We start from the raw sequence: 57,671 nt of genomic DNA on the forward strand, positions 1-57,671 counted from the left end.
GTTGCCCACATGAAGCACAGAGGCCTCCCAACAGAGGCCTCGATCACCGGGATTGCCCTGAATGGGCAAAGCGATCTACGCGCCCCATCGTCTATGTGCATCCAACCTCCCGCGAAACGCGGGAACGGGGCTTGATCAGCGTTGCCCTAAGCTGCTGGGCAGAAGCTCGTCGACGTTGAGCAGGGAGCTGTCCAGGCAGGAGGGCACGCTCTACTGCGCACGCGATGCGTCCCGGCGTTACGCAGCGCGGCGTCGGCATAGTGTTCGGCGACGTCGGCTCATCCCCGGAACGCAGTTATTCCAGCTGGTGCGCGATCATCTTGTGTGGCGGTGGTCGCTCCAGCAGCTTGCTGCCAAGCATGCTGGCCATGCATTCGCACGATCCTGCCCAGCGCGTCAGTCACCAGACCATCTACGCAACGATCTACGCGCATCCGCGCGGAGGCTTGAAAAAGGAGCTTGTCCAGGCGTTGCGCCAGCGCAAGCCGTCGCGTGGAGTGCGGCGAACGAGCGCGGCCAAACGCACCTGGGTGCCGGAGGAACTGCGGATCGTGCCCCGCCCCGAGGAGGTGCAGCAGCGCCTGGTTCCAGGCCATTGGGAAGGCGGTCTGATCAAGGGTGGGTTCAATCGTTCCTGCGTGGGCACCTTGGTGGAGCGCAAGACGCGCTTTTTCGTGCTGTGCCGTATGGACGGCTGCACGGCCGCAGATGCCCTGGAAGGATTCACCCGCCAGATGAAGAAATTGCCCGCCTCGATGCGAACGCGCTTGACCTATGATCGCGGCACCGAAATGGCCTGTTATGCCGAGCTGATGCAGAGGCTGAACCTGGACGTGCGGTTTGCCGATCCGCATGCACCATGGCAGCGCGGAAGCAATGAAAATACCAACGGTCTGTTGCGCCAGGTTCCTGCCCAAGGGGGCGGATCTGTCCAGCGTCAGTCAGGAGTACCTCAATCACATCGCCTTGCTGATGAATACGCGTTCTTTGAAAAACCCTTGGCTGGGAAACGCCCTGCGAGACGATGCAAGAAGAACTCGCCATCTTTAAATCACGTGTTGCACTTGAATCTTGAGACCTCCCAGCTTGTGCAGCGCATCTTCGCTGATGCGCACGCCGCGCTCGCTGTTTTCCTCGCGCAGCACCACGCCGTTGAGGCGATAGTACAGGTCCTCGCGGAATTCGCCCGCGGCCACCATCTACGCCAGGTCGCGGTGACTGGCGCTAATCACGTGCAGTTCCAGCGGCATTGCATGGTCGCTGCCCAGCGGGGTCACGCTCTGTTCTTCCAGCACGCGCAGCAGCCGCGTCTGCAGCGGCAGCGGCATATCGCCGATCTCGTCCAGGAATAAGGTACCGCCGCTGGCCTGCAGCAGCTTGCCGTGGCGGCCTTCGCGCGCGGCATCGGTGAACGCGCCGCGCGCATAGCCGAACAGTTCGCTCTCGATCAGCGCCTCGGGAATCGCCGCACAGTTCACTGCCACGAATGGCCGCGCCGCCCATGGCGAGCCGCGGTGCACCGCCTTGGCGAACTCCTCCTTGCCGGTGCCGGTGGCGCCACACAGCAGGATCGATACGCGATGCGCGACCAGCTTCAGCGCGTTGTCCAGGTTGTGGCGCATGCGCGGATCGGAGCCGACGTGTTCGCATGCGTAAGCCGCCTCGCCGCTGTCGGCGGTGGTGGCATGCGCGCCGCCAGCAACAGGAGCGCGACGCGGCGGCTGCGCCAGCGCGAAGAAGCGGCGCCCGTGGCAGGTGCAGCGGATCGACCACGGCGTACTGGCATCGTTGCGCGCACGCTGCTCCACGATGTCGAAGTCCAGCTGCATCACCTGCGAGATGTCGCGCCCGACCAGCAGGCTGCGGTCGCCCTTGCCGAGCTGTTCCAGTGCCGCCTCGTTGACGGCCAGCACGCAGCCATCGGCACCGATCGCCATCAGCGCCTCGTGCAGCAGGCCGGCGAACTCCGGGCGGCTGTGGAAGCGCAGGATCCATGCCTGCCGGTACTGCTCCAGGAAATACGACCGTGCGATCTGCGCCGCCGACATGCGCACCAGCGCGCTGGTGTGGCGCTGCACCAGCTTGGTGTCGCGGGCGTCCGGTGTTGACGCATCCAGCGCCAGCAACTGCCCATGCGGATCGGGAATTGGCGCACCGCTGCACGACAGCGGCAAGTGCCGGGCCAGGTAATGCTCGCCGCGGAGCACGCCGAGCGCGCTGCGCAGGTGCCGATCCCGTTGGTGCCCTGGTAGCGCTCGGCCCAGCTGGCGCCGCAGAACAGCCCGGTCTGGCGGAATTCGCGCAGCAATGCCGGGTCGTGCACGCTGTGCAGCAAGGTCGCCTCGGCGTCGGCGAACACCACGGCGTAGCCGCCGCCGGCGATCTGCTCGTAGAGGTTCTCCATCTCCATCTTGGCGATGCGCAGCACGTCCTCGAGCCGCTGCTGGCGCTCGCGCAGCCCGCTGCCGTCGTGAACCATCGGCGACGGGGGAGCATCCGGACTCAGGCCCATACTCGTCCAGGCAGCGCTGCCACGAGCGCGCCAGCGCCGGCGGCAGCGGTTCGATCTGGCGGAAGCGGCGCATGCGCGCCAGCAGCGCGGACTCGGCCTCGGCAGCGGACGAGGGCCCAGCCGTGGCCTGCAGGAGGTTGGCGACAGTCACTTCCGACGCGTGGCGCATCCTCGGTCCTTACCCGGGGCCAGAGCGGCAGTGACGCATAAACCGGGGCGCGGCTCAAACCGCGGTGCAGCAAGCGCCGGGATTGGGGATTGGTGATTGGCAAGAGCAACTTGGCCGGCGTGGTTCCTTTTGCGCCTCGACCAAAACGAAAAAACCGCGCGATCGCGCGGTTCTTCGTGGCCTCAAAACGCCGGAGCGTTGCGTTTGCGAATCCCCAGTCCCGACTCCCCAATCCAGGCTTACAACGCGTAGCCGAACTGCTGCTTGAACTGGTCGTTGAACTCGGCGAAGTCGAAGCGCTGGTTCTGCGTACCGGGGTGCTCGACCTTCAGCGCGCCCATCAGGTTGCCCATGCGGCCGATGGTCAACCAGTCGTAGCCGTCCTGGATGCCGTAGATCAGGCCAGCGCGGAACGCGTCGCCGCAGCCGGTCGGGTCGACCACGCGCCGCTCATGCGCCGGCGGAATGTCGTAGGTCTTCTCCGGCGTATGCACCAGCGCGCCCTTCGGGCCCTGCGTGGTGATGTAGGCTTGCACGCGCGAGACGATGTCTTTTTCGTCCCAGCCGGTGCGTTCCTGCAACAGGTTCGATTCGTAGTCGTTGACCACCACGTACTGAGCCTGCTCGATGAACTGTCGCAGCTCCGGGCCGTTGAACAGCGGCATCGCCTGGCCGGGGTCGAAGATGAAAGGAATGCCGCCGGCAGCGAACTCGTCCGCGTTCTGGATCATGCCTTCGCGCCCGTCGGGGCCGACCAGGCCCAGGGTCACGCCCGGCACATCCTTCACGTAGTTCTCGTAGCTGCGCATCATCGCGCCCGGATGGAAGGCGGTGATCTGGTTGTTATCGTGGTCGGTGGTGATGAACGCCTGCGGGGTGAACAGGTCGTCGATGATCTTCACCCGCGACAGGTCGATGCCCAGCGTTTCGAAGTGTTCGCGGTACGGGCCGAAATCCTGGCCCACGGTGCCCATCGGGATCGGCGCGCCACCGAGCAGATGCAGGTTGTAGGCAATGTTGCCGGCGCAGCCGCCGAATTCGCGGCGCATGCGCGGCACCAGGAACGACACATTCAGGATATGCACCTTGTCCGGCAGGATGTGGTTCTTGAACTGGTCCGGAAACACCATGATGGTGTCGTAGGCGAGGGAACCACAGATCAGTGTGGACATCGAGTCGGGCCTTTGCGTTGGGAAAACCCGCCAATTGCCGGGCATGGCAGCGTGACGGCGCGTGCGCCGCGGCGCACAAGGGTAACGGCTGCGGCCGATCAGGGCCAGAACCGCATGCCATGGCCGGCGTGACCGCCACATGAAAACGGGGTCGAAATCGCCGATTTTTTCTTGCTCACCCCGGGGGGGATTGCTAGGCTAGCCGACTTCGTTTTCTGCCCAAAATTTCGCCAGTCTGGCGACGGGCACGCGACTCACCCAGGAACGACACCCTCGATGTTCAAGAAACTCCGCGGCATGTTCTCCAACGACCTGTCCATCGATTTGGGCACGGCCAATACGCTGATCTACGTGCGCGGACAGGGCATCGTGCTGAACGAGCCGTCGGTGGTCGCGGTGCGTCAGGATCGCGCAATCGGCGGCACCCGCTCGGTGGCGGCAGTCGGTGCGGAGGCCAAGCAGATGCTCGGTCGTACCCCTGGCCACATCACCACGATTCGCCCGATGAAGGACGGCGTCATCGCCGACTTCACCTACACCGAGGCGATGCTGAAGCACTTCATCAAGAAGGTGCACAAATCGCGCTTCCTGCGCCCCAGCCCGCGCGTGCTGGTGTGCGTGCCGGCTGGCTCCACGCAGGTCGAGCGCCGCGCCATCAAGGAATCTGCGGAAGAGGCCGGTGCGCGTGATGTCTATCTGATCGAGGAGCCGATGGCGGCAGCGATCGGTGCCGGCATGCCGGTCACCGAGGCGCGCGGCTCGATGGTCATCGACATCGGCGGCGGTACGACCGAAGTGGCGGTGATCTCGCTCAATGGCATCGTGTATTCGCAGTCGGTACGTGTGGGTGGCGACCGTTTCGATGAGTCGATCACCAACTACGTGCGGCGTAACCACGGCATGTTGATCGGTGAAGCCACGGCCGAGCGCATCAAGCTGCAGATCGGCTGCGCCTACCCGCAGGACGAGGTGCAGGAGATGGAAATCTCCGGCCGTAACCTCGCCGAGGGCGTGCCGAAGATGATCAAGATCAACTCCAACGAAGTGCTCGAAGCGCTGCACGAGCCATTGTCGGGCATCGTCTCGGCAGTGAAGCTGGCGCTGGAGCAGACCCCGCCGGAACTGTGCGCCGATGTGGCCGAGCGCGGCATTGTGCTCACCGGTGGCGGTGCGCTGCTGCGCGACCTGGACCGCCTGATCTCCGAAGAAACCGGCCTGCACGTGCAGGTGGCCGACGACCCGCTCACCTGCGTGGCCCGCGGCGGCGGCCGGGCGCTGGAGCTGGTGGACATGCATGGCAACGAGTTCTTCGCGCCGGAGTGAAGCGTTCGGGATTAGGGAGTCGGCATTCGGCATTCGGGATTCGCAAAGCGTGTCCCGGCCTTCGGCCTTGACCGATTGCGGTGCAGCCCTGTTTGTCTAACGCTTAGTCGTACCGGGGGCAGCGAGCTGCTCCTCGAATCCCCAATCCCTAATCTCAGATCCCGGCCTTAAAGTGCCCTCCTACGCCGGTCCTCCCGTCGCCTCCCGTCCGGGCGAAGTCATCTCCACGCTGCGCCTGCTGGTCTACCTGGTGCTGGCCGTCGTGCTGATTGCGCTCGATAGCCGCGGCGGTTGGCTGAGCCAGGTGCGCATGCAGGCCAATCTGCTGATCCAGCCGATCTGGGCGGTGGCCGGGCTGCCGGGACGCATCGGCTCGCAGGTGCGTGACAACGCTGCAACGCATGCCCAGCTGGTGGAAGAGAACCGGGATCTGCGCAATCAACTGCTGGTCGCCAATGCGCGCCTGACCCGGCTGCAAACCGCGGCCCTGGACAACGCGCAACTGCGCGAACTGCTCAACGTGGCCGAGCGCCGCGGTCTGGATGTGCAACTGGCGCCGATCCTGAACATCGATCTGGATCCGACGCGCCAACGCTTGCTGCTGGACGCCGGCGGCCGCGACGGTGTGATGCTGGGTCAGGCGGTGATCGATGCCGGCGGCCTGATGGGGCAGGTGATCGAAGTCACCCCGCTGCATTCCACCGTGTTGCTGCTCACCGACCCCGACCACGCAGTGCCGGTCAGCGTAGCGCGCAATGGCGTGCGGCTGATCGTCTACGGGCGTGGCGACCGCCTGGAACTGCGCGATATCCCGCTCAGTGCCGGCGTGCAGGTGGGCGATGAAATCGTCACCTCGGGCCTGGGCGGGCGCTTCCCGGCCGGCTTCCCGGTCGGCAAGGTCTCCGAGTTGCATCCCGACGACACCCACGCCTTCCTGGTCGGCGAACTGACCCCGGCCGCCAAGCTCGATCGCGGCCGCGATGTGTTGCTGCTGCGTGCCGGCAAGCCGTTGCGCGTGGTCCCGGGGGCCGGGATTGGGGATTCGGGAGTTGGGATTCGCAACAGCGATAACAGCAACGGCGGCGCGGCTGCCGCCAGCGCGCCGGTGGCTGCCACACCACGCACGCCGGTGGGCGGGATTTCCAACGCAGTGATCGATACCGCGCGCCCGACGGCTGCTGCGGCATCGGGCACCAGCACTGTTACCGCGCCGCGCGCACAGTCGGCCCGCGCATCAGCGTCAGCATCACGCGGCCACGCCAGCCTGCCGGCCAGTCCTCCTGGGTCGAACGGCCCTGAACTCCAGACCCGCGGTTCCCGCGCAGCGTCATCGCATGGCTCACGGGCTTCAGGGAGTGGAGACGCTGGAACCGGCAACGGCAACGGCAACGCCGCACCAGCACAGGCGGCCGCTTCTAACCAATCCCCAATCCCCAATCCCCAATCCCGTCCGGCTCCAATGGAGACGGACCAATGACCCGCATGCGCAACACCTGGATCCTGCCAGCGAGCATCTTCATCGCGCTGGTCCTGGGGCTGCTGCCGTTGCCGATGGTGGTGCAGCCGCTGCGGCCGTACTGGCTGGCGTTGGTGCTGGCGTACTGGGTCATCGAGGAGCCGGACCGGGTCGGGCTGGGCCTGGCCTTCGTGGCCGGCGTGCTGGCTGATCTGCTGTATGGCGGGCTGCTCGGCGAGCAGGCGCTGCGGCTGGTGATCATGACCTTCATCCTGCAGCGCTTCCGCGCGCGCATGCGTTTTTTCCCGATCTCGCAGCAGGCGCTGGCCATTGGTGGGCTGCTGCTCAACGACCGCATCGTGTCCTCGGCGGTGCATCTGGCCGTGGGCGAGCCTACCCTGCCGTGGAGCTACTGGTGGGCGCCGCTGCTGGGCATGGCGCTGTGGCCGCCGTTGTTCGTGGTGCTGGACGCGGTGCGGCTGGGCAAGCGGAGCAAAAAGTAAGTCATGCACGGGCGCCGTCATCCCAAGAATCCGCATGCGGAGGCCGAACAGTTCCGCCGCCGCGCGGTGCTGGGCTTTGCGATGGTGGTGATTTGCCTGGTCGGCCTGGGCGGCTGGTATTTCAAGCTGCAGGTGCTCGACCACGAGGTCTACGCCACGCGCTCGGAGGCTAACCGCATCAAGCCAAAACCGGTGGTGCCCGGGCGCGGCATGATCTACGACCGCACCGGTCGGCTGCTGGCCGAAAACGTGCCGGCCTTCCGCCTGGACGTGACCCCCGACAAGGTCGCCGACATGAACGCCATGCTGGACGCGTTGGGCAAGGTGATCCCGATCGCGCCGGAGGATCTGGAGCGCTTCAACCGCGAGCGCCGCGCGCGCCGCAGCTTCCTGCCGGTGACGCTCAAGCTGCGCATGAGCGATGAAGAGATGGCGCGGTTCGCGGTGGAACGCTGGCGTTTCCCTGGCGTGGAGCTGGAGCCGTACCTGACCCGGCGTTATCCCTACGGCCCGTTGTTCGCGCACATCATCGGCTATGTGGGCCGGATCGACGAAAAAGACCTGGCGGTGCTGGGCCAGGGCAATGCGGCGCTCACCCACATGGGCAAATCCGGGCTGGAGCGCTACTACGAGCAGGATCTGCGCGGGCAGGTCGGGTATGAGCAGGTCGAAACCAATGTGCAGGGGCGCGCCATCCGCACCGTCGGCCGGGTCGCACCGCAGTCCGGTGCCGACCTGCGGCTGTCGGTGGATGCCGACCTGCAGCGCGCGATGGTGGCCGCGTTCGGCGAGCACGAAGGCGCGGCGATTGCGATGGATCCGCGCACCGGCGAGATCCTGGGCATGGTCAGCCTGCCCAGCTACGACCCCAATCTGTTCGTCAACGGCATCTCGCATACCGATTTCAAGATGCTCAACGACAACCCGTCGCGGCCGCAGTTCAACCGGCTGGTGCTCGGTGGCGTGGCGCCGGGCTCCACGCTCAAACCGTTGATCGCCTTGGCCGGCCTGGACAGCGGCCTGCGCCGGCCCGAGGACCGGGTGCTGTCCACCGGCATGTTCTACCTGCCCGGCGTCAGCCGCGGGTGGGGCGATTCGCACCGCGGCGGGCATGGCTGGACCGACCTGCGCAAGTCGATCGCGCAGTCGGTCAATACCTATTACTACCGCCTGGCGGTGGACATGGGCATCGAGCGCTTCGACCACTACATGGGCGAATACGGCTTCGGCCAGCCCACCGGGGTGGATCTACTGGGCGAAATCGGCGGCATCCTGCCGTCGCCGGCCTACAAGTACAAGACGCGCAAGGAGCGCTGGTATCCCGGCGACACGGTCAACATCGCCATTGGCCAGGGTGACTGGAAGGTCACGCCGCTGCAGCTGGTGCGCGGCGTCTCGGCGATTGCCAGCGGTTTGCTGTTGCGCCCGCACCTGGTGCTGGAAGAGCGCACCGGTTTCGATCATCCCTGGGAGCCGATGATCCAGCCGCCCGGCAAGCCGATCAGCCAGAACCCGGCGCATCTGCAGGTGGTGCGCGAGGGCATGATGGACACCATGCGGCCGGGCGGTACCGGCTATGCGATCACCCCGGGTGCGCCGTATCAGATGGCCGGCAAGACCGGCACCGCGCAGGTGGTCAGCCGCAAGGGCGTGGCGGCGGTGGATCCGCGCAGCCTGCCGTTGCACCTGCGCCACCGCGGCCTGTTCGTCGGCTTCGCGCCGGCCGACAACCCGGTCATCGCGGTGGCGGTGGCGGTGGAAGGCGGCGGTTTCGGCACCAGCTCGGCGGCGCCGATCGCACGCAAGATCTTCGATGCGTGGCTGCTGGGCAAGATGCCCGCCGGTCTGGAGCCGCTGGACAGCGAGCTCGGTATGACCGCCGTGGGCGTCAATCAGTTCGAAGCCGGCGTCACCGACGCGCGCGCAGCCGGCGACGCTGCCGCTGCCACGCTGGACGAACTGCCGGTGGTGATCGGCCAGAGCGCCGTTGTGCTGGACCCCAATACCCCCGCGCAACCGGTCGTGCCGGATGTGCCGGACGCGGTGCAGGAGACCGACCATTGAGCGACATCCTGCGCTGGTTGGTGGACATGGCCGCGCGCTTCACGCGCAGCCTGGACTGGGTGCTGTGCCTGGCGCTGGGCGGGCTGATGGCCATCGGCCTGTCGGTGCTCAAGAGCGCCGGCGGCACTGCCAATGGCGAACACCTGATGCTGGCGCAGGGCATCCGCTTCATCATCGGGGCGGCGGCGATGTGGGGGATTTCGCGCATGTCGGTGCTGCGCCTGCGCGCCTGGACACCATGGGTGTACGGCTTGTCGATGCTGCCGCTGCTGGCGGTCTTCGCGCTGGGCACCGGTAAATACGGCCGGCAGTGGCTGGATCTGAAAGTGTTCTACCTGCAGCCGGCCGAGCTCCTCAAGATCAGCTTGCCGATGATGGCGGCTTGGTATCTGCACCGCATGCCGCTGCCGCCGCGCATTTCCACCGTGCTGGTGACCGGCGTGATTATCGGCGTGCCCACTGCGCTGATCATGTTGCAGCCTGACTTCGGCACCGGCGTGTTGATTGCTGCCAGCGGCGTGTTCGTGCTGCTGCTGGCCGGCCTGCCGTGGTGGTGGGTGGCCGTTGGTGTGGGCGGCGTGTCTGTGGCTGCGCCGGTGGCGTGGTTCTGGCTGCTGCGGCCGTACCAGAAGGACCGCATCATGATGTTCCTCAACCCCGAGAACGATGCGCTTGGCGCGGGCTGGAACATCATCCAGTCCAAGATCGCGATTGGCTCGGGCGGGTTGAACGGCAAGGGCTGGGGTCTGGGCTCGCAATCGCACCTGAACTTCATTCCCGAACAGACCACCGACTTTGCGTTCTCCGTGCTCAGCGAAGAATTCGGCTGGATAGGCGTGGCCACCGTGCTGACCTTGTACCTGATCGTCATTGGCCGCTGCCTGTGGATCGCCTCGCAGGCGCGTGACGCTTATTCGCGCCTGGTTGCCGGCGCCACCGGCCTGGCGTTCTTCGTCTACGTGCTGGTCAACGGCGGCATGATTTCCGGCCTGTTACCGGTGGTGGGCGTGCCGATGCCGCTGATGAGTTACGGCGGCACTTCGGCGGTGTCGCTGCTGGCCGGCCTTGGTTTGGTCATGGCAGTAAAGTCGCATCGCCCGGTGCACGGTTACTGAGCCGTCCCGAACGTATGTTGTTCAAGCACCGAGGCTCGCAGCGACTGAAATAAGGCGCTCGAAGATGTCCATGCCATTTGCGCATCGCCCGTTTTGCTGGCAACGCGGCAGCCCAGGGCAGGAAGGGCTGCTGCGCGTGTCGGTGGCTGAGCGCTGTCACGTCGAGCAAGGCACGCAGCAGCGTATCCCTGTGCGGTAGCCAGCGCGGTGATCGTCGGCCGCGCGCCGCCTAGGAGATGCAGTGCATCGCCATGGCCCCTTCAGTCGGCATCGACGGCGATGGCAGTCGGCTTTCAGACGGAGAATCAACAGTCCCACCTGAGGGCTCTGGATCCAGCGTCCTTGCCGTCGCGTCAGCGTCTGGCGTTTTGCAGGAGACTGTAAAGACCTGCTTCCTGGGGGCAACTGGTTCGGTGCCACGGTGGCCGATTCGCATCGCTGCAGCCAGATGCGCCGGGCGCTTATAGAGTCCGTGCGCTGGCGCGACTGTGTCGATCCTGGCGTGCAAGCGATACGTTCCTTAGCATTCGAGTGATCTTCCTGATGAAACTGCTCGCCACCGCCATCGGCGGTGCCTGTTTGATGCTGGCCGGCCATGCCGCCGTCATCGATCTCGCCACCGGCGATTCCCGTCCGCTGTCCGAGCCGGTCGTTCCCGCCACCTGCAAGCTGCTGCGTGCCAGTCGGACCGCCAGCGATCGCCAATTCGACCCGGCATTGGAAAGCGCGCCGCCCGATACCTAGGCCATCCAGGCCGCGCTGACCGGTTGCGCCGGCATGCACGGCAGCGTGCGGTTGACCACCGGTAGCGGCGACGCCTTTCTGACTGGCCCGTTGTCGATCCCCGCTGGCGTGACACTGGTCGTCGATCAAGGCGTCACCGTCTACGGCTCGCGCAACCCGGCCGACTACGGCAGCGGTTGCGGTACTGCAGGCTCCAGGAGCGGAGGCTGCCTGCCGTTGATCGCCATCAAGGGCGCTCGATCTGGCGTGATGGGGGTGCGCCGCAATGGCCACCAGGGCACCATCGATGGCCGCGGCGACCTGCCCATGCTGGGCAAGACCACCACGTGGTGGGAGTTCGGCGAGGCCGCCAAAAGCGCCGGCCAGGTGCAGAACAGCCCGGACCTGGTCAAGCTGCAGAACGCCAGCGCTTTCACGCTCTACGACATCAACCTGGTCAATGCACCGTCCTTCCATTTCTTTGCGCATATCGTCGACGGCCTGACCATCTGGGGCGTGCGCGTGAAGTCGCCGGCCACCAGTCCCAATACCGACGCGCTAGACCTGGACAGTGTGCTTAATGCCACCATCCAGGACAGCGACGTGATGAGCGGCGATGACGGCGTGGCAATCAAGACCATTGCTTCCAGGTCGGCCAATATCAGCGTGCTGAATTCGCGCTTCTATGGCACCCACGGCATCTCGATCGGTAGCGAATTGATGTCCGGTGTCAGCAACGTGCTGGTCGACAACAACGTCATCGTATCCACCGATGACGACGGCAATCGCAGCACCGACAACAATGGGCTGCGCATCAAAACGAGCCTGGCCAAGGGAGGTGCGGTCGACCTGGTGACCTATCGCAACACCTGCCTGTATGGAGTGAGTAGCCCGCTGGTGATCAATCCGTTCTACGACAGCGCCCGCAGCGGCAACGTCCCGACCTTCCGCAGGATCGTTGTCGATGGCTTGCGCAGCGTCGGCGGGCGCGGCGGTAAGGGATGGGTCCTGCAGGGCGCCGATGCGAGCGCTCCGCTCGATCTGGTGCTGGCGAACGTGGCGTCCGACAACCTCGGCAATACCACCAGCAATGCGCGGATCGGCCTGAGCAATAGCGCGTTGACGCCGAGCGGCAGCGACGTGGTGACCAATGCAGTCCAGCTCGACGGTGCGGTGCCGACCTGCCCGGGCGCTTCGCAGTTTCCCGATCTATGAGCGGTGCGACGCGGCCTTCGCCGGTTGCGTCGCTGACGAAAGCTCATTGCGCAGCAGCGCAGGCCGGCTGCCGGAACGCAGCCCGTGTCCCGCGAGAAGGATGCCGACGCCGAGCTTGGCCCGGCCCGATCGGCAGGGCCATGCGACGATAGCGGCCTCCTCTGGGTGCGCAAGGCGGCGGTGTTGCGACGCCTGCCAGCCGCAGACCCTGGGAAGCGCTCTTCAGCTGCCGCCGCGGACTACCGGCCGGTCCGCCGTGGAGGAGGCGGCATGCTGCAGAGGGCCTTGACATTGATCGAAGTTCTTCGTTTTCATGGCCTTATTGTCAGAAGTTCATCTGATGTCTGTTACCCTCGGCCGATGATTCAACGCCCCCTGACCTGCCTGCTCACCCTTGGCCTCGTCGCCTGCGCGACCCAGCCCAGCCCTCCGTCCCCGCCGCGGGCTGCCAGCGCGCTGCCGGCCAAGCCGCCGCTTGTGCCTTCGGCGTCAGCGCCGCCAGCCAGCGCCGCCGCCGAGGCCCCTGCGCTTCCGCCAGTCGACCTGACCCCGGTACCGTTCGAAATTGCCCGCGCCAACTTCGTGCGCGACACCTCGGCCAAGTACGGCATCGATGCCGCGCAGATCGAAGCGGTACTGGCGCAGGCGCAATTCAAGGACGCCATTGTCACTGCGATGTCGCGTCCGGCCGAACGGGTCAAGCCGTGGAACGAATACCGGCCGATGTTCATCACCCAGGCGCGCATCGACGGCGGCCGCCAGTTTCTCGCCGAACACCGCGCCGAGTTGAGCAAGGTCGAGGCCGCCACCGGTGTGCCGGCACAGGTCATCGTCGCCATCATCGGGGTGGAAACCAGCTACGGCAGCAACGCCGGCAAATACCGCGTGCTGGACGCGCTATACACGCTGGCGTTCCACTATCCGCGCAGCGGCGACCCGGCCACGCTCGAACGCGAAGTGCGCCGTGAACTATTTTTTCGCGATGAACTCGGCCAGCTGTTCGCGCTGGGCAAGGAAGAACAACTCGACGTCACCACCCTGATCGGCAGCTATGCCGGCGCAATGGGCATGGGCCAGTTCATGCCCTCCAGCTATCGCCAGTTCGGCGTGGACGGCGATGCTGACGGCAAGCGCAATCTGTTCACCGACTACAACGACGTGTTCGCCTCGATCGCCAATTACTTCGTCAAGAAGGGCGGTTGGGTGCGTGGCGGGCAGGTCGCGGTACCGGCCACGCTGGCCGCCGGGCACGAAGAATTCAATCCCACCGACTGGTCGCCGGTGTACACGCTGTCGGACCTGTCGGCGCGCGGATATCACCCGAGCGCACCGGTGGTGGCCGGCAGCACCGCCACCCCGATCAGCCTGGACGACGCCAACGGCAAGCAGTACTGGCTGGGCTTCCAGAACTTCTACGCGATCACCCGTTACAACAGTTCCAAGATGTATGCGATGGCCGTGTTCCAGCTGTCCGAGGCCATCGCCGGCAAGGAGTTACCCCCGGCATGAACAGCATTGCAGGCCCCAAGTGGCTGATCCCGATGGCGCTGATGCTTGGCCTGGCGGCCTGTAGCAGCGCACCGAAGAAGACCGCCGGCGGCAACGGCAGCGGCGCGATCAAGGGGGTGAAGGTCGAAGGCAAGGGGCCGGCGTATGTCGCCACCGGTTGCCCGTCCACCTCGCCGTATGCGCCCGCCAAGGAAGATCCGTCCACGCGCGGCGACTACACCGCTGGCGGCTTGTACAAGCCCGGCGTGAAAGACTCCACGCCCGATCATGTGCCCAATGTGGCCTGCATCCCCGAGCCGCTGGTCACCAACGAGCCGCGCTCGGCGGTGGGCAATCGTTCGCCGTACGAAGTGCTGGGCAAGCGCTATGTGGTGATGGACAACCCCGGCGACTATGTCGAACGCGGCACCGCCTCTTACTACGGCAACAAGTTCCATGGCCGGCTGACCTCCAACAAGGAGGTCTACGACATGTACGCTTTCACGGCTGCGCACAAGACCTTGCCGCTGCCCAGCTTTGCGCTGGTCACCAACACCGACACCGGCCAGTCGGTGGTGGTGCGCGTCAACGACCGCGGCCCATTCCACGACGGCCGCGTGATCGATCTGAGCTACGCCGCGGCTGTGAAGTTGGGCATCACCGACAAGGGCACCGGCAATGTCGAAGTCCGCGGCCTGACCGAAGCCGACAACGGCAATCTGCTCGCCAAGCGCCGCAGTGGCCAGGCACCGGTGAGTACCGCCGTGGCCACGGCGCGGCCGGCTGCCAGCGCCAGTCAGATCGATGACCTGGTGCAGCGCCTGCCCACCCGCACCGTGCCGCCGCGTGCAGTGGCCACCGGTGCCGGCGCGGAGGTTGCCACGTCCGCCGCGACATCCACTGCCGGCGCGCAGGTCACTGCGGCCGGCGAGCGTTGGCGTTACCGCGTTGCAGACTCGCGCCAACCCGGCAACGCCGACAACTTCGATGCCTGGATGAAGGCGCAGGGCGTACGTGTGGCCACCGGCAGGCCAGCCACTGCGGCCCCGCGGCCGGCCGCGTCAGCGTCTGCGGCCGTACCCGCCGTGGCGCCGCCAGTTGCGGTTGCGGCGGTCAAGCCGTCCGAAAGCACTGCCTCGCGCCACCTCAAGGCCGAGCCAGCGCCCGCCAAGGCACCCAGCGTGGCCGAAGCTGCGCTCGGCGACATCCTGCTGCAGGTCGCCAGTTTCGCCAGCCGCGAAAACGCCAATCGCGCACTGTCGCAACTGGCCGCGGCCGGGATTGCCGGCGCCAGCGTCAGCGACATCGTCAGTGGCGGCCGCACGCTGTGGCGGTTACGCGTGAATGCACGCGACTATGCAAATGCCTCGGAGATTGCCCAGCGTATCGCCGGTCTCGGTTTCGGTCGCCCGCAGATCGTGGCCAATTAGCGGCGGGCGAGTCGGTTACTGCGTCAGCTAATTAAGCGCGAGCGCATGAGTCGTTCGCGCGCCAGCTACCCAGGTCATCGTGGTCAAGCGCAAGAGCCGGTGATTCCGTTAGCCAATCAGCCACCAGCGCATCAGGCGCTCGCGCGCCGGCTGCATCGGCTTTGACGGAACGGCTGGGGCGAGCCAGATTTGGCTGGCGGACATTGCATCTCCGCAGCGCGGGCGCGGCCAAGGCCGAAATCGATATGTCTCGTGCACTTCGATACCCATCGCGCTGTTGCATCCAGCCAACCGCGGAGCGCCACAGCCTGTTCCAAGGTCGCTCAAGCGACGCCTAAGCAGTGCGTGGCGCCTCCGGCAGCTCGCCTCAGGCGCCGCGAGCGTGGCGCCATCGCTGAACTGCGCAAGCGCTCGCATCTTGCAACGCGTCGCCCTGATCGCCGTGGCGCCTTACAATTTCGCATTGCCCAGTTTTCGGGCCCGTCAGGAGTCGTTCTTCAATGAAATTCCGCTTCGCCGCCGCTGCCGTGGCCACCTTTGCCTTCGGCCTGGTCTGCGCCCAGACACCTGCGCCGCAGCCGACTCCTGCCGCGGCTGCCGCCCCGGCCGCCTTGCCGGTGCCCCCGGCGCCCGCACCGGCCGTGTCCAAGTCCTGGATCCTGATGGACTACGCTACCGGGCAGGTGCTGGCCGGTGAAAACATCCACCAGCAACTGGCGCCGGCCAGCATCACCAAGGTGATGACCTCCTACGTGGTCGCCGCCGAGATCAAGAACGGCAAGGTCAAGCGCGACGACCAGGTCATGATGAGCGAACGCGCCTGGCGCGAAGGCGGCGCGGGCACCGACGGCAGCTACAGCGGCTTCCCGGTCAACCAGACGGCGCGTCTGGAAGACATGGAAAAAGGCATGGCGATTCAGTCCGGCAACGATGCCGCCATCGCGCTGGCCGAGCATGTGGCCGGCAGCGAAGAAGCCTTCGCCTCGCTGATGAACAGCTATGCCGCCAAGATCGGCATGAAGGATTCGTACTTCGTCAACGCGCACGGCTTGAGCGCCGAAGGGCATCACTCCACCGCCTACGACCTGGCCATGCTGGGCCGCGCGATGGTGCGCGATTACCCGGAGACTTACGCCTACAACAAGATCAAGGAATTCCAGGTTGGCAGCATCAAGCAGAGCAACCGTAACCGGCTGCTGTGGCGCGACCCGGCCGTGGACGGCATCAAGACCGGTCACACCTCTGAAGCCGGCTACTGCCTGCTGAGCTCGGCCAAGCGTGGCGACCAGCGCCTGATCGCGGTGGTGATGGGCGACAGCTCCGAAGAACAGCGTGCCACCGATAGCCTGGCCCTGCTCAACTGGGGCTTCCGCTTCTTCGAAACCCACAGCCTGTACGCGCCTGGCAAGGTCGTCACCAAGCAGAAGGTCTGGAAGGGCCAGCAGGACGAAGTGCAGCTCGGCGTGGCACAGCCGCTGCTGGTCAGCCTGCAGCGCGGCCGCTACAACGACCTCAAGCCCAGCATGGAAGTGCCCAAGAACCTGCAGGCACCGATCAAGCAGGGCCAGCAGGTTGGCACCGTGAAGGTCAGCCTGGACGGCAAGGTCATCGCCCAGGCCCCGCTGGTCGCCATCAACGCCGTCGAAGAGGGTGGATTCTTTAAGCGCCTCCGGGATGCGTTCTGGATGTGGTGGGAATCGGAGTGATCCAAAGAAAAAGCCGGCGAAAGCCGGCCTTTTCTTTGCTGGGATTGGGGATTCGGCATTCGAGATTGGTAAAAGCCAGAGCAGCAGCGAATCGCCAGCAGCCCGCTCCTACGACTCCCCAATCCCGACTCCCCAATCCCACCTCTCAGAGCATTCGACTGATCGTAAAACTGCCATACACCGGCGTTTCGCGCTGGGTCTTGAATTCGCGGGTGCGCTGGTAGCGGGCGAGGGCGAATTTCCAGCGGCCGTACATCACCGCCAGGCCGTAGCCCACATCGCCGACGAACGGCCGCTTGTCCACGCTGTGACTGTTGCGGAAGGTGTTGCCGTCCAGCGTGATGTCGCGGATCACCCAGCGCGCGTCGGTGGTGACGAACAGGTGGCCGGACCAACCGCTGGCACGCCCGAGCCGGCTGGGGGCGGTGTTTTCGCCCGCGGGTCGGGTGGGGGTGCTGCCGAAGTCATCCGGCAGTTTTCAGCCAAAGCGGGCCTCGCCGCCGGCATTCAAGTGCGTGGCCATGTTGCCGATCGCGCCGCCCCAATGCGAAATGAAATCCCAGCCGAACCCACCGGCATTGCCGCTGGCATCGGCTGGCCAGCGATGCATGCGCTCGTGCACCAGGTTGATCAGCGGCTCGTTGTGCAGCTGGTTGTCCCAACCCTGGAATTTCTCGTCCCCAAGCGCATCGTGGATCGCATCCTGCGCTTCCTTCGCGAACGCCCACGGACCGACAACGCCGACCTGCAGCTGCGTGGTGCGCAGATGCGCATCGTTACGCGCGTTGTAGCCGAAGCTCGCCAGCAGGATGCCGGCATACAGGCGGTCGTCCGGAATGATGTCGCGGCGGGTGTAGTCGGTCGGGGTGAAGATCGCCTGGCCGATCGAAAACACCATGTTCTGCTGGTCGAACTCGCCCGGGTGCAGCCGCTCCAGATAGCTGTTGACCCACCGCGCAGTCCGCGGCAGGCACGGGTTGTCGGTGTAATCGACCAGATTGGGCGACACCAGCGTCAGCACTGCAACGTTGGAATATCCCTGATCCTGATCTTCGCCGCCGAACAAGTCGTTATCCACACGGAAGTTCACCGCAGGCGGCGTGCGCCCAAGACGGCTGGAATCGCACTGATCCGCCGCCAGGGCCGGCAGCGACAGCCCGGAAAGACAAAGCAGCAAGGCAGCAGACAACGCGCGCGGTCGGAGCATGGAGGGGCTGGGCAGGAGAGCTGGATGGAGGAAAAATGCCTACGTCTTCTGCTGCGCCATGTGAAGTGCGCGGTCGTGCCTGCAACCTTTGCCGCTTGGGTTCGCGACCGCGTCGCCAACCGCCCATGGCTGCGGTCGGTTGCGTCACATTTTCGGAAAGCGCGATGCCGCTCGCATGGTGACGCTACAGACGAGCCAGGGGAGTCGATCGGTTTGCAGAGGCTTGGGTTTGCCCATCGCCGGCCCGATAATGGGCGGATGGATATCAGCACCGACAACCCCGATCACGGCTTTCAGTTTCCCGGCACCTTCGAGCTCAGCGCCATGGGCACGGCTGAGCGTGGGCTGGAAACCGAGCTTCCGCGCCTGCTTGCCGCCACCGGCGTGGAGCTCTTGCAGGAGAGCGTGAGCTGGAAGCATTCTTCCAACGGCAAGTATGTCTCGGTCAAGATCGGCTTCCGCGCCGAAAGCCGCGCGCAGTTCGAGGCTGCACACCAGGCGCTGCGCGATCATCCGGAAGTGAAGTGGACGCTGTAGCGGCCGAGCGTGTGAGCAGCTCTACGGCTGGCCTGCCTGCGCAATTACGCGACCTCGGCCAGCAGGACTACACGCCCGTGTGGCGTGCAATGCAGCGTTTCACCGATGCGCGTGATGAGCACACGGCCGATGAGGTCTGGGTGGTCGAGCATGCGCAGGTATTTACGTTGGGCCAGGCCGGCAAGCCCGAGCATGTGCTGGCACCGGGCGAGATTCCGGTGTTGCATGTCGATCGCGGCGGGCAGGTCACTTACCACGGCCCTGGCCAATTAGTGGTGTACCCGCTGCTGGACCTGCGTCGGCTGAAGATCGGTGTACGCGATTACGTGTGCAAGGTCGAGCAGGCGCTCATCGATACGCTGGATGAGTGGAACATCGTGGCCGAGCGCCGTGACGGTGCCCCTGGCGTGTATGTGGGCGGGGCCAAGATCGCCGCGCTCGGGATTCGCGTGCGGCGTGGCTGCACCTTCCACGGGTTGTCGTTCAACGTGGCGATGGACCTTGAACCGTTCCACCGCATCAACCCATGTGGCTACCAGGGGCTGCAGATGACCTCGGTGCTAGACTTGGGCGGCCCCTCCGGGATGGATGCCGTCAAGGCGGTGCTGCTCGACCAGCTGGCGCGCCAGTTCGGCCTCGTGCTGCAGCCCGTTTCCGCATTGCCCGACCTTTCGCTTCCGGCCTGAGCGCCCGTATCGTCATGACCCAGCCTATCGCCCGTTCCATTCCCTTGCAGGTCGTCTCCGGCGACACCGCCGCGCCTGCGCCGCTGCAGACCGGCGTCAAGCAGATCGGTGGCGACAAGATCAATCGCTCGCCGGTGCAGTTCGTCGATGTGCCGGTACTGCGGAAACCGTCGTGGATCCGCGTACGGATTCCGTCCGGCAATGCCGTGCAGAACCTCAAGGCCAAGCTGCGCGAAAACCGCCTGGTCACGGTCTGCGAAGAAGCCAGCTGCCCCAACATCCACGAATGCTTCAGCCACGGCACCGCGACCTTCATGATTTTGGGCGAGGTGTGCACGCGGCGCTGCTCATTCTGCGATGTGGCACATGGCCGGCCCAAGCCGCCTGATGCGAGCGAGCCGGCCAGCCTGGCCGCCACCGTTGCCGACATGGGCCTGAAGTACGTGGTGGTGACCAGCGTGGACCGCGACGATCTACGCGACGGTGGCGCGCAGCATTTCGTCGACTGCATTTCGGCGATCCGGGCCAGTTCGCCCAACACGCGTATCGAAATCCTGACCCCGGATTTCCGCGGCAAGGGCCGCATGGACCGCGCGCTGGAAATCCTGGCGCTAAGCCCGCCGGACGTGTTCAACCACAACATCGAAACCGTGCCAGACCTTTACCCGAATGTGCGCCCCGGCGCGCACTACCAGTGGTCGCTGACGCTGTTGCAGCGCTTCAAGGCGCAGCATCCGTCCATCGCCACCAAGTCCGGCATCATGCTGGGGCTGGGCGAGACGATGGAGCAGGTGCAGGTCACGCTACGCGACCTGCGCGCGCACGATGTGGACATGATCACCATCGGCCAGTATCTGCAGCCGACGCCGCACCATCATCCGGTGATGCGTTACTGGACACCGGAGGAATACAAGGCGCTGGAAGACTACGGTAACGCGCTGGGCTTCAGTCATGTCGCCTCGGGCCCGATGGTGCGTTCTTCGTATCACGCCGATCGGCAGGCTGCAGGCGCTGGCGTCGCCGCCTGAGTCGGCAACAGACGATCGGGCGACTGCCGGGGCGTGTCTGCGATCGATGCTCGAACCAGCCCCGCGGTTTAGGTGTGTTCGACTCGGGCAGGTCCCGCTGGTGTCGGTAGACCAATGATCGACCAGTTGCGGCGTTCTTCGGCCGCTTACATCGCAATGCCAATCAACGACAGCCCCGTGCATCGCGCGGGGCTGTGTCGTCTCTGGCCCATGCGGCGTGCAGGCGCAAGGTACGGTCCCGTTCACAATCTGCTACGGGCCCGGCGCTAGGCTGATTCAGCCAGTGGATGACAACGCCAGCAACTTTCGGCACTGTCATGCTGTCCGATCCGTTCACCGCCTTTCTTTCGTCGGCCCCGTGCCGAGAGCCATTCGATGACCTACAACGTTTCTTCGTGCATGAAGGCCGGCCTGCTGGCGCTGGTGTTGACCACTCCGATGGCTTTGCTCGCACGCGCCGATACTGCGCTGCCGGCCGCTGCCACGCCCGACCAGGCGACGGCCACCAAACTCGTCTACGGCCTGCTCTCCGACAGCCGCTACGCCTACCGGCCGCGCACGCTGGACGAGGCGATGTCCAAGGACGTGTTCAAGCGCTACCTGGAAACGCTGGACGGCGGCAAACAGTTCTTCACCCAGGCCGATATCGACAGCTTCGCGCCGCTCCAGGCCGGTGTGGGCGACGCGTTGCGTGGCGGCAACCTGGAGCCGGCGTTCCAGGTGTTTGCGGTGTACAAGAAGCGCGTCGATCAACGCGTCAAGTACGCGCGCGACCTGCTCAAGCAGGACTTCGATTTCAGCGGGAACGACAAGTTCGAGTACGACCGCAAGGACGTGCCGTGGGCTGCGGACGACAAGCAATTGGACGTACTGTGGCGCCAGTCGGTGATGAACGATTGGCTGCGCCTGAAACTGGCCGGCAAGAAGCCCGACGACATCCGCAAGACGCTGGACAAGCGGTATGTGGCATTGGCCGATTCGGTCAAGCAGCTCAAGGGCGAAGACGTGTTCCAGTTCTTCGTCAACGCCTATACCAATGCCGTCGACCCGCATACCGATTACTTCACCCCGCGCACTGCCGAAACGTTCAACCAGCAGATGTCGCTGTCGTTGGAAGGCATTGGTGCGCAGCTGCAGAAGCAGGACGACATGGTGGTGATCCGCGAGGTGATCCCGGGCGGTCCGGCGTCGGTAGATGGCACGCTCAAGCCGGGCGATCGCATCGTCGGCGTTGGGCAGGCCAAGAACGGCGCGATCGAAGATGTGATCGGCTGGCGCATCGATGACGTGGTGGCGAAGATCCGCGGCAGCAAGGACACCCTGGTTCGCCTGGAGTACATCCCGGCCGAGTCGGGCATCGATGGCAAGCACCGCACGGTGACCCTGACCCGTCAGAAGGTGCGTCTGGCCGAGCAGGCTGCCAAGGGCGAAACCATCACCTTGCCGGCGACCGGCAGCGAGCCGCAGCGCCGCATCGGCATCATCAAGCTGCCGGGCTTCTACCAGGATTTCGAAGGCCGGCGCCGCAACGCGACCGACTATGCCTCGGCCACGCGCGACGTTGCCAAGCTGCTGGCCGGCTTCAAGACCGACAAGATCGATGGCGTGGTGCTTGACCTGCGCAATAACGGCGGTGGTTCGCTCGACGAGGCGATCGAACTGACCGGCTTGTTCATCGAGCAGGGGCCGGTCGTGCAGGTACGCGAATCCGGCGGCCGCGTCACCGTCAATGGCGACAGCGATCCCAAGGTCGCCTGGGAGGGCCCACTGGCTGTATTGATCAACCGCGGCTCGGCGTCGGCTTCGGAGATCTTCGCCGGTGCGATCCAGGATTACGGGCGTGGTCTGGTGATCGGCGAAACCAGCTTCGGCAAGGGCACCGTGCAGAACATCGTCGACCTGGATCGCTGGCCTGCTGCCGAAGGGCAGCGGTATGGGCAGGTCAAGCTGACGATCGCGCAGTTCTTCCGCGTCAGCGGCTCCAGCACCCAGCACAAGGGTGTGGTGCCGGATATCGCCTTCCCGGCCAGCGTGGATGCCACCGAGTTCGGTGAGAGCACGTACGACAATGCATTGCCGTGGACGCGCATCGCCGCTGCCCCGCATACCCAATACGGCAACTTCGCACCACTGCTGCCCAAGTTGCAGTCCTTGCACACTGCGCGCATTGCCACCGACAAGGAATTCCAGTGGTGGGAAGAAGACGTCAAGCAGTTCCGCGACGAAAAGGCCAAGAAGTACATTTCGTTGAATGAGGCCGAGCGCGTTGCCGAGCGACAGAAGCAGGATCAGCAGCGCAAGGATCGCCAGCAGATTCGTAAGCAGCTTGGCCTGCCGCTGGATCCGCTTGCCGAGGACAGCGACGACGGCCTAACTGGTAACGAGCGCGACATCGTCAAGGACACTGCACGCGAAAAGGCCGCCGAAAAGCGTCCGGATCCGCTGCTGCATGAGTCGGCGGCCATCCTGGCCGATGCGCTGAGCTTGCTTTCGCAGGACAAGCCGTTGTCGGCGCAGGTGCTGCCCAAGTCGACCGCACCTGGACGTTGGGCAGACTGATTCAGGTTGCCGATCGACTGCATGGACGCCACCGCTTGCCGGTGGCGTTTTCTTTTCGGCACTACCGTGGCTGCGCGGGCGGCGTCTCAGGCAACCGCCTGCCAGCAGGCCTGCAGGCCGAGCAGCAGCAAGGTGCCGAAAAATATCCGACGGAATACCTCGGGAGAGATGCGGCGTCGCACCCGCGTGCCGGCCCATACGCCAACTGCCGTAGGGAAAAGCGCCAGCAGCGATGGCAGGCCGGCCGAGAGCGGCACGCCGCCATGCCAGACCAGCGCCGTGGCCAGCGCAAGCGTTGCCGTACCGAAGCACGCGGCCAGTGCGCGGATCAACAGCTCGCGTGGCAGACCCAGCGCAGAAAGGTACGGCACCATCGGGAGAACCAGCACGCCGGTAGCGCTATTGAGCAGGCCACCGACCAAGCCGATCAGCGGGCTGCCCCAGCGCCCATGACGTGGCGGCAGGGTCCACTGGCGGCGCGCAAGCCCAAGCAGGGCGTAGGCGACCAGCAAGACCCCAAGCGCGCCGCGCAGGTAGCGCGGATGACCGCCAATCATCAATCCGGCACTCAACCACGTGCCGGCCACCACCATGGCCAACAGCGGCCACAGACGCCGCAACAACACGGTCGCAGCGGGCCCCCAGGCCTGTGCAGATTCGTCACCAACGAAGGCAGCACCAACAGCGCGGCAGCCTGGCTGGGCGGCAGCCACAGCCCCAGCAAACCCATTGCCACGGTGGGCAGCCCCATGCCGGCCACGCCTTTGACCGCGCCAGCTAGCAGGAATACCGCGGCAACCATGACCAGCTGCGAGAGGTCTTCATTCATGGGGGCAGGATCGGTGCGGTAGCGGTGTCCGGCAAGCTGTCTTTGTTTGGAGGTGCAGATGCAGGTGGAATTCACCGACTTGTGGATCTTTGTTGCGGTGGCCGACACCGGCAGCATCATCGCTGGCGCCGACCGCGTGGCGCTGTCGCTGGCGGCTACCAGTGCGCGTATTCGCGCGCTGGAGTTGCAGGTCGGCGCGGCCCTGTTCGAGCGTGGCCGGCGGGGCGTGACGCTCACCGCCGCCGGCCAGGTCCTGCTGCGGCATGCACGGGTACTGGCACGGCAGGAACAGGCCATGCGCAGCGAGCTTGGCGATTACGGACTTGGTGGACAGGTCACCCTGCGATTGGCCGCGAACACCGCCGCACTGTCCGAATGGCTGCCCGAGTGCGTTGCGGATTTTTTGCTGACCCATCCACGGGTGGACCTGACCCTGGCCGAATGGGGCAGCGAGGAGGCTGCCGACGCCGTGCGCGATGAACGTGCGGATCTGGCCGTGGTGGCCGGGCATGTCGACTTCACCGGCCTGCAGCGGCGTCCGTTCCGACAGGACCGCCTGGTGGTCGCGGTGGCCGCCAGCCATCGGCTTGCCAGCGCAGGCAGCCTGCGCCTGGCCGATATCGCGCCGATGCAATTGCTGGCGTTATCGGCCGACAACGCCTTGCAGCGCCACCTGAGGACTCATCTGGCGCGGGCCGGCGTGCAGCTGCGCATCCGCGCGCGCCGGGTATCGACACGCTGTGCCGCATGCTGGCACGCGGCGTGGGCGTGGCCATCGTGCCGCACGCGGCGCTGGCGTGCTCCAGTGTCAGCCAGCAGCTGGCGGCGGTGCCGCTGAGGAAACCTGGGCCCGGCGCGAGCTATCCATCATCTGGCGCGACGGCCCTTCGGCCACCCTGCAGGCCTTGCTGGAATGGCTGCAGGCCAGCGCCGCGAACGCCGGCATTTATCCAGCTTGATCGCCGCAGCGCTGCGTGCATCGGGTGGCCGTGTCAACGCAGGCACGCGCGCTGGCTGCCGGCCAATGGCTCTTGCGCGTGGTTCTCAGCGTGGCCAGTCGAACTCGGCCATCACCGGGTAATGGTCCGACGGCAGAATGCCGCCGGGACGATCGTCCAGGGTCGCAAAGCGGGAAGGACGCAATCCGCGATACAGGATCCAGTCGATGCGTCGGGTCGGGTGCGTGGTGAAATCCTGGAAGGTGTTTTCCGGCCCGCTGCGCTTGCTGGCCTGTGCGCGTGCATCGCGAAGTACTGCGGTCAGCGTGGGGTAGGTGATTTTGTCCGGGTCGCTGTTGAAATCGCCGGTCAGCACCACCGGGATAGTGGCAGGCAACTGCGCGATGCGCGACAGGATCAGGCGCGCGCTGCGCTCGCGGGCGGGCTCGTCCTCATCGCGATACGGAAAGTGCGTGTTGAACAGGTAAAAGCGGCGCTTGTCGCTGCGGCGCTCGAACAGCGCCCAGGTGGCCATGCGTGGCAGTACATTGCCCCAGGTGATGCTGCCGGGGCGTTCGGGCGTGTCGGACAGCCAGAAGTTGCCCGACTCCATCACCTCCAGTACACGCGTGTCGTAGAACACGCCCATGTGCTCGTCGCTGTCATCGCCGCGCCGGCCCTGGCCGAACCAGCGGTAGTCGGGCAACTGTTCGGCCAGAAAGGCAGCCTGTTCGCTCACCAGTTCCTGCGTGCCAAACACGTCCGGATGCGTCTGTTTGATCAACGCGACCATGGCAGCGCGGCGCACTTGCCAGCGTTTGTCGCCATCGGTATCGGCCGGCACGCGCACGTTGAACGACATGACCCGCAGTGGCGCTACCGGCGTGACAGCCAGCGCGGGTAGGGTGATGCACAGCAGTGCACTGATTGCGAGAAGGCAGCGCAGCACCTGCGCGATGGAGCGTGGCATGCAGGGGAATTCCTTGAAGAAGCAAGAGCGCCGAGTCTAGCCAGAGATGATGACCGGTGCGTCACGGCGATGACTACCGAAGCGAAGACAGCCGGCCGCTTGACGCCGTCGTGCATCGGCGTAGCATTTACATCAAGCCGGCGGACAGACTGCCAGCTCACCACTCAACCGTGAGGGATTCTCATGGCAACGCCGTACGACTATCTCGTGTTTATCGGGCGTTTCGAGCCCTTTCATAACGGCCACGCCGCCGTCGCCCGCCACGCGCTGGGCAAGGCGAAAAAGCTCATCATGCTGATCGGCTCGGCCGACACGCCCCGCACCATTCGCAATCCTTGGACCGTCGCCGAACGTGCGGTGATGATCGAATCTGCGCTGCCGGACGAAACCGCGCGGCTGCTCGTGCGGCCGCTACGCGACCATCTCTACAACGAAAGCCTGTGGATTGCCGAAGTGCAGCGGCAGGTTGCCGAAGCGGTGCACGCCGATGGCGGTACGCTGGATGCAAACATCGGCCTGATCGGCATGGACAAGGATGCCAGCAGCTATTACCTGCGTGAGTTTCCGCAGTGGCCGCTGGAAGACGTGCAACATACCGCAACGCTGTCGGCCACCGAATTGCGCCGCTACCTGTTCGAAGCCGGCGATATCGGTTTCCACGGCGGCTTGTTGATGCTGCGCGGTAATGTGCCGGTGCCCGTCTACGACATGCTGGAAGGGTTCTGGCGCAATTCGCCCAGCTACGCGCAACTGGTGGCCGAATACCGCTTCATCGAGCAATACCGCGCCGCGTGGAACGACGCGCCGTATCCGCCGACATTCGTCACTACCGATGCGGTCGTGGTGCATTCGGGGCATGTGCTGCTGGTGCGGCGTCGCGCCGAACCGGGCAAGGGGTTGTGGGCGTTGCCCGGCGGTTTCGTCGGCCAGGAGGAAGGCCTGCTGGATTGCTGCCTGCGCGAGCTGCGCGAGGAAACCCGGCTCAAGTTGCCGGTGCCGGTGCTAAAGGGCTCGTTACGTGGCAAGCAGGTCTTCGATCATCCCGAGCGCAGCCAGCGCGGACGCACCATTACCCATGCGTTCCATTTCGAGTTTCCGGCCGGAGAGTTGCCTGCGGTCCGCGGTGGCGACGATGCCGACAAGGCGCGCTGGATTCCGATCGCCGAAGTGATGGCGATGGGCCCACGCCTGTACGAAGACCACCTGCATATTCTTGAATTCTTCCTGGGCCGTGGCTGACGCGCACAAACGACGACGTGCTGCCGCGATGCCACCAGGCCGCACATGCCGTGACCGCTTGAACCGTGACCTCCCGCCGGCGGACAGACCGCCGGTTCATTCGACGCGAAGGAGCTTCCGTCATGCATTACCTCGATAACCTGCTGCTCAATACCGATAGCTACAAGGCCAGTCACTGGCTGCAATATCCGCCCGGCACCGATGCGTCGTTTTTCTATGTCGAATCGCGCGGTGGGCTTTACGAGCAGACCGTGTTCTTCGGTCTGCAGTCGATCCTGAAAGAAGCGATCAACCGGCCGGTGACGCATGCAGACATCGACGATGCGAAAGCGCTGCTGACGGCGCACGGCGAGCCATTCAACGAGGCAGGCTGGCGCGATATCGTCGACCGGCTTGGCGGGCAGTTGCCGATCCGCATCCGCGCGGTGCCCGAGGGCGCGGTGGTGCCAACGCACAACGTGCTGATGACCATCGAGTCCACCGACGCCAAGGCGTTCTGGGTGCCCTCGTATCTGGAAACCCTGTTGCTGCGCGTGTGGTACCCGGTGACGGTGGCCACGGTGAGCTGGCAGGTCAAGCAGATCGTGCGCGATTATCTGGAGCGTACCAGCGACGATCCGGAAGGGCAGTTGCCTTTCAAACTTCATGATTTTGGCGCGCGTGGCGTGTCCAGTCTTGGCTCGGCTGCATTGGGTGGTGCCGCGCATCTGGTGAATTTTCTCGGTACCGACACCTTGTCGGCGTTGCTGCTGGAGCGTGCGCATTACCACACGCCGGTGGCCGGATATTCGATTCCCGCTGCCGAGCACAGCACCATCACCAGCTGGGGCCGCGAGCGCGAGGTGGATGCGTATCGCAACATGCTGAGGCAGTTCGCGCGCCCGGGTTCCATCGTGGCGGTGGTGTCGGACAGCTACGACATCTACCGCGCCATTGCCGAGCATTGGGGCACCACCTTGCGCGAAGAAGTGATCGCCTCCGGCGCAACGGTGGTGATTCGTCCGGACTCGGGCGACCCGGTGGACGTGGTCGAGCAGTGCCTGCTGTTGCTGGACGAAGCGTTCGGCCATCAGGTCAATGGCAAGGGCTACAAGGTGCTCAACCACGTGCGGGTGATCCAGGGCGATGGTATCAACCCCACCTCGCTGCGCGCGATCCTGGAGCGCATCACCGCCGCCGGCTATGCCGCCGACAATGTCGCTTTCGGTATGGGCGGTGCGTTGCTGCAGAAGGTGGACCGCGACACGCAGAAGTTTGCGTTGAAGTGCTCGGCAGTGCGCGTGGACGGGCAGTGGGTCGATGTCTACAAGGACCCGATCACCGACCAGGGCAAGCAGAGCAAGCGCGGCCGCCTGACCTTGCTGCGCAACCGCAACGATGGCAGCTACCGCAGCGCTTTGCTTGATGAGGTGGACACCTACCCCGACAGCGAGGACGCGTTGGTGACGGTGTGGGAAAACGGCGTGTCGCAACAGGAGTGGACGTTGGAGCAGGTGCGCGCGCGTGCCAACGCGGCGCGTCGCTGACGCGCGGCGCGCAGGGTTCGCCATGCACGCTTCCATCGACGACATTTCCTTGTTGCCTGCTTCGGCGCTGCTGGCGCGTCTGCGCGCCGCAGCACCCAACCTGCAGCGGCGCGTACCGCTGCAGGCCGAGGCCTGCCGCTGGCATGCGCTGCGCATCGGGGCGCGCACGTATCGCGCAGCGTTGCCGATCACCTTTACCCCATATGCCTCGGTGCGGCGGTGTTCGGCGCGCTGCGGGTTCTGTTCGGAAAATCTGCGGCAGCACGGCGGCGGTCGTGCTGCAGCGACGTTGCGACCTGGGCCTGCCTATTTCCAGCAGTTGAGCGCTGTCTTGCAGCTGCTGCGCGATGTGCCACGGTCGTATTCGTTGTCGGGTCTGGAAATGACCGACGATGCAGCGTGGTTGCAGTCCCTGCTGCACACCCTGGCAACCACGCCGAACGGCCCGCGCGTCGAGCAGCGCGTGCTGTACAGCAACGGCGCCGGGCTGGAGCGTGCTCACGGTGCGCGGTTGATCGATGCGCTGTTCGACTTCGGCCTGTCCTGGGTCGAGCTGTCGCGTCACCATCCGCTGCAGGAGCGCAACGACGCGATCATGCGTTTCCGCCCCGACGAGCCCATCGCCGATGCAGCGACCTTCGTGCACACGGCCCAGCGGCTGGCAGCACGGCTGCCGCTGCGACTGGTCTGCATCGTGCAGCGCGGTGGCGTGGACAATGCCGATGCCATTGCACAATACATCGCATGGGCGCGCCGCTGTGGCGCCAGCCAGGTGATCTTTCGGGAATTGTCGCGGTTGCACGATGCCTATCGCAGCAACGGCACGCTGCGCTACATCGGCGAGCACCGCGTCGGCGTGGACACGTTGCTGGACCAGTGCATGCAGCAGCCCTGGTGGTCGCGCTGGCAACCCGATGGTCTCACCGAAGGCTATTATTTCTGGAATGTGCGGCTGCGCGACCAGGCGGGCTTGCAGGTGGTCTTCGAAAGCGCCGACTACGCCGCGATGCATGCGCGCCACGCGACCGGCGATCTGGACAAGCTGGTGTTCTTCGCCAACGGCCGTCTCTGTGCGGGCTGGGACCCGGATGCCGATGTGCTGTGGGAGCCCGCCGATTGATGAGTTCGATCAGCGCAGTTGGTGGACGCCGGCCCCGGATGATGCCGCCTGGGCGCTGCCCGACGATCTGCGCGCGGCCGACCCGCTCAGCGTGCGCGATTGTGGCTGGGTCAATCAGATGCGCCCGTTTGTGCGCCATTTCAGCCGGCCGGGCGAGCAGGTGTTCGACCCGTTCTGTGGCTTTGGCAGCACCTTGCTGGCGGCCGCGCTGGAAGGCCGCAACGCGCATGGCATGGAAATCGATCAGGCACGCGCGCAGTTGGCACGCACGCGTCTGGCGCGGCATGCGGTGGAAGCGCCGGTGGTGGTCGGCAACCTGGCCGAGATCGCGCCGGCGGCCCCGATCGACCTGTGTCTGACCAACGTGCCGTATTTCGGCTGCCACTGGCATGGCGACGTGCCGCCTGGGCAGCTTTACGCGAGCAGCGATTACGCCAGCTATCTGACCGGCATGCGTGCGGTCTTCCACGCGCTGCGCAAGCAGATGCGGCCCGAAGGCGTGGGCGTGGCGATGTTGCAGAACGTGGTGGTCGGCGGCCGCGTGATTCCGCAGGCCTGGGATCTGGGCCGCATCCTGGTCAGCCTGTTCACCCTGCGCGAGGAGCGGGTGCTGTGCTATCGGCGTCCGGGCGCAGCGCTGGCGCATGCCGCTGCACAGAGCAATCGCAGCCACGAATACGCGCTGATTTTTCAGCATTGTCGTGCCCGGCTGGATCTGCAGCAGGACGCGCAATTGCTGCAGGCGGTGCAGGCACAGGGCCTGCCGGTAGTGGTGCATGGCAGCTACGCGCGCTGGCTGGCGTCGCCGACCCTGGTGCCCCAAGGCCCGGCCGATCTGGACTTGATGCTGCGTGGCGAACAAGCGCTGTGGGACCGCCTCACCCTCTGGCTGCAGCAGTAGGGCTTCGCGTTGAGCCTGTGGGGCGAACCGTGCCGTGCGCCGGTGGCACTGGCGATGGTGCGCGCGCACCACTACCTGCGCGCCGAGCGCATCGGTGCCGGTGGCAGCCGTCTGCAGGTAGACCTGCAATTGCCAGTGGATGAACCGCCGTTGCCCTGATCGGGCAAGCCGACGCCGCGCGCACATGGGTTGCCGCTATGCTCTGTGCCGGTTTTGGATGCCGGAATCTCCCCATGTCTTGTTCTTCCCTGATCGCGCGCGGCGCACTGCTTGGCGCGCTGGCAACTCTGGCGGGCTGCGGCGGCAGCAAGGGCGACACGATGCTGATGCGCGAGTCGTTCAATTCCGATGACACCTATTCGCGCAGCGTGGCGGCCAGTTCGCCGCAAGCCTGCGAGGCGGCGCGACGCGTGCTGCTGAGTCAGGGCTACGCCGTCACGCGCGCCGATGCTGCAGCGGTGGAGGGCAGCAAGAACTTCCAGCTCAAGGAAGCAGACCAGAGCGAACAACTCAATCTGCGCATTTCCTGCGCCAGCCAAGACGGCGGCAAGGCGCAGGTGTTCGTGAGCGCGCTGCAGGACCGTTACGCACTGAAGAAGAGCTCCACCTCGGCTAGCGTAGGCGTGGGCATGCTGGGGTCGGTGTCGCTGCCGGTCGGTAGCAGTGGCGATTCGCTGGTGCGCGTGTCCAGCACCACGGTGCAGGATGCGGCCTTCTACAAGCGCTTTTTTGAACGCCTGAATTCGTATCTCCCCAAGGTCACCGAAGCGTTGCCTGCTGCCGCGAGTACGGCGCCCACGCCCGCACCCGCGCATGCGGCGACACCAGTGCCGGCAGCTGCGGTTCCGGCCACCCCTGCCGCAACTACCCCGACCCCGGCGCAGCCTGCGCCCGCTGTGGCGGCTCCCGCAACGGTTGCCCAGCCGCCGGTGGCGCCATTGCCGGTCGAAGCGCAGAACCCGCCATCGGCACCGGCGAAGGTGCCGCAGAGCGAACCGGCCAAACAGCCGTGACGACGCGGTTCACGCTCCGCTCTAAAGCCTGAATAGCCAGGCGTGCGCTTCACGTTGTGTTCTCGACCCAGCGGCCAGAGTGCGCCCATGCCTCGCCGAGCGGGCGAGAAACGTGGAGAACAACGATGAAAATGCGCAACTCCCTGCTGGGTATGTCCCTGATCGGCCTGATGGCGACGAGCACCTTCGCCCAGGCTCAAAACTACTCGCATCAGCAGCGCTATTCGGAAGCGGACGAAGGTCGCAGGTTCAATGACGGCACCCGCGTGCGCTGCCGCAATGTCGAAGTACAAAAGAACTCGACCGACCCGAACCGCATCGGCGGTACGCTGGCCGGCGCTGCAATCGGTGGCCTGCTGGGCAACCAGGTTGGCGGCGGTAACGGCAAGAAGTTGGCAACTGTGGCAGGTGCGGTGGCCGGTGGTGCTGCAGGTCGCACCATTCAAGGCAATCGCCAGCAAGCCAATGGCAATCGCCAGGTCGAGCGTGTCTGCGAACGTCGCTGAGGCGGTACTGCGATTGGTCTGAATTGAACCTTGCGAGCCCCGGCCAAGCCGGGGCTTTCTACGTCTGAGAGTGGGGTCGTGCCAACAGTTCATTGCGTATGTCATCGATGAGTGTCGTCCACGCGCACCGCAGTTCGCCATCGCGATCACCAGCGGCGCCGATGCCGCCACGGCCAGCACGTCTGCTCCGACTTGCTTTGCTTGCGTGTGCAAGTGCCTTGCTGGCGGGGCAGTTGCTGCAGGTTGTCGATGCCGCTCCGAGCCAGGCTGCGCACGCCGCCAGCGCGGATTGCGTGGAAGCCCTGCTGCGACGGATGGGCTGGACCATCCATCGCGCCGCAGTGAGCGCACCGGTACTACAGCGTGGTGAGCCGTGTACGCGCGGCACGCTTGCACAGGCGCAGGCCGCCGGCGATCTGCAGCTGACTCTTCCGGCCGACTGGAACACGCAACAGCGCGGCGCAGCGCTCACCGCAGTGCTGGACGATGCAGCGACGCACTGCGCCTATGCGTTCGAACTCGGTGCAGCCACCCGCCGCGCGGTGAAGCAGTTGCAGAACAACCCGCGCTATCGCTTCTCGGCGCTGCAACTGGGGTGGATTGGATTCGGCTGGCGTGGCGCAGCGGCGCAGGGCTGGAGCGGGTTTCGCAGTTTCGGTCGCGGGTATCAGCCGCGCGGCAGCAATGCGCAAGCGCTGGATGCGTTCTACCGCGGCCAGGTGCGTTCCGAGTGCGGCGTGGGCCGCCAGGTGGCTCAGCTCGCCACCCAGCGCGAATTGTTCGGCGATGCCGGGTTCGATAAGGTGTTTACGCCTGGTGAAGTGTCGATCGGCACGTTCCTGACCTTGCACGACACCGACAGCATCCTGCTCGGTGCGCATGCCGGCGAATTCTTTGCCGACGGCAAGGCGGTGAAAACCTCACAGCTCGGGCGGCAGGCGTTCGTCGGTGCACCAGGTTTCATCGCGCACGTGTTCGACAAGGCCTATCTGGATGACATCCACAATCAGGCCGAGAATTTCGTGGTGGTGGATGTCAGCGATGCAGCCGCGCGAGCGCTGGCGCAACATGGTGGCTTTGAGTATTACGACGCGCGCAACCGGCAGATCTGGGAGCTGGCCAAACAGTTGCGCGGGCCCGGCAAGCGCCAATTCGAGCGCCTGCTTTACGAGCGCGATGCAGCATTGCGCGCCACGCTCGACCCGCAGCAGCAGGCACAGCTGCAGACGCTGCTGGATGACCCGTTCTACCAGGGCTTTTTGGTCTATGTGCACCCCAAGGGCACCAAGCCGATCGGCTACCACGTGGCACGCTTGCTCGACCGTAACCCGCGCACGCCGTACGCCATTGACCTGACCTTGCACAATCTGCGCACCACCTTGTACTGGCGGTGGATCGACTGGCAGCTGCAGCAGTGCAGCGCCGCCACCGTCGCGGAACAATCCATTGAGAATTCCGCCACGCCAGCGTACACCGAGCATGGCACCCTGCACTGATCAGATCATGAGGAGCGATTATGGAACTGGGTATGGTGGGACTGGGCCGCATGGGCGCCAACATGGCCGAGCGCTTGGTCAATGGTGGACATCGCGTGCATGGCTACGATCCGGGCGCGAACGCGCGCACCAGCGCGCAAGCCAAGGGCATTGTCACTGCCGATGCGCTGGCAGCGCTGGTGGCCGCACTGCCGAGCCCGCGCGTGGTGTGGTTGATGGTCCCGGCCGGCAAGATCGTCGATGACACGCTGGCGCAGCTGTTGCCCTTGCTGCAGGCCGGCGACATCGTCATCGATGGCGGTAATTCGTACTACAAGGATTCGCAGCGGCGTGCGGCGTTGCTGCAGGCCAGCGGCATCGCGTTTGTCGATTGCGGCACCAGCGGCGGCATCTGGGGTCTGCAGGAAGGTTACAGCTTGATGGTGGGTGGCGACGAAGCGGCGGTGACTACGTTGCATCCGATCCTGGCAACGCTCGCGCCGGCGCCGGACAAGGGCTGGGGACGGGTTGGCCCGAGTGGTGCCGGCCACTTCACCAAGATGGTCCACAACGGCATCGAATACGGAATGATGCAGGCTTATGCCGAAGGCTTCGCGTTGATGCAGCACAAGGCCGATTTTGCGCTGGATCTGCACCAGGTTGCCGAAATCTGGCGCGATGGCAGCGTGGTGCGTTCGTGGTTGCTGGATCTGACGGCCGATGCGTTGACGCATAACCCCACCATGGCCGGCATCGCGCCGTACGTGGCCGATTCGGGCGAAGGCCGCTGGACGGTCGCCGAAGCGATCGATCTGGAAGTCTCTGCACCGGTCATCACGTTGTCGCTGATGGAGCGGCTGCGCTCGCGCGACAAGGATTCGTTTACGGACAAACTGCTCGCGGCGATGCGCAACCAGTTCGGCGGCCACGCGGTGATGACCACGACCTCGGCAGCGCCGACGATCGGGAGCAAGGACGCGTAAGGTGTGGACCCGATGACGGTGCGCGTCCGGATTGCGGCGCGCACTGTTGGAAGGGCAGAACCGTCCTAGCGTGATCAGTCGCGCGCGGCATCCAGCCACTGCACTCGGCCGTCCGCAGCGCTGCGTTGCGCAAGGTCCATCAACTGCATCAGCTGCACCGCATCGCCGCTGCTGACCGGCGCCGGGCCGGTGCCGGCCAGTGCGTCGCGAAAGGCGGCGTAGCACTGCCGATAGTCGCCCGGTAGGTTGTCGGGCTGATGAGTGTGGATGCGGCCTTCGTCATCGACGCGGGTGAGCGTCCCCGGTAACGGGTCCACGCCCCAGCCGACCGTGCCGGGGCGACGACCGGCGCGCAGCTGGTCTTCCTGCGTATCCAGGCCGCGTTTGAGGTAACTGCCGCGCGTGCCGTGTACGGCGAAGCGCAGGCTGCCATCGGCCACCAGCGACCCCGCGTGCAGAATCACGCGCAGCCGAGGGTAGTGCAGGGTGACGTGGAAATAATCGACGCTGCGTGCCTGGTCGCGCTGACGTTGCAGATCCGCGCCAATGCCCTGCGGCATACCGAACAACTGCATCGCCTGATCCAGCAGATGCGGACCCAGGTCATACCACAATCCGGCACCGGGGCTATCGCTCTCGCGCCAACGGTCGCGCACTTGCGGGCGATAGCGGTCGAAGTGCGAATGGAACTCCACCACTTCGCCCAGCTGGCCTTCTTCGATCAACCGGCGCACGGTGAGAAAGTCCGCGTCCCAGCGGCGATTCTGGAACACGCTGATGATGCACCCCGCCGCATTGGTGGCATCGACTATCTGCTGCGCCTGCGTGGCATCCAGCGCGAACGGCTTGTCCACCAGCACATGTTTGCCGGCGGCCAGGGCCTTCAGCGCGAAGGGGGCATGGGTGTGGTTCGGGGTGGCCAGCACCACGGCATCCAGGGTGGGATCGGCCAGCGCACTGTCGAGGTCGGCCATCACGGTAATGCCGGGAAAATCGGATTGTGGCTGTTGCGGCTTGGACGACACCACGCTGTGCAATTGCAGGCCGGGGGTGCTCGCGATCAGCGGTGCATGGAAGGTGCGGCCGACATAGCCATAGCCGACGACGGCCAGATTGAACAGTTTAGGCATTGAAAACGGTTCATCGCAACGACGGAGGGAGCCCGCATGGTATTGCACCTGCCCGTGTGCGCAGGGTTCACAACCTCTGCATGCAACAGTCACGTCTGCTCGACGAGCGCCACGGCAAGCTGCGCCCACATTCAACAGGAGGTGCTTGGTATGAAGAACATGACGCATGCACACAAGCTGCTGGCTCTGTCGCTGTCGCTCGGTCTGACTCTCGGTGCGTCGCAGGCATTTGCGGCACCGCAGGAACATGCCGATCACAACGACCACGCCGCCGGCATGAACGAGTCCAAGAAGCCGGTCACCGACACCTGGATCACCACCAAGGTCAAGGCCGACCTGCTGGCCACCGACAATGTCTCGGGTACCGACGTGAAGGTCAAGACCAAGAACGGCATCGTGACCCTGACCGGCGCGGTCGCCACCCAGGCTGAGTATGACAAGGCCGTTGCCGTTGCCAAGGGCATCGAGGGCGTCAAGAGCGTCAAGTCGACCGGCCTGAAGGTCACCGCTGCGAAGAAGTAAGCGCAGCTGCTGCGAATGCCGGGCCGCCGAGGCGAGGCGGCGACCCGAGCACCGGGCGCACTCCACGGAGTGCGCCTTTTTCATTTTGAAGAAGTGTGCGCTGAGCCGATCGCCGGCAAGGCGCTCGCGCCGTTTTCACGCGTGCTACACGTATGATATGCCCATTCAGCTATGTCACGGACTGACATGATTTCTCTGAACCATTAATCTGGCAAGCTGCGTGATCGGAGACAATGCCGGTCAGTCCTTGGCCCCCTGCAGTGAGCAGAATTCGGTCCAGCAATGCAAACAACGGTCCAAGCAGACAAATGGGATCGCTGGCGCCTGCCTCTGTTGGCGGTCGCCGTGTTCCTGATTGTGGTGGTGCCTTCGTTGGTGCTGCAGCAGATGGCCCGCAACGCCAACCAGGCCGCGTCGTGGGTATCGCATAGCCAGCAAGTGCAGGAGACTGCCCAGCGCCTGGAGGCGGCGATGCGCGATACCGAATCGGCGGCGCTGATGCGCTCGCACGGCGTGGAGCGCGAAGCACTGAATGAGCGTATGCGCCGCGGCCGGCGCGAATCTCTTGCCGCCGTGCAGCGGCTGATCGAACTGACCAGGGACAACCCTTCGCAGCTGGTGCGCATCGGGCGCATCCAGAGCAGCATCGAACGGCGTCTGCTGTCGTCCGAGCGCATTGCGGTGACCACCGCGCCGGAGCAAATACGCGCGCTGATCAACGACATGACCCTGAACAACCCGAGCCGTCTGCTGATCGACGACCTGCGAAGCGCCGAAAGCCGTTTGCTGGCGCTGCGCAATGCGCGCGCCCAGACCGAGCGCATGCATTACGCGGTGCTGAGCTGGACGGCGCTGGCGGTGCAGTTGCTGTTGCTGGGTACCGTGACCTGGCTGCTGCAGCGGCAGATCCGCCGCCGGCTGGCGGCCGAGCAGGAATACCTGCGTGCCAACGGTCGCGCCAGCTCGGTGCTGCAAACCGTGCGCGAGCCGATCGTGCTGCTGGATGCCAGCCAGCGCATCGTGTTGCATAACCCTGCCTTTGCCGACCTGTATGGCCTGGAAGAGCGCGGCAACGAATTGATGCCGCTGGAAGATGTGGGTGATGGCGTCTGGCGCGATGCGCAGATCCATCAACGGCTGGCGGACGTGTTGTTGCGTGGCCGCGAGTTGTGGGATTACGAACACGAGCAGCGCGCCGCCGACGGCGTGCTGCGCACCATGTTGATCAATGCACGCCGCATGCCGCTACCCGACACCACCGACGAAGACGTGGTGCTGATGACGGTGAGCGACATCAGCCTGCAGAAGGCCGCGCAGTTGCGTATCCAGGAGCTCAACCGGCAGATGGAAGGCAAGGTGGAGCAGGTCTCGGAAGTCAACCGCGAGCTGGAAGCCTTCAGTTACTCGGTCTCGCACGATCTGCGCGCACCGCTGCGGCACGTGGCCGGATTCTCCGACAAGCTGGCGCGCCATCTGGGCGATGCCGCCGACGAGAAGTCGCGCCATTACATGGAAGTGATCAGCAGCTCGGCGCGGCGCATGGCCTCGCTGATCGACGATCTGCTGGTGTATTCGCGCCTGGGCCGCGGTGCGTTGCGCCTGCAGGCGGTGGACATGCAATCGCTGGTGGCCGAAACGCGCGCGATCCTGGATTCCAACGTGCAGAGCGAGAACACCGGCCACCGGGTGGAATGGCATATCGCACCGTTGCCGGTGCTGGTTGCCGACGAAAACATGATGCGTCAGCTGTGGATGAACCTGCTTGGCAATGCGGTCAAGTACAGTGCCAAGCGCGAGGTGGCCAAGATCGAGGTCAGCTACACGCAGATGTCCGACGGCGGCCACCAGTTCAGCGTGCGCGACAACGGTGCCGGTTTCGATATGGAATACAGCGGAAAACTGTTCGGTGTGTTCCAACGTCTGCACAAGGCCAGCGAATACGCTGGTACCGGCATCGGCCTGGCCAGCGTACGGCGCGTGTTGACGCGTCACGGCGGCCGGGTGTGGGCTGAAAGCGTCGTCGACGAGGGCGCCACGTTTTATTTCGTGTTACCTCCTGCGCTTGAAGCGCCCAACCAAGAGTTCACTGCATGACCGCCATCCGTACCATTCTTCTGGCAGAAGACAGCCCCGCCGATGCGGAGATGGCGGTCGACGCCTTGCGCGAAGCCCGCCTTGCCAATCCCATCGTGCATGTCGAAGACGGCGTGGAAGCCATGGACTATCTGCTGCGCCGCGGCATGTTCGCCGACCGTGAGGAAGGCCTGCCGGCCGTGCTGCTGCTGGACATCAAGATGCCGCGCCTGGACGGGCTGGAAGTGCTCAAGCAGGTGCGCAGCGACGAGACGCTCAAGCGCCTGCCGGTGGTGATCCTGTCCTCCTCGCGCGAAGAAAGCGATCTGGCCCGCAGCTGGGACCTGGGCGTGAATGCCTACGTGGTCAAGCCGGTGGACGTGGATCAGTTCTTCAACGCGGTCAAGACGCTCGGCACGTTCTGGGCGGTCATCAACCAGGCACCGGAGCTGGACTGAACCATGCCGCAAGAGGGGGGCAACCTGGAGCAGCTGAAGATCCTTCTGGTGGAAGATTCACCGGAAGACGCCGAGCTGTTATCCGATCAGTTGCTCGAGGCCGGGCTGGATGCGGCGTTCGAGCGCGTGGACAGCGAGCCGTCGCTGCGCGCCGCGCTGGATGACTTCCAGCCGGACATCGTGCTGTCGGACCTGAGCATGCCGGGCTTTTCCGGCCACCAGGCGCTGCGTCTGGTGCGCCAGAACGGTGCCACGCCCTTCATCTTCGTCTCCGGCACCATGGGTGAGGAGACCGCGGTCAAGGCGCTGCAGGATGGCGCCAACGACTACATCATCAAGCACAACCCGACGCGCTTGCCGAGCGCGGTGATCCGCGCGATCCGCGAGGCGCGCGCGGATCTGGAGCGCCAGCGCGTGGAAAGCGAGCTGATGCGTGCGCAGCGCCTGGAAAGCCTGGCGATGCTGGCTGCCGGTTTGAGCCACGACCTGCGCAATATCCTGCAACCGTTGTTGATCGTGCCCGACCTGCTGGCCGGGCGCACCGACGACCCGCAGCTGCGTCAGCTGGCCAACGTGGTGGCCGAATGCGGCCGGCGCGGGCATGAAATGGCCGAGTCGATGCTCTCGTTCGTGCGCGGTTCCAACAAGCCGCGTGAGCAGGTATCCATCGCCAATCTGTTTCAGGCCGTGCAGATGCTGCTCAAGAGCAGCCTGCCCGACGGCGTGCGTCTGCAGATGGACACCATCGCTGCGGATCTGACCATCGAGGCCAACTACACCGAATTGCAGCAATGCCTGCTCAACCTGGGCTTGAACGCGATCCAGGCGATGCCGGAGGGTGGCAGACTGATCCTGGCAGCCGATCGCTACGATGCCTCGCGCGTGCGCATGAGCGTGGCCGACACCGGCGTGGGCATGAGCTACGAAACCCGCGCGCGCCTGTTCCGTCCTTTCTTCACCACCAAGGCCGATGGCACCGGGCTGGGACTGATTTCGTGCAAGCGCATCATCGAAAGCTATGGCGGCAGCATCGTGGTCGATAGCCGGCTGGGCGAGGGCACGCGCTTTGACATGATCGTGCCGATGCGCTCGCTCTCTGCAGCGGTGACTGAAGCCGAACTGCCGCTCCCGCTCGGCCATGGGCAGCGCATTTTGCTGGTGGATGGCGAAGCCACGCGCCTGTCGCTGCTGGGCAATGCGCTTTCCAGTCAGGGCTATCAGCCGCAGCTGGCCAGCGATGGCGCCGCGGCACTGCAACTGGTGCAGCAGCACGCGATGCCGGATCTGGTTATCATCGACAGCGACATCATCCTGCTCTCGGCAGTGAGCGTGCTGTTGAGCATGCAGGAGCTGGGGTACCAGGGCCCGGCGATCGTGCTGGAAGATGTCGGTGCGCCGCTGCAGCGGGTGCATTTCCCGTCGGATCTGCCGGTGCATGTGCTGCGCAAACCCTTGGAAATGCGCCGTGTGTTCCGCGCCGTCTCGCATGCGCTGGAAGTGGCCTGACACCACGTCGCGCACACCCATCGCGTGCATCGATGGGTGCAACGCGATTGCAACAGTTGACGTCCACGCCGGCCGCATGTGCGAATAACGTATGACCACCGCGCTTCTCAGCCTCGGCAGCAACGTCAAGCCGACCCACTACCTGCGCTTGGCTGTCGCCGCCTTGCGCGCGCGCTTCGGCCAGATTGACGTATCACCCGCGTACCGCACGCCGGCGGTGGGCTTCGATGGGCCGGACTTCGTCAACAACGCGGTGGTAGTGCAGACCGATCTGGATCTGGACGCGCTGGATCGCTGGCTGCATGCGCTGGAAGATGCGCATGGGCGTGATCGCAGCGGCCCGCGTTTCAGCGACCGCACCCTGGATCTGGATGTGGTGTTCTTCGGCGACTGTATCGTCGAAGGCCCCGGGCATCTGCGCATCCCGCGGCTCGAGCTCAAACACGCATTCGTGCTCAAGCCGCTGGTCGACATCGCGCCGGACTTCGTCGACCCGTTGAGCGGGCAGACGTTGGCAGCGCTGTGGCAGGCGCATCCGCAGTACGGCAGCGCGTTTGCGACGGTGGAGCTGGATGCGGCCGCGCCGGAGTTGAGCGTTACCCAATAGCGCTGTGCTGGCAGCGCGGTTGAACGCGGCCGAGCAGGCGCGCAAGTAGCGCGACGACGAGCGGAACTGTCTGGCAGTGCCGCACGCCGGCGAGGTAGCAGCCGAGCTCACGTGCATGACGCGGAGAGCGTCCCTGCGCAGCGCAAGCGCGCAGGCCACGGAAGCGGCGCTCAACTGAGCTGGCGGCCACCATCCACATGCAGGGTGTGGCCAGTGACGAAGCTGGCGTCGTCCAGCAGCCAGCGCACCGCTTCGGCAATTTCTTCCGGCGTGCCGATGCGCGCCAGCGGCGTGCGTGCGAGCAGTGCCTGCTTGGCCTCGGCGGATTTGCCTTCTTCCGGCCACAGGATGGCGCCAGGCGCGACCGCGTTCACGCGCACATACGGCGCCAGTTCCAGCGCAAGCGAACGGGTCAGCATTTCCAGCGCGCTCTTGGAGGCGCCGTACAGCGGGTGGTTGCGCATCGGCTGCTGTGCGTGCAGATCGGTGAGGTTGACGATGGCCCCGCGCCGCTGGCGCAACTGTGCGGCGGCGGCTTGCGCGATGAAGAACGGCGCGCGTGCATTGACCGCAAACAATTCTTCCCATTGCGCTGCAGTGGCCTCGCCGACGGCGGTGGGATAGAACGCTGAGGCGTTGTTGACCACGCCATCCAGGCGACCGAAGGCGGCAAGGCACTCGGTCACCAATTGCGCGGGTGCGTCGGGCAAGCGCAGATCGGCGTGCAAGGCATGCGCGCTGCCGGCCCGCTGGTCGCACAGTTCGGCCACGCGTGTGTCCAGCGCCTCGGCAGAACGTTGTGCGTGCAGCGCAACGCGGTAGCCGGCGGCGTGCAGCGTGGTGGCGATCTGCGCGCCGATACGGCGGGCTGCACCGGTGATCAACACCACCTTGGAACTGTCTGTCATGGCGTACTCGCTCGGCGTTGCGGAGGGCTCGGCTATCCTGTGCATTGTCCCAGCAACCGGTGCCCGCATGCACGCCGACCTTCCCACACCCGATCCGGACGCGCTGGCCCATAGCGACCGGCTGGCTGCGCACGTGCGCGCCGAAATCCAGGCCGCCGGTGGTGCGATTCCGTTCTCGCGCTTCATGGAGCTGGCGCTGTATGCGCCGGGCCTGGGCTATTACAGCGCCGGCGCCAGCAAGTTCGGCGAGGCCGGCGATTTCGTCACCGCCCCGGAATTGGGACCGTTGTTTGCGGCCACTGTCTCCGGCGCGTTGGCGCCGGTATTGCAGCAGCTCGGGCCGCAGGCGCGGGTGCTGGAAGTGGGCGGCGGCAGCGGCGCGTTTGCCGAAGTCACGCTCAAGCGGCTGCTGGAACTGGATGCGTTGCCCGAGCGCTACGCGATCCTGGAGCCCAGCGCCGACCTGCGCGAGCGTCAGCGCGAGCGGCTGGGGCGCAGCCTGATTCCGCCGGTGTTCGATCTGGTGGAATGGCTGGATGCGCCGTTCCCGGACGATTGGGATGGGGTGCTGTTTGCCAACGAAGTCATCGACGCATTGCCCACGCCGCGCTTCGCACTGCGCGATGGGCAGGTGTATGAAGAAACCGTGGTGCTGGATGCCCGGCAGCACTTCGCACGCGGCGAGCAGCCGGCCGATGCGTTGCTGAGTGCGGCCGTGCGTCACCTTGAGCGCTATCTGGAGCAGCCGTTCGCCGATGGCTATCGCTCCGAGTTGCTGCCGCAGTTGCCGTACTGGATCCAGGCGGTCGCCGGCGGTTTGAAGCGTGGCGCGATGTTGTTCGTCGACTACGGTTACCCGCGCGGCGAGTTCTATCGTGCGCAGCGCGAGGACGGCACGTTGCGTGCGTTCTACCGGCATCGCATGCATGAAGATCTGTACCGTTGGCCAGGTCTGCAGGATTTGACCGCATCGGTGGACTTCACCGCGTTGGCCGAGGCGGGCACTGGCGCAGGTTTCGAGTTGGCCGGGTATTGCACGCAGGCAAGCTTCTTGCTCGGTAACGGGCTGGATGCATTGCTGGCACAGGCCGATACGCGCACCGATGAAGTGGGGCGGATGCGTCTGCGCGAACAGATCAAGCGGCTGACGCTGCCCAGCGAGATGGGCGAGCGCTTCCAGGTGATGGGCTTCTCGCGCGATGTCGATTTTGCCCCTGCGTTCCTGTCTGGCGATCTCACATGGCGGTTGTGAGTTCGGCCCTACGGCCGTTTCATCGGCCGCGCTTGTGGGTGGGCTTGTGGATCGCGGCGATCGTTGTGGTCATTGCCGTGTGCCTGGGGCCGCCGCCGGAGTTTCCGGAGTTGCCATCCAATAGCGACAAGGCCGAGCATTTCCTGAGCTTCGCGCTGTTGTGTTGGGGAGCGGTGCAGTTGTTTGCGACCCGACGTGCAGTGGCGTTTGCCGCCTTCGGGCTGGTGCTGCTGGGCATCGGCATCGAGATCGCGCAAGGCGCGCTGACCACCAATCGCAGTGCCGACCCGTACGATGCGTTGGCCGATACGCTGGGCATTCTCGCCGGGCTAGGTCTGGCATGGACGCCATTGCGATTTGTGATATTGCGGATCGATCAGCGCCTGTTTGGACAGCGGTGACGGTGCCTGAACGATGCCTCGGCAGGCCAGGTGCCTGCCCGCTGCCGTCAACGGAAGCCGGGCGCCGACGCGATCCTGGTCGACCTGGCCGCGTGTTGCCGCAGCGATGTAAAGCATCGCGCTGCACGACCGCTTGCTCCATGGCAGCGTGCCGAGGCCGAGGTGGGGCATCCGCTGCCGGCTGGGCGATGCAGGTTGTGCAGTCGCTACGCTGCGCTGCGGACCAGCGGTTCGCACGTCGCCACCAGCGCCGCTGCCGTTACAGGTTCATTCTCAGCCCGAGATAGAGCTGCCGTCCGGCCGCCGGCGAGAACATGGGCTGCGCCTGTGCCCAGAAGAAACTGTCGTACCACACATAGGCATACTCGCGGCCGGTGGCATTGCGGACCTGCGCGTCCACGCTCCAGTTCGGGTTGATCGTATAGCGCGCGGTGAGGTCGAGCGTCGCAAAGCCGCCGTACTTGCCTGCTACGTTGCGCTCCTCGAGGTAGTAGTCGCCCTGGGCGCGCCCCTGCAGGCCCAGTTGCAACGCCTCGGTCGCGCGGTAGTCCACGCCGAGGTTACTGATGTAGCGGGGGGTGGCGATGACTTCATTGCCTTGCAGCGACAGCGTGGCAGCACGATCGTCGCGCATGATCTTGGCTTCCTGGTAGGCATGCGATGCCCAGAGCGTCCATCGATCGCCCAGCTGCGCGCTGATCTGCGCATCCACGCCGCGGCGACGCGTCTTGCCCAAGGTAACGGTGGTGCCGGTGGCCGGCATGTTCGAGACTTCGTTTTCCGCATCCTGTTGCCAGACGGCGATGCGGGCCTGGCTGCCCGCAAGTGGGCTGAATTTCATGCCCAGTTCGACGCCGGTGTTGGTGGAAGGACGGACGCTAGCTTACCCCGGGGTGAGATAGGCAGGAGCAGTGGAGCCGGTCAGCACCTGGAAGGTACGGCCCCAGTTGGCGTACACGTTGGTGGCGGGGGTCAGGGCGTAGATCACGCTGAGTTTGGGCTGCCCGATGCTGCCGTAACGCTGCAGCGGTGCGCGCACTGCGCCCGGTAGCTGGGTGTCGCCGTCGAAGCGGTCCACGCGATAGGCCGGCACCACCTTCAGGGCCTTGACCGGCTGATACATAGCCTGTACGTAGGCGCCCCAATTGTCGAACGTATAGCGGTCGTCGTTCTGGATGCGCGCCGGCGCTGCGGCAAAGTCGGTGGGCTCGGCATAGTTGAAGCGCTCGCGCCGGTACGCATTGTCTTGATGTTCGTAGTTGACGCCGCCTTCCAAGGTCAGCAGGTCATTGGCGCGCCAGGTCAGGGTATTGAGCATGCCCACCTGCGTTTCGTTCCAGCGCCGCCGCTGGCGCGGCGCATTGCCGGTGGGCAGGTCGCTGAAGGTCACCCGGCGGTCGTCCTCGTAGCGGTTGTAGTAAAGCTTGCTGCCCAGAAACAGGGCATCGGTCAGTTTCAAGTCCAGGTGCACGCCGACCTGCTGCATGTCGCGGTCATCGCCATCGTTGCGGTTGCGGCGGTCCGAGCTGCGACGATCCGCCTGCAGCTCGGCGGCGGTCATGAAGCCCGGCTAGTCGGCCTGGTTGCGGTACGCGCGTGCCGTCAGGCCGATACGCATGCCGTCGTCGAGATTGCCGTAGAACCATTTGCCGCCCAGCACATACTTGCTGGAACGATCGTGCGCACGATCGCCATCCGATGCCTGCGCGCCGACGAAGTAGTTCTGTGCGAATCCGTCGCGTTCGCGCCCGATCGCGATCTGCGCATCGCGGCTGGCGTAACTGCCATAGGCCACGCGGGCATCGGTATAGCTGCCGCCCTGGCGGGTGCCGAAGTTGATGTTGCCGCCGATGTTATGCAGGCCATAACGCGGATCGTTGGTGCCGCGCACCACCTCGATGTAGCTGATTTCCAGCGGGAACAGCATGTCGATGAAACGCTGGTTGCCGCTATTGACGTTGCTTGGAATGCCGTCGATCAAGGTCTTGATCGCATTGAGATAGCCCTCGCCGTTGAAGGCGCGGAAGCTGACCTTGCCCGATTCGGCGCCCTGGCGGGTTTCGGTCAATTGCATGCCTGGCATTTGCCCCAGCAATTCCCAGCTGTAGGACACGTTCTTGTCCTCGATCTGGTCGGCGCCCAGGACATCCACCGACGTCAGCACCTGATGCGCACTGAGCTGGCCTTCGGGATGCTGATGGACGTCGACCTTGCCGAGCGTCAGTGCCGAATCGGAGGACTGCGCGCGTGCGTCGGCAGCGAAGAGCAGAGCGGCGACAGTCGCCACGAGGGGATGGATCTTCATGAAGCGAGCAATACCTGTGGGCCAGTGGAATCGTGTCAGAAATGACATATTATAACATATTCAATTCGCGTCGTACTTCTGCCGCCTTGGGAAACGGTCGGCAATGATCGTGTTGCAACGCGTGGTGGGCCGCTTGCGTGTTGGCGGTGCTCGCAGCATGAAGAACGGCCGATAGCCGACAGCCGCGCAGGCGCTATGAGCGCTGTCCCGCTCCGCGCTGGCGGCCGACGTGGCTTATCCCGTCCGCGCCATCTTCTTCGCTTATCCGGGCATGCGCACTGCGCGTTGGCGCAGCCACTTGGTGGCCGCCCACTTTTCGCTGGCAATACCGGCGCACCGGCGTGCAGGCTGCGCGTCATCGGATGCGGGCGGTCGTAGCTGAAAAACAATGCATTGCCTTTGATCGCGGCGACATCCGGATGCGCATCAGGAAAACGCGTCGCGCCGCAGCGTTCTGGCGTGTTGAGGTACATCACCAGCGAGGCGACGCGTTGCCCGCCGGCCTGCAACAACACCGGGGTGCCGGCTGCGTCCGGGTCGAAGTAATCGTGATGCGGCCTGTATTCCGCATCGGTGGCGTAATGCAGCACTTGCAACCCTTCGCCGTGATCGACTGGCCAATCCAGCAGGCGCGCGATGCGCGCTTCGGGACGTTGGCACAGCGCATTTTGGCCAACGCGCAGACACATGCTGTCGCTGGTGCGTGCTGCATGCACCACGTGCTCTGCGTTTGCATTGTCCACGGTGCGCGAGCGTGCCAGGCGTGGGTGGGCCAAGGCGATCAATGCATCGCATTCGTCGTCGGAAAGAAAACCGCCCAGCACTACGACGCGCGGCAGCAACAGGCTGACCAAGACGCGTACGTCGCGGTCGCTCAACGCAAGCAGCGATGCTTCGGTGTCCTGTTGCAACGCGGGCACACTCACCGGCATCGGCAAACCGTTTGCTTGCGCGTGTTGGTGGATGTAGGCACGGACCAGTGCCTCGACCGCATCGATGGCGTCCTGCTCGTTCCAGCCCTGATCCAGCAGCGGCTGTAGCGCTTGCTCGGGCGGATGACCGGCCACGGCTTGCGCCACGATCCAGTCGGCCAGCGGGGTCGGGATATCTGTGTGTGTCATCGCTCTACAGTGCATGTCGGCGTGTGGCATTCGGCGCGCAGGTCATGCTGGAAGCGTTGCTGCAGCAGGAAACGGCCGGCCGGGTCGGACTGGTCGCGCGCCAATGGAGTTCTGACCAATGACCACCACATTGTTGTTGCTGCCAACCGATGCAGATGCCGAATCCATTGCGGTGCGTGTGGATGCGCAGGGGCAGGTGCAATCGGCAGGTCACGCCAGCGCGCCGCCCGAGCCATCCGCGCGCACCCTTCTGGTGGTGCCGGGTGTGGAGGTGCATTTGCGGTGGTTGCCCTTGCCCGGCCGCAGCATTACGCAATCACGGGCCGCTGCGCGCCTGCAATTGGCCGAGCATCTGGCTGTCGAAACGCAGGCTCTGCATGTGGCGATCGCCGACAGCGCTGAGGCCGATGGCACGCGCCTGGTCGCCACAGTGGACGGCGTGGTGATGCAGCAATGGCTGGCGCGCGCAACGCAACTGGGCTTCGTTCCCGATGCAGTGGTGCCGGACTGCCTGTTGCTGGAGCCCGGTGCCGATGCGACGTTGGCAGTGATGTACTGGGACGGCCGTTGGCTGATGCGCGGTACCCAGCTGGACTGCAGCCTGGAGCCAGCGGCGGCGCATCTGCTGCTGGGCGATCGTGTGCCGGCCGTGCCGCCGGTGCCTGATCCGACGCAGTCCATTGCCTGCTTTGCGCGCAACGCTGCCCACGTGCCGATCGATCTGCTGCAGCACTCGTTCGCGAACAAGGCGGCGGTTGCGCAAACGCTCGCCCCGCGGCGTCTGGCGGTGCTGGCCGCACGGGTGCTGCTATCGCCGGCGTTGCTGCTGCTGGCGCAGACAGTGCGCTATGAGATCGGTGCGCGTGTACTGCAGGCGCGCGCCGCCACGCAGTTGGGCGTGCACGATGCAGCGGCGGTGCCAGCCGCATTGCAGGCGCGTCGGCAGGCCGGCACGGCGACCGATCGCCGGGCGGTGCAACTGAGCACCTTGTTCGCAGCAGTCGATACCCTTCCAGCGGCAGAATTGGATCAGCTGGACTACAACCCCACTCAGCCGTTGCGCGCGACCTTGCTACACACCTGGAGCCCGGCAGCAGTTAGGTCGAAGACAACCGCATGCGCACGCCGTTCGTACTGGAGCCGTTGCGATGAAGGCATCTCTGCAACGCGGCACGCGGTGGTGGCAGATGCGTGCGCCGCGAGAGCGGCTCATGCTGGGGGTCATGTGCGCAGCGATGGCGGCATTCGTCGACTGGTATGCGCTTTACACCCCATTGCGGCACTGGCATGACCGGGCCTGGGCGCACGATGCCGAAGCAGCGCAACTGGTGCTTGACGTCTCTACGCAGGCGGCAACACCCAAACGCACTGCCGCACCGGGCTCGGCAACATTGGCCGAGATCATCGCAAGCAGCGCACGCGATGCCGGCGTCAGCATCGCCTCTCAGCAACGCAGCGCCGCGGGTGGGGTAGACGTACAGATCGACGCGGTCGGGGCCACCGCCTTGTTTGGCTTGCTTGAGCGCTTGCGGCAGGCAGATGGTTTAGCGCCGACGCAGCTGAGCGTTGTGCGCGATCAGGGCCAACTCCGCGTACGCTGCAGTTTTGCGGAAGCTACCCCGTGACACGTTTGCTTTGGGCCTTGATCCTGCTGTTGATGCTGGGTGTCGCCTTGATCGCGTCGCTGCCTTTGCGCCTGATGCTGCCGCGCGAGGGTTTACCGTTCTCGGTGCTGGACGTGCAGGGCTCGATATGGGCCGGCACGTTGCGGCAGGTGCGATGGCAGGGCATCGCGTTCGGCGATGTCGCAGTCAGGCCGCGCGTCTGGCCGCTATTGCGTGGCGAGCGTCAGGTGCACTTACAGTCCACGCAGCTGCAACTGCTGTTGGTGGATGGCGCGCAACACGGCATTCGCAATGCACAGGGCCAACTGCTGGTGCGCCAGCCGGGTGGTGTGGCGCTGATCGATCTGGCGTTGCAGCTGGAGCAGGTGGATCTGCTATTCGATGCCACCGGCTGCGTGCAGGCGCATGGGCGGGTCAGCCTGCAACTGCTGGCAAGTGGCGCGGGCGACCTTCCAGGTCTGCCGCCACTGCGCTTGTCCGGGCAGCCAATGTGCGTGGATCACACCACGGTGCTGACCTTGCTGCCCGACACCGCATTACCTGCCGGCGTACAGGCTGAAGTACAGCTGCAACTCTGGCCAGATGGACGCTGGCAACTGCAGTCGCGCGTCGATCCGGCGCAGGACACGGTGTTGGGTATCGGGCTGCACTTACTGGATTTCGCTACCACGCGGGAGCGCGGGTTTTTGCGCAAGGACCAAGGACGATTGCGTTAGAAGCGGCATGACTGGCTGTGCGCCGCAGCACCGGGCTACTGCACCATGAGCGTGCATGCATCGCAGCGTATGCGTTCGTCCCGTACGCTTCGATGGCATGCTGACTGATTCGTTGACAACGTTGTCTTCATGGCGCCGCAGGGAGTCATCGCGGCACACGTCGGCCTGTGCGGAGACGTGCGACACGTGCGTTGGAACACCCATGAGCAGGCTGCAGGGCATCGTGACGCAGCTCGCAGTGATTGCGCTGCCGTGACCGCGACTTGGATCGCACAGAATTGGTCTGATCACTAAGAATTGGTTACTGACTGGTCCTGTGACAACGACGCCCGATATGCACCCAATCTCCTTGTGTGCACCGTCGATGCCCAATGGCACCAGGGATTGGGCGCGTTATGAGCGAGCAATCAAACACTTTTCGAAAGTGACTGTTGACACGATCTTTTAGAGACCATAAGAATCAACTCCACTGAATTGGTACTTGCCAGTCAGGGCCGTTGATCAGCAATGGCATGCGGTGCCCGTCCTGGGAGGGACGCGGCATCGGCGCCTACGGGGGGCCGTATGGGGTGCTCGCAGACAACAGATCGCAGGCAGTTCCGGACGTCCGGGACTGGTGACCTGTGCACGCGTGGTTGGGTTGCCAGCGCCGGGATCTGTCATCGCTGATCGAGCGGAATGCCAGTCGCGTTGTCGTCCAGCCATTCCACTTCAGGATCTCTCATGTCGCCTCTCCCGCGTGCCTCGCTGCGGTGTTGTTCGCCCTCGTCGCTGTCCCTTGCCATTGGGCTGTCGCTGCTTGCCTGCGGCGCCAACGCGCAGACACAGGACGCAGCGTCGGCGCAGATCCCCCAGCTCGACACCATCAAGGTCACCAGCTCTTACCAGAAGAGCCTGATCACCGCGATGGACAACAAGCGCGACGACGTGCGCATGACCGATGGCATCTCTGCACAGGACAGTGGCCTGGGGCCGCAATATTCGGCCACCACCATCAACGGCCAGGTGATCAAAAGCGCCGATTTCACCGATGGCTTCCGCTACGACATCATCCAGCCAGAAGTGGCTGCCGGGATCGAGGTGATTAAATCGCCGTCGGCGGACATGGATGCCGGTGGGCTGTCGGGCACGGTCAACATCAACACCACCAAACCATTGGACTACCAGCAGACCAAGCTGTTGTTCTCTGCGAAAACGCAGTACTCCGAATTTGCCGGCGGTTCGCCAACACCCAAGGGCGTGCTGACCTATATCGACCAGTTCAAGTTCGGTGGCGGCGATCTTGGCGTGTTTCTGAGTGCCGGCCATCAGAAGCTGAAGGATCGTGCCGATTATCTGTGGATCGACCGGTGGTATACGCAAGCCACCGACGCCGGCACGTTGTATCTCCCGCGCCGTCCGCGCTATCGCTCGATCGAGCGCGAGACCACGCGTAAGATGTTCAATGGCGGGTTGCAATGGAAGCCTAGCCAGCAGCTGGAGATGAATCTCACTGCGCTGTATTCGCAGGACAGGACCACCAACGACATGAATCAGCTGGTCTACTCGTTCGAGCGCAGTCCGCTGACGGTGCTGCAGACCAACGGGCTGACCGCCACACAGGTGTCGGCGTCGGATTACTGGCTGGAAAACAATCACCAGATCGAACAGCACAATCTGTCCACGCAGTTACTCACCTATGACTTCAAGTGGAAGGGCGATACCTGGACGCTGAGTGGCGCGGCCAATTACACCCAGGGCAAGACCGACGAGAACGAGCGTGCCGCGATTCTGGGCCGGATTCCCTCGTCGACGCTGCTGGATACCTCCAATCCCGACGCGATCTCGCTGACAACCGATGCCGACGCCAACGATGCCAGCGCTTGGAACAAGACCAATCTGGTGCGTAGCGAATATCCAAACGGCTCCATCTAGTCGCTCAGCAACAAGGAGTGGTCGCTGCAACTGGATGCTGAACGGTATCTGGAACTTGGCGCGTTGAACGCGGTGCGCTTCGGTGCCAAATACCGCCGCGAAACCTTCGACCGCGATGTGCGTCGACGCGACTTCCTGTATCTGCTCAGAACCGGTGCGGTCTCGGGCTTCGACATATTCCCGGAACTGTCCGCCGCCAGCAGCACGGTCAACAACTTCCTTGACGGACAACTGGCCTCGCAGGACAGCTGGGTCAGCCTCGACATCGCGGCATACGCGCGCTCGTTGGCGGCCGCGGGCATCACCGTGCCGGTCCTGTTCGCACCGCAGAGCAGCTATAGCATCGAGAACGACATTTCTTCGGCGTATGCAATGGCGCGCATCGACACCGATATCGGCAGCATGCGTTTGCGCGGCAACCTCGGCATGCGCTACGAAAATACCAAACGCACCACCGATACCTACCTGACCCAGGCGCAGGCTGCGAGCGACGACGCCAATATCGTGGTCGGCACCGCCCGCGCGCCATACGAGTATTCCAATTGGTTGCCCAGCCTGAACCTGGTGCTGGACATGCGCGAAGACCTGTTGCTGCGCTTTGCGGCCGCCAAGGTCCTGGTGCGGCCGATTCTGGACAGCAATACCGCCATTGCCTCAACGATCTCCACCGGCACCAATACGGGCGGCACCACCACCTATGTCGTCACCCAGGGCCAGACCGATCTGAAGGCATTGACCGCCGATCAAGCCGACTTGAGCCTGGAGTGGTAATACGGCAACGGCGGCGCGCTGACCGTGGCCGGATTCTGGAAAAACATCAAGAACGGCATCTTCAACAGCATCGTCTGCCCTGCTGCCTTCAACGGCACCGGGCTGTCCAGCAATGCAGCCGGCGACTGTGTGAGCAATAACGGCGATATCTACGAGATCACCGCCACCACCAACGATCCGAGCAAGGTCAAGATCCGCGGTTACGAGCTGGGCTGGACGCAGTCGCTGGATGCTTGGTTGCCGATCGATGGCTTCGGGTTCACCACCAACTTCACCCGAGTGATTCCGCAGCGCGATACCGATTTCAAGATCCGCAACCTGTCCGAACAAACCTGGAACGCCACCGCGTATTGGGAAAGCGAGCATTACTCGGCACGCGTGTCGCTCAATCATCGTAGTGAGTACGAACAGGACATCAGCGACAGCTTCTTCGCGCGCGAAGGCCACATCATGAAGGCGCGCACGCAATTGGATGCAGTGCTTGGCTACCAGGTCAACGACAAGCTGAGTTTCCAGCTGGGCGGCCTGAATCTCACCAACCGAAAGGAAGAGGCGTACAAGAACATGCCCAGCCGCTGGCAGATGACCGGCGTCACCGGGCGCAGCTACTACCTGTCGATGCAGTGGGACACGTTTTGATGCCTGGGCATTGCGCCTCGTGCCGCCGTGCGCAGCTGCGTACGGCGGCACGCAGTGAGGGCAACGGTGCCGGTGCAGGGGATGCGAGCCTTGCTGTGATAGCAGTGCGGATACCCCGTGGGGTGCGTGCAGTGCAGTCGATCAGGCGCTGCCATGCGCAGGCGTGAGTTCCTTGCCGGCAGCGTCTGTGCCTCGTCGCTGCTTGGCGTGCCCGCGTTGGTGTCTGGCGCGGCAATCGCCGACGCCACGCGTGTCGCCAATCGTGCCAAGCCGCCTCCCACGCCACAGGGATTCTCGGCAGATACCGGCGGCCAGTGGCTGGATCTGGACGAGGGATGGCGCTTCCATGCCGGCGAGCTGCCGTTTCCGCGCCTATTGGGGCAGGACGAGACGTACGCCAATGGCAAGGCGGGCCGGGCCTGGGGGGCGGCGGCGCCGGACTTCGACGATCCCGCCTGGCGGCAGGTGCAATTGCCGCACGATTTTGTGGTGGAGCAATCGGTGCATGCCGACGCCAACGTCGCGCAGGGCTATCGCCCGCGCGGTATTGGCCACGCTCCGGTTGGAAGAGGCGGTCCGCGGCCAGGCGGTGGAACTGCGTCTGGACGGCATCGCCAGCCATGCCACGGTGTGGGTCAACGGTATGCTGCTGGCGCGCAGTTGGAGTGGCTATAACGGGCTGGTGATCGACCTCACGCCGGTCGCACGCTACGGCAACGCATTGAATAGCATCGCCATCCGCGTCGATGCAGAGGCCATGGATGGGTGGTGGTACGAAGGCGGCGGCATCTACCGACATACCTGGTTGGTGCTGCGTGCGCCCCTGCATATCGCTGGCGACGGCCTGGCCGCAGTGCCGCGCGAAGGTCCAGGCGATGTCTGGCAGGTGCCGGTGCAGGTGGATCTTGTCAACAGCGGCGAACAGCCCGCTGATGCGTTGGTAGCGCTCGTCTTGCGAGATGCGCATGGCGCTGCCGTGGCGCATGGCGAGACGCAACTGCGGCTCGCTGCCTTCGATACTGCGCAGGCAGTGATCAGTATCGCAGTGCCACAGCCGCAACGCTGGAGCGTGGAAACACCGGTGCTGTATCGCCTGCAAGCCGAGGTGCGTAGCTCAGGCGGTCGCAGTGACCGTGCCGCGTGCGACGTCGGTTTTCGTAGCCTGCGCTTCGATGCCGATCTTGGTTTTTTTCTCAACGGGCGTCCGCTCAAGATCAAGGGCGTCTGTCTGCATCAGGACCATGCCGGGGTCGGCGTGGCGCTGCCCGATGCGCTGCATGTCTTTCGTCTGCAGCGCCTGAAGTCGATGGGCTGCAATGCCATCCGTCTCCATCATGCGGTGGCGCCGGAACTACTGCAGGCCTGCGACCGTCTCGGCATGTTGGTGATGGCCGAAAACCGTCTGTTCAATCCTGCGCCCGACTATGTGGCGTTGCTGCGCAACATGGTGCGGCGCCAGCGCAATCATCCCAGCGTGTTTCTGTGGTCGCTGCTCAACGAAGAGCCGCTGCAAGGTACCGCGACCGGTTACGCGATCATGGCGCGCGCCGCCAACGCACTGCGTTCGCTCGACGACACCCGCCCGATCACCGCCGGTATGAACGACGGCATGTTCGCCGCCCGCGGCGCGGCCGATGTAGTGGACGTGCTCGGTTTCAACTATCGCCAGTACAACTACGACCGCGTGCATGCGGCACGTCCGCGCACGCCGATGTTGTCCAGCGAAGACACCAGCACGTTTCAGACGCGTGGTGCGTGGTTCACCGATCTGGATGCGCACGTGGTCGCCGAAGACGACAGCCTGGCCGCGGACTGGGGCAATACCCATCGCCGTGCCTGGCAGCTGATTGCCGAACGCCCGTTTGTCGCCGGCAGTTTCGTGTGGACCGGTTTCGACTATCGCGGCGAACCCACACCGTTCGAGTGGCCATCGGTCGGGTCGTTCTTCGGCATCATGGACCAATGCGGATTCGCCAAGGGCGCCTATTGGTTGCGCCGCGCCGGTGCTACACCTGTTGCCGCACTGGAAGTGGCCCGGCCGCGAAGGCCAACCGATCAAGGTGATGGCGTTCTGCAACGCCGCGCAGGTGGAGCTGTAGCTCAACGGCCGCTCGCTCGGGAAACAAGCGGTGGATCGTGCGCAATCGAATCAATGGCAGGTGGACTATGCGCCGGGCGTGCTCGAAGCGGTGGCCTGGCGCGATGGGCACGAAGTGGCGCGCGCGCGCGTGGAAACCACCGGCGTGCCGGTCGCGCTCAAGCTCACCCCCGACCGCCGCGGACTGCGCGGCGATGGTCGCGATGCGCAACCGGTGACCTTGGAAGCGGTGGACGCACAGGGGCGTCACGTTCCCGATTGCAATGTAGTGCTGACGCTGCAGATCAACGGCGGCCGGCTGCTGGGCGTCGGTAATGGCGACCCAAATGCACATGCCGCCGATCAAAGCATGCAGGTGGCGTTGTTCAACGGACTGGCGCAGGCAATCGTGCAGGCCGGGCGCGGCGCGGGTGTGTTACGACTGCAGGCGCATAGCCCGGGATTGCGCAATGCAGTGCTTGAGATCGGCTGCACGTCGGTGCCGCTACCGGCGTCGGTGCCGATCACCGCGCCAGTGATGGTGGTCGAAAGCTGGCGCCACACCGCTGCATTCGCGTAGCCACCGGCGCCGGATCTCCCGCGCCGTCCCAACGACAACAATAGCTGGAGCAATACGCTGCCCGGTACGTTGGAAAGCGCCCCCGAACGTGCCGGCTATGTGTTGTACCGCACTCAATTCACGCCCTGGCAGGGCATGCAAACCCACGGCGGCATGCTCGACCTGGGCCGCCTCAGCGGGCCAGCGCAGGTATTTCTGGACGGCCGCGCGGTCGTCAACGCAGCGGCCGGCACGCCGATCACTGTGGCGCTCGCACCGGCCACCGGCGAGCGCACGCTGGCAGTGATTGTGCAGGTCGCTGCCGATCAGCCGTTTGGATTCCACGCCGTTGTCACCGTGCATTATCGGAACTCGCCATGACCGCCTCACTGTTTTCCCCATCGTCCCCTGCGCGCCTGTTCGCCGCGGCGCTGGGTGCGTTGCTTGCCATTCCCTTCACCGTGCTGGCCGCACCGCCCGCGCAGGCGGTGGTGCAACGCCTGATCGGCGCGCGTGCCGCCCAGTTCGAGATGACCGTGGCGCCGCGCGGCGGCGACGGCGCGGACTGGTATCGCATCGACGCCGGCGGCGAGACGGTGCGTATTGCCGGTTCCTCGCAGGTGGCCTTGGCGCGCGGTGCCTACGCCTATCTTAGCCAGGCCGGCGCGGCGTCGATGAGTTGGGAAGGCGACCGCGTGGCGCTGCCGGCGCAATGGCCGGCCTACCGAGGCGGCCAGGTGCGCACGCCGTTTGCCCATCGCGCCTATCTCAATACCTGCACCTGCGGCTACACCACGTCGTTCTGGGATTGGCCACGCTGGCAGCGCGAGATCGATTGGATGGCCTTGCACGGTATCGACATGCCGCTGGCGATGGAAGGTCAGGAAGCGATCTGGCAAGCGCTGTGGCGCGAGTTCGCTGTCAGCGATGCTGCGCTGGCGGAGTATTTCTCCGGCCCGGCGTTCACCCCGTGGCAGCGCATGGGCAATATCGAAGACTATCGTGCGCCGCTGCCGCAACAATGGATCGACAGCAAGCGCATGCTGCAGAAGCAGATTCTCACGCGCATGCGCGAGTTGGGCATGCAGCCGGTGCTGCCGGCATTTGCCGGCTACGTGCCCAAGGCGTTCGCGCAGGCGCATCCAAAGGCGCGCATCTACCGCATGCGCGCCTGGGAGGGCTTTCACGAAACCTATTGGCTGGATCCGCGCGACCCGTTGTTTTCCAAGGTCGCACGGCGGTTCCTGGAGCTGTACACACAGAGTTACGGTGCAGGCGAGTTCTACCTGGCCGATGCCTTCAACGAAATGCTGCCGCCGGTGGCCGACACGACGGCAGCGACGTGGCCGCCGCCAAATACGGCGACAGCATCGCCAACTCCAATGGCGCACGCGCCAAAGCGGTGCCGTCAGCGCAACGCGATGCATGCCTGGCTGTTCGGTGCCGACCGCGAGTTCTGGCAACCGCAGGCGATCGCCGCGTTTCTCGGCAAGGTGCCCGACGCGCGCCTGATGGTGCTGGACATCGGCAACGACCGCTATCCCGGTACCTGGAAGGCATCGCAGGCATTCGACAACAAGCAATGGATCTACGGCTACGTGCACAACTACGGCGCCAGCAATCCGCTGTATGGCGATTTCGCGTTCTACCGGCAGGATCTGCAAGCCTTGCTGACCGATCCGGACAAGCGCAATTTACGCGGGTTCGGCGTGTTTCCGGATGGCCTGCACAGCAACTCGGTGGTCTACGAGTATCTCTACGCGCTTGCCTGGGAAGGCCCGCAACAACCCTGGTCGCAGTGGCTCACGCAGTATCTTCGCGCGCGCTATGGACGCAGCGATGCGGCACTACTGAGCGCATGGTCTGATCTGGAAGCAAGCATCTACCAGACCCGCTACTGGTCGCCCCGCTGGTGGAACAAGCGTGCAGGTGCCTACCTGCTGTTCAAGCGGCCGACCGCCGACATCGTCAACTTCGACGATCGTCCCGGCGACCCGCAGCGTCTGCGACGCGCGATCAATGCGTTGCTGCAGCAGGCCAGCCGTTATGCCGACGCGCCGTTGTACCGCTACGATTTGATCGAAGACGCGCGCCACTGTCTGAGCCTGCAGGTCGACCGTCAATTGCAGGCGGTGGTGCAGGCCTATAATGCCGGCGATTTCGCGCGCGGCGATGCACAACTGGCGCGCACCACGCACCTGGTTCAGGGACTGGATACGCTGGTCGGTGGTCAACACGAAACCCTGGCCGACTGGACCGGCCAGGCTGCCGCTGCGGCCGGCAATGATGCCGGATTGCGGCGCGCCTATGTCGGCAATGCGCGTGCGCAGGTCAGTGTCTGGGGGGGCGACGGCAATCTTGCCGATGACGCGTCCAAGGCGTGGCAGGGCATGTACGCGGATTTCTATCTGCAGCGCTGGACGCGCTTTCTCAGTGCGTATCGCGCCGCACGCAAGGCCGGCACACCGTTCGACGCGGCGGCAGTGGAGACGCAGCTTGCAACATGGGAACGCCAATGGGCCGATCAGGACCAGGTGCCGAAGCGTCAGCCACCACACGATCCACTGAGCTTGCTGCAGATTCTGCTGGTACAAGTAGATGCGCACGATCCAGCGCAAAGCGCTTCGCAAAGCCATCGGCAAGGCGCGGGGCAGGAAAGCGCATACGGCGCGGTGCAAGGCGCCCCCGCAAGGT

33 protein-coding genes and 12 pseudogenes (1 of these 45 running past the window's edge) are annotated in these 57,671 nt (G+C 64.9%); 36 read left to right on the forward strand and 9 right to left on the reverse strand.

What is annotated here, in order from left to right:
- Positions 1 to 154: 154 nt before the first annotated feature.
- Positions 155 to 1,075, forward strand: a pseudogene (locus tag XAXN_RS21060) (IS30 family transposase); the annotation flags it as partial.
- 7 nt (positions 1,076 to 1,082) lie between these two features.
- Here XAXN_RS21060 and XAXN_RS08760 read toward each other — a convergent pair.
- Positions 1,083 to 2,681, reverse strand: a pseudogene (locus tag XAXN_RS08760) (sigma-54-dependent Fis family transcriptional regulator); the annotation flags it as partial.
- Between the two features lie 239 nt (positions 2,682 to 2,920).
- A complete protein-coding gene (locus XAXN_RS08765) occupies positions 2,921 to 3,853 on the reverse strand; it encodes a carbohydrate kinase family protein (protein WP_054319254.1) in 933 nt (310 codons plus the stop codon).
- A 276-nt stretch (positions 3,854 to 4,129) separates the two neighbouring features.
- Between XAXN_RS08765 and XAXN_RS08770 the strand changes: the two genes are divergently transcribed.
- The 9 genes and pseudogenes from XAXN_RS08770 (at position 4,130) to XAXN_RS08810 (ending at position 16,876) form a co-directional block, all read left to right on the forward strand.
- The gene (locus XAXN_RS08770; RefSeq protein ID WP_003482734.1) at positions 4,130 to 5,176 is read left to right on the forward strand and encodes a rod shape-determining protein; all 1,047 of its coding nucleotides are present in this window, start codon (positions 4,130 to 4,132) and stop codon (positions 5,174 to 5,176) included.
- A gap of 172 nt (positions 5,177 to 5,348) precedes the next feature.
- A complete protein-coding gene (gene mreC, locus XAXN_RS08775; protein WP_054319255.1) occupies positions 5,349 to 6,653 on the forward strand; it encodes a rod shape-determining protein MreC in 1,305 nt (434 codons plus the stop codon).
- Positions 6,650 to 7,135, forward strand: coding sequence for a rod shape-determining protein MreD (mreD, locus tag XAXN_RS08780; protein WP_042821309.1), 486 nt, complete (start codon positions 6,650 to 6,652; stop codon positions 7,133 to 7,135). The genes mreC and mreD overlap by 4 nt, the downstream gene beginning before the upstream one ends.
- A 3-nt stretch (positions 7,136 to 7,138) precedes the next feature.
- The gene (mrdA, locus tag XAXN_RS08785) at positions 7,139 to 9,199 is read left to right on the forward strand and encodes a penicillin-binding protein 2 (protein ID WP_054319256.1); all 2,061 of its coding nucleotides are present in this window, start codon (positions 7,139 to 7,141) and stop codon (positions 9,197 to 9,199) included.
- A complete protein-coding gene (gene rodA / locus XAXN_RS08790; protein WP_054319257.1) occupies positions 9,196 to 10,314 on the forward strand; it encodes a rod shape-determining protein RodA in 1,119 nt (372 codons plus the stop codon). Before mrdA ends, rodA begins: the two co-directional genes overlap by 4 nt.
- Before the next feature lie 543 nt (positions 10,315 to 10,857).
- Positions 10,858 to 12,252: pseudogene (locus tag XAXN_RS08795) on the forward strand (glycoside hydrolase family 28 protein).
- A 360-nt stretch (positions 12,253 to 12,612) separates the two neighbouring features.
- On the forward strand, positions 12,613 to 13,761 hold the full coding sequence (gene mltB, locus XAXN_RS08800) for a lytic murein transglycosylase B (RefSeq protein ID WP_054319258.1): 1,149 nt from the start codon (positions 12,613 to 12,615) through the stop codon (positions 13,759 to 13,761).
- The gene (locus XAXN_RS08805; RefSeq protein WP_054319259.1) at positions 13,758 to 15,170 is read left to right on the forward strand and encodes a septal ring lytic transglycosylase RlpA family protein; all 1,413 of its coding nucleotides are present in this window, start codon (positions 13,758 to 13,760) and stop codon (positions 15,168 to 15,170) included. Before mltB ends, XAXN_RS08805 begins: the two co-directional genes overlap by 4 nt.
- A 500-nt stretch (positions 15,171 to 15,670) precedes the next feature.
- Entirely contained in the window at positions 15,671 to 16,876 is a 1,206-nt protein-coding gene (locus tag XAXN_RS08810) for a D-alanyl-D-alanine carboxypeptidase family protein (RefSeq protein WP_054319260.1), read from the forward strand.
- A 145-nt stretch (positions 16,877 to 17,021) separates the two neighbouring features.
- Here XAXN_RS08810 and XAXN_RS08815 read toward each other — a convergent pair.
- Positions 17,022 to 18,083: pseudogene (locus XAXN_RS08815) on the reverse strand (lipid A deacylase LpxR family protein).
- A gap of 258 nt (positions 18,084 to 18,341) precedes the next feature.
- Here XAXN_RS08815 and XAXN_RS08820 point away from each other — a divergent pair.
- The 4 genes from XAXN_RS08820 (at position 18,342) to XAXN_RS08835 (ending at position 22,893) form a co-directional block, all read left to right on the forward strand.
- Positions 18,342 to 18,620, forward strand: a complete 279-nt coding sequence (locus XAXN_RS08820; protein WP_054319261.1) for a YbeD family protein — start codon at positions 18,342 to 18,344, stop codon at positions 18,618 to 18,620.
- Positions 18,608 to 19,306, forward strand: a complete 699-nt coding sequence (gene lipB / locus XAXN_RS08825) for a lipoyl(octanoyl) transferase LipB (protein WP_054319262.1) — start codon at positions 18,608 to 18,610, stop codon at positions 19,304 to 19,306. Before XAXN_RS08820 ends, lipB begins: the two co-directional genes overlap by 13 nt.
- Before the next feature lie 14 nt (positions 19,307 to 19,320).
- On the forward strand, positions 19,321 to 20,334 hold the full coding sequence (gene lipA / locus XAXN_RS08830; protein ID WP_054319263.1) for a lipoyl synthase: 1,014 nt from the start codon (positions 19,321 to 19,323) through the stop codon (positions 20,332 to 20,334).
- Positions 20,335 to 20,733: 399 nt separating this feature from the next.
- On the forward strand, positions 20,734 to 22,893 hold the full coding sequence (locus XAXN_RS08835) for a carboxy terminal-processing peptidase (protein ID WP_174515525.1): 2,160 nt from the start codon (positions 20,734 to 20,736) through the stop codon (positions 22,891 to 22,893).
- 86 nt (positions 22,894 to 22,979) lie between these two features.
- Here the strand turns inward: XAXN_RS08835 and XAXN_RS08840 are convergent.
- A pseudogene (locus XAXN_RS08840) lies at positions 22,980 to 23,722 on the reverse strand (sulfite exporter TauE/SafE family protein).
- A 58-nt stretch (positions 23,723 to 23,780) separates the two neighbouring features.
- On the opposite strand from XAXN_RS08840, the pseudogene XAXN_RS08845 reads away from it, so the two are divergent.
- Positions 23,781 to 24,681: pseudogene (locus tag XAXN_RS08845) on the forward strand (LysR substrate-binding domain-containing protein).
- 85 nt (positions 24,682 to 24,766) lie between these two features.
- On the opposite strand, the gene XAXN_RS08850 reads toward XAXN_RS08845, so the two are convergent.
- Positions 24,767 to 25,630: an endonuclease/exonuclease/phosphatase family protein gene (locus XAXN_RS08850; protein ID WP_054319265.1), complete on the reverse strand. Its 864-nt coding sequence runs from the start codon at positions 25,628 to 25,630 to the stop codon at positions 24,767 to 24,769.
- A 183-nt stretch (positions 25,631 to 25,813) separates the two neighbouring features.
- On the opposite strand from XAXN_RS08850, the gene XAXN_RS08855 reads away from it, so the two are divergent.
- The 8 genes and pseudogenes from XAXN_RS08855 (at position 25,814) to gnd (ending at position 34,393) form a co-directional block, all read left to right on the forward strand.
- Complete coding sequence (locus tag XAXN_RS08855) at positions 25,814 to 26,869, forward strand: bifunctional nicotinamide-nucleotide adenylyltransferase/Nudix hydroxylase (RefSeq protein ID WP_054319266.1); 1,056 nt, start codon at positions 25,814 to 25,816, stop codon at positions 26,867 to 26,869.
- A gap of 122 nt (positions 26,870 to 26,991) precedes the next feature.
- Entirely contained in the window at positions 26,992 to 28,395 is a 1,404-nt protein-coding gene (locus XAXN_RS08860; RefSeq protein ID WP_054319267.1) for a nicotinate phosphoribosyltransferase, read from the forward strand.
- A gap of 22 nt (positions 28,396 to 28,417) precedes the next feature.
- Positions 28,418 to 29,515 carry a radical SAM family protein gene (locus XAXN_RS08865; protein WP_054319268.1) on the forward strand — a complete coding sequence of 366 codons (1,098 nt, stop codon included), beginning with the start codon at positions 28,418 to 28,420 and terminating at the stop codon, positions 29,513 to 29,515.
- Positions 29,511 to 30,575, forward strand: a pseudogene (locus XAXN_RS08870) (DNA methyltransferase). Before XAXN_RS08865 ends, XAXN_RS08870 begins: the two are co-directional and overlap by 5 nt.
- A gap of 74 nt (positions 30,576 to 30,649) precedes the next feature.
- A complete protein-coding gene (locus tag XAXN_RS08875; protein ID WP_054319269.1) occupies positions 30,650 to 31,429 on the forward strand; it encodes a DUF2242 domain-containing protein in 780 nt (259 codons plus the stop codon).
- 125 nt (positions 31,430 to 31,554) lie between these two features.
- Positions 31,555 to 31,935 (forward strand): glycine zipper 2TM domain-containing protein, encoded by a 381-nt coding sequence (locus XAXN_RS08880; RefSeq protein WP_054319270.1) that lies wholly within the window; start codon positions 31,555 to 31,557, stop codon positions 31,933 to 31,935.
- Positions 31,936 to 32,096: 161 nt separating this feature from the next.
- Complete coding sequence (locus XAXN_RS08885) at positions 32,097 to 33,431, forward strand: hypothetical protein (protein WP_054319271.1); 1,335 nt, start codon at positions 32,097 to 32,099, stop codon at positions 33,429 to 33,431.
- Positions 33,432 to 33,451: 20 nt separating this feature from the next.
- The gene (gene gnd / locus XAXN_RS08890) at positions 33,452 to 34,393 is read left to right on the forward strand and encodes a phosphogluconate dehydrogenase (NAD(+)-dependent, decarboxylating) (protein ID WP_054319272.1); all 942 of its coding nucleotides are present in this window, start codon (positions 33,452 to 33,454) and stop codon (positions 34,391 to 34,393) included.
- 74 nt (positions 34,394 to 34,467) lie between these two features.
- Here the strand turns inward: gnd and XAXN_RS08895 are convergent, their stop codons facing one another.
- Positions 34,468 to 35,523: an oxidoreductase gene (locus tag XAXN_RS08895; RefSeq protein ID WP_054319273.1), complete on the reverse strand. Its 1,056-nt coding sequence runs from the start codon at positions 35,521 to 35,523 to the stop codon at positions 34,468 to 34,470.
- A 150-nt stretch (positions 35,524 to 35,673) separates the two neighbouring features.
- Between XAXN_RS08895 and XAXN_RS08900 the strand changes: the two genes are divergently transcribed.
- From XAXN_RS08900 to folK, 5 genes are all read left to right on the forward strand, one after another.
- Positions 35,674 to 36,045 carry a BON domain-containing protein gene (locus tag XAXN_RS08900; protein ID WP_042821327.1) on the forward strand — a complete coding sequence of 124 codons (372 nt, stop codon included), beginning with the start codon at positions 35,674 to 35,676 and terminating at the stop codon, positions 36,043 to 36,045.
- 282 nt (positions 36,046 to 36,327) lie between these two features.
- The gene (locus XAXN_RS08905; protein WP_054319274.1) at positions 36,328 to 38,139 is read left to right on the forward strand and encodes a sensor histidine kinase; all 1,812 of its coding nucleotides are present in this window, start codon (positions 36,328 to 36,330) and stop codon (positions 38,137 to 38,139) included.
- A complete protein-coding gene (locus XAXN_RS08910) occupies positions 38,136 to 38,576 on the forward strand; it encodes a response regulator (protein ID WP_003482689.1) in 441 nt (146 codons plus the stop codon). The genes XAXN_RS08905 and XAXN_RS08910 overlap by 4 nt, the downstream gene beginning before the upstream one ends.
- Before the next feature lie 3 nt (positions 38,577 to 38,579).
- Complete coding sequence (locus tag XAXN_RS08915) at positions 38,580 to 40,082, forward strand: response regulator (RefSeq protein ID WP_054319275.1); 1,503 nt, start codon at positions 38,580 to 38,582, stop codon at positions 40,080 to 40,082.
- A 91-nt stretch (positions 40,083 to 40,173) separates the two neighbouring features.
- Entirely contained in the window at positions 40,174 to 40,689 is a 516-nt protein-coding gene (folK, locus tag XAXN_RS08920; RefSeq protein WP_054319276.1) for a 2-amino-4-hydroxy-6-hydroxymethyldihydropteridine diphosphokinase, read from the forward strand.
- Between the two features lie 170 nt (positions 40,690 to 40,859).
- On the opposite strand, the gene XAXN_RS08925 is transcribed toward folK, so the two are convergent.
- Entirely contained in the window at positions 40,860 to 41,597 is a 738-nt protein-coding gene (locus XAXN_RS08925; protein ID WP_054319277.1) for a pteridine reductase, read from the reverse strand.
- Here XAXN_RS08925 and XAXN_RS08930 point away from each other — a divergent pair.
- Complete coding sequence (locus XAXN_RS08930; protein WP_206416672.1) at positions 41,596 to 42,849, forward strand: class I SAM-dependent methyltransferase; 1,254 nt, start codon at positions 41,596 to 41,598, stop codon at positions 42,847 to 42,849. The genes XAXN_RS08925 and XAXN_RS08930 overlap by 2 nt on opposite strands.
- Entirely contained in the window at positions 42,837 to 43,250 is a 414-nt protein-coding gene (locus XAXN_RS08935; RefSeq protein WP_054319278.1) for a VanZ family protein, read from the forward strand. The genes XAXN_RS08930 and XAXN_RS08935 overlap by 13 nt, the downstream gene beginning before the upstream one ends.
- A 259-nt stretch (positions 43,251 to 43,509) precedes the next feature.
- Here the strand turns inward: XAXN_RS08935 and XAXN_RS08940 are convergent.
- Together XAXN_RS08940 and XAXN_RS08945 are read right to left on the reverse strand one after the other, a co-directional pair.
- A pseudogene (locus tag XAXN_RS08940) lies at positions 43,510 to 45,555 on the reverse strand (TonB-dependent receptor).
- A 261-nt stretch (positions 45,556 to 45,816) separates the two neighbouring features.
- Positions 45,817 to 46,676, reverse strand: a pseudogene (locus tag XAXN_RS08945) (2OG-Fe(II) oxygenase).
- A 118-nt stretch (positions 46,677 to 46,794) separates the two neighbouring features.
- Here XAXN_RS08945 and gspL point away from each other — a divergent pair.
- From gspL to XAXN_RS08975, 6 genes and pseudogenes are all read left to right on the forward strand, one after another.
- Positions 46,795 to 47,828, forward strand: a pseudogene (gspL, locus tag XAXN_RS08950) (type II secretion system protein GspL).
- Positions 47,825 to 48,301 (forward strand): type II secretion system protein GspM, encoded by a 477-nt coding sequence (gene gspM, locus XAXN_RS08955; RefSeq protein WP_054319279.1) that lies wholly within the window; start codon positions 47,825 to 47,827, stop codon positions 48,299 to 48,301. Before gspL ends, gspM begins: the two are co-directional and overlap by 4 nt.
- A 5-nt stretch (positions 48,302 to 48,306) precedes the next feature.
- A complete protein-coding gene (gene gspN, locus XAXN_RS08960) occupies positions 48,307 to 49,017 on the forward strand; it encodes a type II secretion system protein N (protein ID WP_054319287.1) in 711 nt (236 codons plus the stop codon).
- A gap of 723 nt (positions 49,018 to 49,740) precedes the next feature.
- Positions 49,741 to 52,341: pseudogene (locus XAXN_RS08965) on the forward strand (TonB-dependent receptor).
- 153 nt (positions 52,342 to 52,494) lie between these two features.
- Positions 52,495 to 55,358: pseudogene (gene galA / locus XAXN_RS08970) on the forward strand (beta-galactosidase GalA).
- Positions 55,355 to 57,671, forward strand: partial view of an alpha-N-acetylglucosaminidase gene (locus tag XAXN_RS08975; protein ID WP_241148163.1) — the 5' portion only. Its footprint extends 137 nt past the window's final position; only the first 2,317 of its 2,454 coding nucleotides appear in the window; the start codon lies at positions 55,355 to 55,357; its stop codon lies off the right edge, out of view. Before galA ends, XAXN_RS08975 begins: the two are co-directional and overlap by 4 nt.

The organism is Xanthomonas axonopodis (assembly GCF_001304695.1).
Classification (GTDB): domain Bacteria; phylum Pseudomonadota; class Gammaproteobacteria; order Xanthomonadales; family Xanthomonadaceae; genus Xanthomonas; species Xanthomonas axonopodis.

Excerpts from the sequence above, each read along its gene's own strand:
- XAXN_RS08820 (WP_054319261.1), top strand. The coding sequence starts at position 18,342 with ATGGATATCAGCACCGACAACCCCGATCACGGCTTTCAGTTTCCCGGC.
- gnd (WP_054319272.1), top strand. The coding sequence starts at position 33,452 with ATGGAACTGGGTATGGTGGGACTGGGCCGCATGGGCGCCAACATGGCC.
- XAXN_RS08865 (WP_054319268.1), top strand. The coding sequence starts at position 28,418 with ATGCACGCTTCCATCGACGACATTTCCTTGTTGCCTGCTTCGGCGCTG.
- XAXN_RS08915 (WP_054319275.1), top strand. The coding sequence starts at position 38,580 with ATGCCGCAAGAGGGGGGCAACCTGGAGCAGCTGAAGATCCTTCTGGTG.
- XAXN_RS08930 (WP_206416672.1), top strand. The coding sequence starts at position 41,596 with ATGGCGTACTCGCTCGGCGTTGCGGAGGGCTCGGCTATCCTGTGCATT.
- XAXN_RS08885 (WP_054319271.1), top strand. The coding sequence starts at position 32,097 with ATGCCGCCACGGCCAGCACGTCTGCTCCGACTTGCTTTGCTTGCGTGT.
- XAXN_RS08855 (WP_054319266.1), top strand. The coding sequence starts at position 25,814 with ATGGCAACGCCGTACGACTATCTCGTGTTTATCGGGCGTTTCGAGCCC.
- folK (WP_054319276.1), top strand. The coding sequence starts at position 40,174 with ATGACCACCGCGCTTCTCAGCCTCGGCAGCAACGTCAAGCCGACCCAC.
- XAXN_RS08770 (WP_003482734.1), top strand. The coding sequence starts at position 4,130 with ATGTTCAAGAAACTCCGCGGCATGTTCTCCAACGACCTGTCCATCGAT.
- XAXN_RS08905 (WP_054319274.1), top strand. The coding sequence starts at position 36,328 with ATGCAAACAACGGTCCAAGCAGACAAATGGGATCGCTGGCGCCTGCCT.
- XAXN_RS08895 (WP_054319273.1), bottom strand. The coding sequence starts at position 35,523 with ATGCCTAAACTGTTCAATCTGGCCGTCGTCGGCTATGGCTATGTCGGC.
- XAXN_RS08860 (WP_054319267.1), top strand. The coding sequence starts at position 26,992 with ATGCATTACCTCGATAACCTGCTGCTCAATACCGATAGCTACAAGGCC.
- mltB (WP_054319258.1), top strand. The coding sequence starts at position 12,613 with ATGATTCAACGCCCCCTGACCTGCCTGCTCACCCTTGGCCTCGTCGCC.
- XAXN_RS08935 (WP_054319278.1), top strand. The coding sequence starts at position 42,837 with ATGGCGGTTGTGAGTTCGGCCCTACGGCCGTTTCATCGGCCGCGCTTG.
- lipA (WP_054319263.1), top strand. The coding sequence starts at position 19,321 with ATGACCCAGCCTATCGCCCGTTCCATTCCCTTGCAGGTCGTCTCCGGC.
- XAXN_RS08910 (WP_003482689.1), top strand. The coding sequence starts at position 38,136 with ATGACCGCCATCCGTACCATTCTTCTGGCAGAAGACAGCCCCGCCGAT.
- mrdA (WP_054319256.1), top strand. The coding sequence starts at position 7,139 with ATGCACGGGCGCCGTCATCCCAAGAATCCGCATGCGGAGGCCGAACAG.
- XAXN_RS08805 (WP_054319259.1), top strand. The coding sequence starts at position 13,758 with ATGAACAGCATTGCAGGCCCCAAGTGGCTGATCCCGATGGCGCTGATG.
- XAXN_RS08900 (WP_042821327.1), top strand. The coding sequence starts at position 35,674 with ATGAAGAACATGACGCATGCACACAAGCTGCTGGCTCTGTCGCTGTCG.
- XAXN_RS08810 (WP_054319260.1), top strand. The coding sequence starts at position 15,671 with ATGAAATTCCGCTTCGCCGCCGCTGCCGTGGCCACCTTTGCCTTCGGC.
- mreD (WP_042821309.1), top strand. The coding sequence starts at position 6,650 with ATGACCCGCATGCGCAACACCTGGATCCTGCCAGCGAGCATCTTCATC.
- XAXN_RS08880 (WP_054319270.1), top strand. The coding sequence starts at position 31,555 with ATGAAAATGCGCAACTCCCTGCTGGGTATGTCCCTGATCGGCCTGATG.
- XAXN_RS08925 (WP_054319277.1), bottom strand. The coding sequence starts at position 41,597 with ATGACAGACAGTTCCAAGGTGGTGTTGATCACCGGTGCAGCCCGCCGT.
- XAXN_RS08835 (WP_174515525.1), top strand. The coding sequence starts at position 20,734 with ATGAAGGCCGGCCTGCTGGCGCTGGTGTTGACCACTCCGATGGCTTTG.
- XAXN_RS08875 (WP_054319269.1), top strand. The coding sequence starts at position 30,650 with ATGTCTTGTTCTTCCCTGATCGCGCGCGGCGCACTGCTTGGCGCGCTG.
- XAXN_RS08850 (WP_054319265.1), bottom strand. The coding sequence starts at position 25,630 with ATGCCACGCTCCATCGCGCAGGTGCTGCGCTGCCTTCTCGCAATCAGT.
- gspM (WP_054319279.1), top strand. The coding sequence starts at position 47,825 with ATGAAGGCATCTCTGCAACGCGGCACGCGGTGGTGGCAGATGCGTGCG.
- XAXN_RS08765 (WP_054319254.1), bottom strand. The coding sequence starts at position 3,853 with ATGTCCACACTGATCTGTGGTTCCCTCGCCTACGACACCATCATGGTG.